This window comes from Ensifer sp. 4252 (assembly GCF_050434565.1).
Taxonomy (GTDB): domain Bacteria; phylum Pseudomonadota; class Alphaproteobacteria; order Rhizobiales; family Rhizobiaceae; genus Ensifer.
In genome coordinates, this window is sequence record NZ_JBNDIU010000002.1 from 225,416 (window position 1) to 281,076 (window position 55,661).

Annotated in this window: 57 protein-coding genes and 1 riboswitch (2 of these 58 running past the window's edge); of the genes, 25 read left to right on the forward strand and 32 right to left on the reverse strand. The window is 62.3% G+C overall.

From position 1 onward, the window contains the following. From rimM to ABIE33_RS08040, 5 genes are all read right to left on the reverse strand, one after another. Positions 1-119, reverse strand: the 5' portion of a protein-coding gene (gene rimM, locus ABIE33_RS08020) for a ribosome maturation factor RimM (protein ID WP_429123687.1). It extends 442 nt beyond the left edge of the window; the window shows 119 of its 561 coding nt (coding positions 1-119); the start codon lies at positions 117-119; its stop codon lies beyond the left edge, outside the window. 92 nt (positions 120-211) lie between these two features. Next, positions 212-586: a 30S ribosomal protein S16 gene (rpsP, locus tag ABIE33_RS08025; protein ID WP_077500848.1), complete on the reverse strand. Its 375-nt coding sequence runs from the start codon at positions 584-586 to the stop codon at positions 212-214. A gap of 37 nt (positions 587-623) precedes the next feature. Continuing rightward, positions 624-959, reverse strand: coding sequence for a chorismate mutase (locus ABIE33_RS08030; RefSeq protein WP_429123689.1), 336 nt, complete (start codon positions 957-959; stop codon positions 624-626). A 13-nt stretch (positions 960-972) separates the two neighbouring features. Beyond that, a complete protein-coding gene (ffh, locus tag ABIE33_RS08035; protein WP_429123691.1) occupies positions 973-2,535 on the reverse strand; it encodes a signal recognition particle protein in 1,563 nt (520 codons plus the stop codon). 312 nt (positions 2,536-2,847) lie between these two features. Beyond that, positions 2,848-3,330 (reverse strand): MarR family winged helix-turn-helix transcriptional regulator, encoded by a 483-nt coding sequence (locus ABIE33_RS08040; RefSeq protein ID WP_429123693.1) that lies wholly within the window; start codon positions 3,328-3,330, stop codon positions 2,848-2,850. A 129-nt stretch (positions 3,331-3,459) separates the two neighbouring features. On the opposite strand from ABIE33_RS08040, the gene ABIE33_RS08045 reads away from it, so the two are divergent. The 7 genes from ABIE33_RS08045 to ABIE33_RS08075 all read left to right on the forward strand — a co-directional run bounded on the left by ABIE33_RS08045 (position 3,460) and on the right by ABIE33_RS08075 (position 10,361). Then, positions 3,460-4,473: an MBL fold metallo-hydrolase gene (locus ABIE33_RS08045; RefSeq protein WP_429123695.1), complete on the forward strand. Its 1,014-nt coding sequence runs from the start codon at positions 3,460-3,462 to the stop codon at positions 4,471-4,473. A gap of 92 nt (positions 4,474-4,565) precedes the next feature. Further along, positions 4,566-5,471 (forward strand): diaminopimelate epimerase, encoded by a 906-nt coding sequence (gene dapF, locus ABIE33_RS08050; protein WP_429123697.1) that lies wholly within the window; start codon positions 4,566-4,568, stop codon positions 5,469-5,471. Then, entirely contained in the window at positions 5,468-6,742 is a 1,275-nt protein-coding gene (gene mtaB / locus ABIE33_RS08055; RefSeq protein WP_429123698.1) for a tRNA (N(6)-L-threonylcarbamoyladenosine(37)-C(2))-methylthiotransferase MtaB, read from the forward strand. Before dapF ends, mtaB begins: the two co-directional genes overlap by 4 nt. A gap of 18 nt (positions 6,743-6,760) precedes the next feature. After that, complete coding sequence (gene ftsY, locus ABIE33_RS08060) at positions 6,761-8,452, forward strand: signal recognition particle-docking protein FtsY (RefSeq protein ID WP_429123700.1); 1,692 nt, start codon at positions 6,761-6,763, stop codon at positions 8,450-8,452. Positions 8,453-8,659: 207 nt separating this feature from the next. Next, on the forward strand, positions 8,660-9,292 hold the full coding sequence (locus ABIE33_RS08065) for a septation protein A (protein ID WP_429123702.1): 633 nt from the start codon (positions 8,660-8,662) through the stop codon (positions 9,290-9,292). Further along, positions 9,289-9,882, forward strand: a complete 594-nt coding sequence (locus ABIE33_RS08070; protein ID WP_429123704.1) for a DUF2585 domain-containing protein — start codon at positions 9,289-9,291, stop codon at positions 9,880-9,882. Before ABIE33_RS08065 ends, ABIE33_RS08070 begins: the two co-directional genes overlap by 4 nt. A gap of 92 nt (positions 9,883-9,974) precedes the next feature. Next, positions 9,975-10,361, forward strand: a complete 387-nt coding sequence (locus ABIE33_RS08075) for a hypothetical protein (protein WP_429123706.1) — start codon at positions 9,975-9,977, stop codon at positions 10,359-10,361. A 25-nt stretch (positions 10,362-10,386) separates the two neighbouring features. On the opposite strand, the gene ABIE33_RS08080 is transcribed toward ABIE33_RS08075, so the two are convergent. The 5 genes from ABIE33_RS08080 to ccmA all read right to left on the reverse strand — a co-directional run bounded on the left by ABIE33_RS08080 (position 10,387) and on the right by ccmA (position 13,467). After that, entirely contained in the window at positions 10,387-11,001 is a 615-nt protein-coding gene (locus ABIE33_RS08080) for a DsbE family thiol:disulfide interchange protein (protein ID WP_429123707.1), read from the reverse strand. Beyond that, positions 10,998-11,174 (reverse strand): heme exporter protein CcmD, encoded by a 177-nt coding sequence (gene ccmD / locus ABIE33_RS08085; RefSeq protein ID WP_429123709.1) that lies wholly within the window; start codon positions 11,172-11,174, stop codon positions 10,998-11,000. Before ccmD ends, ABIE33_RS08080 begins: the two co-directional genes overlap by 4 nt. Before the next feature lie 4 nt (positions 11,175-11,178). Continuing rightward, the gene (locus ABIE33_RS08090) at positions 11,179-11,940 is read right to left on the reverse strand and encodes a heme ABC transporter permease (RefSeq protein ID WP_429123711.1); all 762 of its coding nucleotides are present in this window, start codon (positions 11,938-11,940) and stop codon (positions 11,179-11,181) included. A 177-nt stretch (positions 11,941-12,117) separates the two neighbouring features. Beyond that, entirely contained in the window at positions 12,118-12,777 is a 660-nt protein-coding gene (ccmB, locus tag ABIE33_RS08095; RefSeq protein ID WP_429123712.1) for a heme exporter protein CcmB, read from the reverse strand. 39 nt (positions 12,778-12,816) lie between these two features. Next, positions 12,817-13,467 carry a heme ABC exporter ATP-binding protein CcmA gene (gene ccmA, locus ABIE33_RS08100; protein WP_429123714.1) on the reverse strand — a complete coding sequence of 217 codons (651 nt, stop codon included), beginning with the start codon at positions 13,465-13,467 and terminating at the stop codon, positions 12,817-12,819. 270 nt (positions 13,468-13,737) lie between these two features. On the opposite strand from ccmA, the gene acnA reads away from it, so the two are divergent. From acnA to ABIE33_RS08115, 3 genes are all read left to right on the forward strand, one after another. After that, positions 13,738-16,428 carry an aconitate hydratase AcnA gene (acnA, locus tag ABIE33_RS08105; protein WP_429123716.1) on the forward strand — a complete coding sequence of 897 codons (2,691 nt, stop codon included), beginning with the start codon at positions 13,738-13,740 and terminating at the stop codon, positions 16,426-16,428. A gap of 183 nt (positions 16,429-16,611) precedes the next feature. Next, on the forward strand, positions 16,612-17,385 hold the full coding sequence (locus ABIE33_RS08110) for a DUF1223 domain-containing protein (RefSeq protein ID WP_429123718.1): 774 nt from the start codon (positions 16,612-16,614) through the stop codon (positions 17,383-17,385). Positions 17,386-17,799: 414 nt separating this feature from the next. Further along, complete coding sequence (locus tag ABIE33_RS08115; protein WP_429124041.1) at positions 17,800-18,204, forward strand: DUF2794 domain-containing protein; 405 nt, start codon at positions 17,800-17,802, stop codon at positions 18,202-18,204. A 258-nt stretch (positions 18,205-18,462) separates the two neighbouring features. Here the strand turns inward: ABIE33_RS08115 and ABIE33_RS08120 are convergent, their stop codons facing one another. From ABIE33_RS08120 to ABIE33_RS08135, 4 genes are all read right to left on the reverse strand, one after another. Next, a complete protein-coding gene (locus ABIE33_RS08120) occupies positions 18,463-19,020 on the reverse strand; it encodes an N-acetyltransferase family protein (RefSeq protein ID WP_429123719.1) in 558 nt (185 codons plus the stop codon). A gap of 120 nt (positions 19,021-19,140) precedes the next feature. Beyond that, on the reverse strand, positions 19,141-19,878 hold the full coding sequence (locus tag ABIE33_RS08125; protein WP_429123721.1) for a Bax inhibitor-1/YccA family protein: 738 nt from the start codon (positions 19,876-19,878) through the stop codon (positions 19,141-19,143). Between the two features lie 221 nt (positions 19,879-20,099). After that, a complete protein-coding gene (locus ABIE33_RS08130; RefSeq protein WP_429123723.1) occupies positions 20,100-22,652 on the reverse strand; it encodes an ABC transporter permease in 2,553 nt (850 codons plus the stop codon). Then, the gene (locus tag ABIE33_RS08135; protein ID WP_429123725.1) at positions 22,649-23,374 is read right to left on the reverse strand and encodes an ABC transporter ATP-binding protein; all 726 of its coding nucleotides are present in this window, start codon (positions 23,372-23,374) and stop codon (positions 22,649-22,651) included. Before ABIE33_RS08135 ends, ABIE33_RS08130 begins: the two co-directional genes overlap by 4 nt. A 67-nt stretch (positions 23,375-23,441) precedes the next feature. Here ABIE33_RS08135 and ABIE33_RS08140 point away from each other — a divergent pair, with 67 nt between their 5' ends. Next, the gene (locus tag ABIE33_RS08140) at positions 23,442-24,083 is read left to right on the forward strand and encodes an arylesterase (protein ID WP_429123727.1); all 642 of its coding nucleotides are present in this window, start codon (positions 23,442-23,444) and stop codon (positions 24,081-24,083) included. A gap of 114 nt (positions 24,084-24,197) precedes the next feature. Beyond that, positions 24,198-24,788: an RNA 2',3'-cyclic phosphodiesterase gene (thpR, locus tag ABIE33_RS08145; protein WP_077500866.1), complete on the forward strand. Its 591-nt coding sequence runs from the start codon at positions 24,198-24,200 to the stop codon at positions 24,786-24,788. Here thpR and ABIE33_RS08150 read toward each other — a convergent pair. Then, a complete protein-coding gene (locus tag ABIE33_RS08150; RefSeq protein WP_429123729.1) occupies positions 24,725-25,201 on the reverse strand; it encodes a low molecular weight protein-tyrosine-phosphatase in 477 nt (158 codons plus the stop codon). The two genes, thpR and ABIE33_RS08150, sit on opposite strands and share 64 nt — an antisense overlap. A gap of 189 nt (positions 25,202-25,390) precedes the next feature. Between ABIE33_RS08150 and ABIE33_RS08155 the strand changes: the two genes are divergently transcribed. The 7 genes from ABIE33_RS08155 (at position 25,391) to ABIE33_RS08185 (ending at position 31,588) form a co-directional block, all read left to right on the forward strand. Then, positions 25,391-25,708 (forward strand): 4a-hydroxytetrahydrobiopterin dehydratase, encoded by a 318-nt coding sequence (locus tag ABIE33_RS08155; protein ID WP_065780444.1) that lies wholly within the window; start codon positions 25,391-25,393, stop codon positions 25,706-25,708. Between the two features lie 61 nt (positions 25,709-25,769). After that, positions 25,770-26,147, forward strand: coding sequence for a YkvA family protein (locus ABIE33_RS08160; protein WP_429123731.1), 378 nt, complete (start codon positions 25,770-25,772; stop codon positions 26,145-26,147). 409 nt (positions 26,148-26,556) lie between these two features. Continuing rightward, complete coding sequence (locus ABIE33_RS08165) at positions 26,557-27,060, forward strand: invasion associated locus B family protein (RefSeq protein ID WP_112806760.1); 504 nt, start codon at positions 26,557-26,559, stop codon at positions 27,058-27,060. 231 nt (positions 27,061-27,291) lie between these two features. Next, a complete protein-coding gene (rlmN, locus tag ABIE33_RS08170) occupies positions 27,292-28,527 on the forward strand; it encodes a 23S rRNA (adenine(2503)-C(2))-methyltransferase RlmN (protein WP_429123733.1) in 1,236 nt (411 codons plus the stop codon). 215 nt (positions 28,528-28,742) lie between these two features. Further along, positions 28,743-29,696: an ABC transporter substrate-binding protein gene (locus ABIE33_RS08175; protein WP_429123734.1), complete on the forward strand. Its 954-nt coding sequence runs from the start codon at positions 28,743-28,745 to the stop codon at positions 29,694-29,696. A gap of 222 nt (positions 29,697-29,918) precedes the next feature. Then, positions 29,919-30,797, forward strand: a complete 879-nt coding sequence (locus ABIE33_RS08180) for an ABC transporter permease (protein ID WP_429123735.1) — start codon at positions 29,919-29,921, stop codon at positions 30,795-30,797. After that, on the forward strand, positions 30,794-31,588 hold the full coding sequence (locus tag ABIE33_RS08185; protein ID WP_053251658.1) for an ABC transporter ATP-binding protein: 795 nt from the start codon (positions 30,794-30,796) through the stop codon (positions 31,586-31,588). The genes ABIE33_RS08180 and ABIE33_RS08185 overlap by 4 nt, the downstream gene beginning before the upstream one ends. Before the next feature lie 269 nt (positions 31,589-31,857). On the opposite strand, the gene ABIE33_RS08190 is transcribed toward ABIE33_RS08185, so the two are convergent. Then, entirely contained in the window at positions 31,858-32,499 is a 642-nt protein-coding gene (locus tag ABIE33_RS08190; protein WP_429123737.1) for a LysE family translocator, read from the reverse strand. Between the two features lie 175 nt (positions 32,500-32,674). On the opposite strand from ABIE33_RS08190, the gene ABIE33_RS08195 reads away from it, so the two are divergent. Further along, positions 32,675-33,892, forward strand: a complete 1,218-nt coding sequence (locus ABIE33_RS08195; protein WP_077500872.1) for an argininosuccinate synthase — start codon at positions 32,675-32,677, stop codon at positions 33,890-33,892. 90 nt (positions 33,893-33,982) lie between these two features. Here ABIE33_RS08195 and ABIE33_RS08200 read toward each other — a convergent pair whose 3' ends face one another. From ABIE33_RS08200 to ABIE33_RS08220, 5 genes are all read right to left on the reverse strand, one after another. Continuing rightward, on the reverse strand, positions 33,983-35,221 hold the full coding sequence (locus ABIE33_RS08200) for a multidrug effflux MFS transporter (protein ID WP_429123739.1): 1,239 nt from the start codon (positions 35,219-35,221) through the stop codon (positions 33,983-33,985). After that, positions 35,218-35,697, reverse strand: coding sequence for a MarR family winged helix-turn-helix transcriptional regulator (locus tag ABIE33_RS08205; protein ID WP_429123741.1), 480 nt, complete (start codon positions 35,695-35,697; stop codon positions 35,218-35,220). The genes ABIE33_RS08200 and ABIE33_RS08205 overlap by 4 nt, the downstream gene beginning before the upstream one ends. A gap of 78 nt (positions 35,698-35,775) precedes the next feature. After that, complete coding sequence (locus ABIE33_RS08210; RefSeq protein ID WP_429123743.1) at positions 35,776-37,602, reverse strand: ABC-F family ATP-binding cassette domain-containing protein; 1,827 nt, start codon at positions 37,600-37,602, stop codon at positions 35,776-35,778. Positions 37,603-37,605: 3 nt separating this feature from the next. Continuing rightward, a complete protein-coding gene (locus ABIE33_RS08215) occupies positions 37,606-38,256 on the reverse strand; it encodes a thiamine diphosphokinase (RefSeq protein WP_429123744.1) in 651 nt (216 codons plus the stop codon). Between the two features lie 96 nt (positions 38,257-38,352). Further along, on the reverse strand, positions 38,353-38,838 hold the full coding sequence (locus ABIE33_RS08220) for a GNAT family N-acetyltransferase (protein WP_429123746.1): 486 nt from the start codon (positions 38,836-38,838) through the stop codon (positions 38,353-38,355). A 140-nt stretch (positions 38,839-38,978) separates the two neighbouring features. Then, positions 38,979-39,096: riboswitch (TPP riboswitch) on the forward strand. Between the two features lie 49 nt (positions 39,097-39,145). On the opposite strand from ABIE33_RS08220, the gene thiB reads away from it, so the two are divergent. From thiB to ABIE33_RS08240, 4 genes are all read left to right on the forward strand, one after another. Beyond that, on the forward strand, positions 39,146-40,174 hold the full coding sequence (thiB, locus tag ABIE33_RS08225) for a thiamine ABC transporter substrate binding subunit (protein ID WP_429123748.1): 1,029 nt from the start codon (positions 39,146-39,148) through the stop codon (positions 40,172-40,174). 31 nt (positions 40,175-40,205) lie between these two features. Further along, entirely contained in the window at positions 40,206-41,810 is a 1,605-nt protein-coding gene (gene thiP, locus ABIE33_RS08230; RefSeq protein WP_429124043.1) for a thiamine/thiamine pyrophosphate ABC transporter permease ThiP, read from the forward strand. Beyond that, positions 41,807-42,523, forward strand: a complete 717-nt coding sequence (locus tag ABIE33_RS08235; RefSeq protein ID WP_429123750.1) for an ATP-binding cassette domain-containing protein — start codon at positions 41,807-41,809, stop codon at positions 42,521-42,523. The genes thiP and ABIE33_RS08235 overlap by 4 nt, the downstream gene beginning before the upstream one ends. Positions 42,524-42,816: 293 nt before the next feature. Next, positions 42,817-44,328 carry a M48 family metalloprotease gene (locus ABIE33_RS08240; RefSeq protein ID WP_429123752.1) on the forward strand — a complete coding sequence of 504 codons (1,512 nt, stop codon included), beginning with the start codon at positions 42,817-42,819 and terminating at the stop codon, positions 44,326-44,328. A gap of 187 nt (positions 44,329-44,515) precedes the next feature. On the opposite strand, the gene ABIE33_RS08245 is transcribed toward ABIE33_RS08240, so the two are convergent. From ABIE33_RS08245 to ABIE33_RS08280, 8 genes are all read right to left on the reverse strand, one after another. Beyond that, positions 44,516-45,382: an RNA polymerase factor sigma-32 gene (locus tag ABIE33_RS08245; RefSeq protein WP_429123754.1), complete on the reverse strand. Its 867-nt coding sequence runs from the start codon at positions 45,380-45,382 to the stop codon at positions 44,516-44,518. A gap of 348 nt (positions 45,383-45,730) precedes the next feature. Further along, the gene (locus ABIE33_RS08250) at positions 45,731-46,300 is read right to left on the reverse strand and encodes a CarD family transcriptional regulator (protein ID WP_025425216.1); all 570 of its coding nucleotides are present in this window, start codon (positions 46,298-46,300) and stop codon (positions 45,731-45,733) included. A gap of 412 nt (positions 46,301-46,712) precedes the next feature. Then, on the reverse strand, positions 46,713-47,051 hold the full coding sequence (gene fdxA, locus ABIE33_RS08255; RefSeq protein WP_025425217.1) for a ferredoxin FdxA: 339 nt from the start codon (positions 47,049-47,051) through the stop codon (positions 46,713-46,715). 201 nt (positions 47,052-47,252) lie between these two features. After that, positions 47,253-47,666, reverse strand: a complete 414-nt coding sequence (locus ABIE33_RS08260) for an RNA-binding S4 domain-containing protein (protein ID WP_429123757.1) — start codon at positions 47,664-47,666, stop codon at positions 47,253-47,255. A 7-nt stretch (positions 47,667-47,673) separates the two neighbouring features. After that, positions 47,674-50,676: a helicase-related protein gene (locus tag ABIE33_RS08265; protein WP_429124045.1), complete on the reverse strand. Its 3,003-nt coding sequence runs from the start codon at positions 50,674-50,676 to the stop codon at positions 47,674-47,676. A gap of 700 nt (positions 50,677-51,376) precedes the next feature. After that, a complete protein-coding gene (locus ABIE33_RS08270) occupies positions 51,377-52,102 on the reverse strand; it encodes a beta-ketoacyl-ACP reductase (RefSeq protein ID WP_429123759.1) in 726 nt (241 codons plus the stop codon). Between the two features lie 17 nt (positions 52,103-52,119). Next, positions 52,120-52,371 (reverse strand): hypothetical protein, encoded by a 252-nt coding sequence (locus ABIE33_RS08275; protein ID WP_429123761.1) that lies wholly within the window; start codon positions 52,369-52,371, stop codon positions 52,120-52,122. Positions 52,372-52,490: 119 nt separating this feature from the next. Then, entirely contained in the window at positions 52,491-53,672 is a 1,182-nt protein-coding gene (locus tag ABIE33_RS08280; RefSeq protein WP_429123763.1) for an acetyl-CoA C-acetyltransferase, read from the reverse strand. Between the two features lie 223 nt (positions 53,673-53,895). On the opposite strand from ABIE33_RS08280, the gene phaR reads away from it, so the two are divergent. Next, entirely contained in the window at positions 53,896-54,474 is a 579-nt protein-coding gene (gene phaR / locus ABIE33_RS08285; protein ID WP_053251673.1) for a polyhydroxyalkanoate synthesis repressor PhaR, read from the forward strand. A gap of 61 nt (positions 54,475-54,535) precedes the next feature. Here phaR and ABIE33_RS08290 read toward each other — a convergent pair whose 3' ends face one another. From ABIE33_RS08290 to ABIE33_RS08300, 3 genes are all read right to left on the reverse strand, one after another. Further along, positions 54,536-54,937, reverse strand: coding sequence for a hypothetical protein (locus tag ABIE33_RS08290; protein WP_429123765.1), 402 nt, complete (start codon positions 54,935-54,937; stop codon positions 54,536-54,538). A 167-nt stretch (positions 54,938-55,104) separates the two neighbouring features. Next, positions 55,105-55,290 (reverse strand): 50S ribosomal protein L32, encoded by a 186-nt coding sequence (rpmF, locus tag ABIE33_RS08295; protein ID WP_025425225.1) that lies wholly within the window; start codon positions 55,288-55,290, stop codon positions 55,105-55,107. 159 nt (positions 55,291-55,449) lie between these two features. Then, positions 55,450-55,661, reverse strand: partial view of a glutathione S-transferase family protein gene (locus tag ABIE33_RS08300; protein ID WP_429123768.1) — the end only. The gene runs 436 nt beyond the window's last position; only the last 212 of its 648 coding nucleotides appear in the window; the start codon falls outside the window, past its right edge; the stop codon is at positions 55,450-55,452.

Here is a 55,661-nt window from a genome sequence, read left to right on the forward strand (position 1 = left end):
TGGCCATAGTCGCCGAGTGCCGTCGGGTCGTCGGTGAAAGACTTGACCCTGACCTCGCCGCGCAACCCTTGCGCCGCGCCGACAGTCGCCATCAGAACCGGGTTTTCGAGTTTGCTCATCATCCGCATCCGTTTGGGGATTTCAGGGTGCACATAACGGAAAACGGGCGGCATGGAAATGCCGCCCGTTTCCTTCATCCGTTTGCCGGATATTATTCTGCGGCACCTTCGGCAGCAGCAGCAGCGGCGTCTTCAGCCTTCTGCTTGGCTTCAGCAGCGCGCTCCTGAGCCTTCTTGCCCGGCAGACCCTTGTTCGGGTTGGCGCGAGCCGGACGCTGAGCGATACCGGCCTGGTCGAGGAAGCGCAGAACGCGGTCGGTCGGCTGGGCGCCCTGGGCGATCCAGTGGCTGATGCGCTCGGCGTTGAGCTCAACGCGCTTTTCGTCGTCCTTGCCGAGCATCGGGTTCCAGGAACCGATCTTCTCGAGGAAGCGGCCGTCACGCGGGCTGCGGGCGTCGGCAACGACGATCTGGTAGTAAGGACGCTTCTTGGAACCGCCACGGGCGAGACGAATTTTCAGTGCCATTTGAGTAACTCCTTGCAGGCTTTCTTGACCGCTTCGTTCAAGCGGAATGGGTGGTGCCGACGGTGCCCGCGGAATGCGTGCGATCGGCGGCGATGGCTTCATGATGCCGGATGACTTCCTTGATGATGAAGTTCAGGAACTTCTCGGCGAAATCCGGATCCAGATTGGCATCCTTCGCCAGGTGGCGGAGGCGTTCGATCTGGTATTCTTCGCGCGCCGGATCGGCCGGCGGCAGATTGTGCTTGGCCTTGAGAACGCCGACCGCCTGGGTGCAGCGGAACCGTTCGGCCAGCATGTGAACGAGCGCGGCATCGATGTTATCGATCGACTGCCGGTAACCCGCCAATTCCTTTTTGATCTCGGGATCAATCATCTCTTACCGATCCTCACTTCTTCTTCGGCAGGCCGGGAAGGCCGGGGAAACCGCCAAGGCCCGGAAGCTTGCCGCCGCCGAGACCGGGCAGGCCACCGCCGCCGAGACCCGGCATGCCGCCGGGCTTGAGGCCGGCAGCTTCCGCCTGCTTCTGCAGCGCTTCGAGCTGCTTGGGGTCGAGGCTCGACAGATCGGGCATGCCGCCGCCGCCAAGGCCACCGAGGCCCATCTTGCTGGCAAGGCCGCCCATCATCTGCTTCATCATCCCGCCTTTGCCCTTCCCGCCCATCATCTTCATCATGTCCGCCATCTGGCGGTGCATCTTCAGAAGCTTGTTGATGTCGGCAGCATCCGTACCGGAACCGGCGGCGATGCGCTTCTTGCGGGAATGCTTGAGCATATCCGGGTTGGCGCGCTCGGCCCTGGTCATCGAGGAGATGATGGCGATCTGGCGTCCGAACAGTTTGTCGTCGAGACCGGCCGAAGCCATCTTGTCCTTCATGCCGGCCATGCCGGGCATCAGGCCCATGATACCGCCCATGCCGCCCATCTTCTGCATCTGGCGCAGCTGGTCGGCGAGGTCGTTCAGGTCGAACTTGCCCTTGGCCATCTTGGCGGCCATTGCGGCCGCCTTTTCGGCGTCGATGTTCTCGGCAGCCTTTTCGACGAGCGAAATGATGTCGCCCATGCCGAGGATACGGTCGGCAACGCGGCGGGGATGGAACTCTTCGAGTTCGCCCATTTTTTCGCCGACGCCGATGAGCTTGATCGGCTTGCCGGTTACGGCGCGCATCGACAGCGCTGCACCGCCGCGGCCGTCGCCGTCCATACGGGTGAGCACGAGGCCGGTAATGCCGACGCGTTCGTCGAAGTTGCGGGCGAGGTTGACGGCATCCTGACCGGTCAGCGCATCGGCGACCAGCAGGATCTCATGCGGATTGGACTTCCGCTTGATTTCCGCCATCTCGATCATCAGCGGCTCGTCGATATGCGTACGGCCGGCGGTGTCGAGGATGACGACGTCGTGGCCGCCGAGCTTGGCGGCCTGCAGGGCGCGCGCGGCGATATCGGTCGGCGACTGGCCGGCGATAACCGGCAGCGTATCGACGCCGGTCTGAACGCCGAGCTGGCGAAGCTGCTCCTGGGCTGCCGGACGACGCGTGTCGAGCGAAGCCATCAGGACTTTCTTCTTGTCCCGGGCCTTCATCCGGTTGGCGATCTTGCCGGTGGTCGTCGTCTTGCCCGAGCCCTGGAGACCGACCATCATGATGACGACCGGCGCCGGCGCATTAAGGTCGATGGTGACGCCCTCGGAGCCCAGCATCTCGACCAGCTCGTCATGGACGAGCTTGACGACCATCTGCCCGGGCTTGATCGATTTCAGGATCTCGGCGCCGACGGCCTTCTCGCGAACCTTTTCAGTGAAAGCACGCACGACGTCGAGGGCGACGTCGGCTTCGAGCAACGCACGGCGAACCTCGCGAAGCGCCGCGGAAACATCTGCTTCCGACAATGCGCCGCGGCCGGTCAGTCCATTCAATATGGAACCAAGGCGGTCCTGGAGGCTCTCGAACATTCTCACTTCCTTCTGGTTTCCGGTGGCATGGAGACTAGCCGGAAACGTGGGTTCCTTCGCCTGAAAAACAAGGCGCAAAGCCAAAAACCACCCGAGGGCGCAACGCGCTGTCGGATGTTGACCTCCGGGCTCTCTTTATACCTTTACGGGGCCCGGTCGGCGGCTTCGAAGTCATCAACTTGCGAAGGAATTTGCCGCGATAAACAGGAAAGCGGCCGAAAAGTCAAGAACGGCAGGCAAATCCGGCAGCAGGGGTTTCAGGCGAGGACCGCCCCGCGACGATTACAGCACCAATCCCGGAGAAGACTGCGGTCATGGGTCTTCTTTGTTGTCCGGTGCGCCAAGTTCGCGCGCCAGGTCCTCGAACGCCGTTGCGACGCGAGTCATGACCCTGAGTGCTGCAACCACTTCGGTCTGGTTGATATCGCCCAGAACCGCGTGCAGCAATTCGAGTTCGCGCCCGTGGATTGCCGCAAACAGGTCGCGACCGGCAACGCTCGGCGCACAGAAATAGGCGCGCCGATGTTCCGGGTTGGGTTGTTTTTCCAGAAGCCCCTTTTCCAACAGCCCGACGACGACGCGCAGCACGAACTGCCGTTTCATCGACAGTCGCCGCGCCGCCTCCGGCACCGTCAACCGCTCGACGCAGAGAAGCTCGAGCACCGCCCTTTCGGCGACGGATATGCCCGACCCTTCCAGCATGTGCTCGATCGAACGATGCACATTGAGATGGATCGGCCGGACCAATTTGATGGCCTTGTAGAGACGTTCCTGTTTGTCGAAGCGAACCAGCATGAGTCACGATAGCAATTAAGTTGCTATTTTCAAGAATTTCTTAAACCTTGCCTCGTCACCCTGTCACGACACGTCGCAAGCACCTATGTCTTGCAGGCACTGCCACCGAACAATCGCCGGAAAGGGACGATGCCGAAGGTCAATCCTTACTACCGGGGCCCCGCCTCCGACCACTTCGACGGAACGCGGTTCTTCAACCCCAGCGGCCGGCAGCCGCGGGGCATGGGCGACCTTCTGCGCTGGCAGTTCGGCCGCGGCAAGGTGAAGTGGCCGGCGCATTATCCGAGCCCGTTTCAGCAGGCAAAACCGGAGCTGAGCATCGAGGCCGACCGCCTGCGCGTGACGATGATCGGCCATGCGAGCCTTTTGATCCAGGTGCATGGCTTCAACATTCTGACCGACCCGGTCTGGGCGCACAGGGTGAGCCCGTTTTCCTTTGTCGGCCCGGCGCGGTACAACGCGCCCGGTATCGAGATGGACGATCTGCCGCCGATCGACCTCGTGCTCGTCACCCACAACCACTACGACCATCTGGATCTCGACACGCTGGCAGCGCTCAACGAGGAGCACAGCCCGCTGATCGTCACGCCGCTCGGCAACGACACGATCATCCGCCGCGCAGCACCCGACGCGAGCATATCGGTTCTCGACTGGGGCGACCGGCTGGACCTTGAAGACGAGCTGGTGATCCATGCCGAGCCCTGCCATCACTGGTCGGCGCGCGGCTCCGGTGACCGCCGCATGGCGCTCTGGGCTGCCTTCGTCATCGAAACCCCTGTTGGCAAGATCTACCATGTCGGCGACACCGGTTTTCACGGCGGTATCAATTATCGCGCCGCCCGCGAAAAACATGGCGGTTTCCGCCTCGCCAACCTGCCTTTCGGCGCCTACGAGCCCCGCTGGTTCATGCAGGACCACCACCAGAACCCGGAGGAGGCGGTCCAGGGCATGATCGACTGCGCCGCGGACCATGTGGCCGGGCACCACTGGGGAACCTTCCGCCTGACCGACGAAGGCGTCGATGCGCCTGTGCAGGCACTCGAACAGGCGCTTGACGAGGCCGAGATTGCACGCACGCGGTTCAGGGCTATGCGCCCGGGCGAAATCTTCGATGTGCCGCTTTCGGCTTCGACGGGCCAATGAAGCCGGCACTGGTAATTTCCGGGCTTTTCCGCCATATACAGCCCGAATGAAGGGTGCCTCCGCTTGGCGAGGCCGGTTTGGACAATCGCGACATGGCCGACAACGTGCAATTTGCCAGAATGAACGGGCTTGGAAACAAGATCCTGGTCGTCGACATGCGCGGCCGTCGCGACCGCGTGACGCCACAGGCAGCGATCGCGCTCAACGCCGATCCGGCCACCGCCTTCGACCAGATCATGGCGATCCACGACCCGAAGGCTGCCGGTACCGACGCCTGGATCGACATCGTCAATTCCGACGGCTCGATGGCCCAGGCCTGCGGCAACGGCACCCGCTGCGTCGTCCAGGCGCTCGCCACCGAAACCGGCAAGAAGGCCTTTCTCTTTCATACGGTTGCCGGCCTGCTCGAAGCCAAGGAGCACGACGACGGCACGATCTCCGTCGACATGGGCAAGCCACGTTTCGGCTGGAACGAAATTCCGCTGTCGGAAGAGTTTCACGACACGCGCCGGATCGAGCTGCAGATCGGCCCGATCGACAGTCCCGTGCTGCATTCGCCGTCGGTTGCCTCCATGGGTAATCCGCACGCGATCTTCTGGGTCGACAACGACGTCTGGTCCTATGACCTCGAACGCTTCGGACCCTTGCTCGAAAACCATCCGATGTTCCCCGAGCGGGCCAACATCTCGATCGCGCGCGTGCTGTCGCGAAACGAACTGGATCTCAGAACCTGGGAACGTGGCGCCGGGCTGACGCTTGCCTGCGGTTCTGCCGCCTGCGCTGCGGCCGTCAGCGCAGCCCGGACCGACCGCACCGACCGCAAGGTGATCGTCAACGTACCCGGCGGCCCGCTGTCGATCGAATGGCGCGAAAACGACCACCATGTCGTCATGACCGGGCCGGCCGAATGGGAATGGTCGGGAACCGTCAACCCTGCGACCGGCGCCTGGCAACGCGACGAAGCCCAGCCGGGAACCGCCGAGGCGCGGGCGCTTTGAGCGGCGTCGAAGTCATAACCTTCGGCTGCCGTCTCAATACCTACGAATCCGAAGTGATGCGGGCGGAAGCCGAAAAGGCGGGGCTGAACAACGCCATTCTCGTCAACACCTGCGCGGTGACCGGCGAAGCCGTGCGCCAGGCGCGCCAGGCCATCCGCCGCGCCCGCCGCGACAACCCGCATGCCCGCATCATCGTCACCGGCTGCGCCGCCCAGACCGAGAAGGAAGTCTTCGCCGGTATGGCCGAGGTCGACGCCGTTCTCGGCAACGAGGAGAAGCTGAAAAGCGCCTCCTATCGATCGCTGCCCGATTTCGGCGTCTCGGCGGAAGAAAAGCTGCGCGTCAACGACATCATGAGCGTGCGCGCCACCGCACCGCAGATGGTCAAGCATATCGACGGTCACGTGCGCGCCTTCATCCAGGTGCAGAACGGCTGCGATCACCGCTGCACCTTCTGCATCATCCCTTACGGTCGCGGCAATTCCCGCTCCGTACCGATGGGTGCGGTGGTCGACCAGGCGCGCAAGCTCGTCGACGGTGGCTACAGCGAGATCGTGCTCACCGGCGTCGATGCGACGAGCTACGGCGCCGACCTGCCTGGAACGCCGACGCTCGGACTACTGGCAAAGACGCTTCTGAAACAGGTTCCGGATATCCGCCGCCTGCGCCTTTCCTCGATCGACGGCATCGAGGCCGATAGCCATCTGTTCGATCTGATTGCCGACGAAGCGCGGTTCATGCCGCATCTGCATCTGTCGCTGCAGCATGGCGACGACATGATCCTGAAACGCATGAAGCGTCGCCACTCGAGCGCTGACGCTCGCACCTTCACGGATGAGGTTCGGCGCTTGCGCCCTGATATCAGCCTCGGCGCCGACATGATCGCCGGCTTCCCGACGGAAACCGAAGAAATGTTTGAAAACGCCGTGCGGCTTGCCGAGGATTGCGGCATCGCCCATCTGCATGTCTTTCCCTATAGCCCCCGCCCCGGCACGCCGGCAGCGCGCATGCCGCAGCTCGACCGGACGCTGGTCAAGGATCGCGCCGCCCGCCTTCGCGCGACGGGTGCGGCACTCCATGCCCGCCACCTCGAAGGCATGGTCGGCAGCGAGCAGACGCTATTGGTCGAGAACAACGGCCTCGCCCACACCGAAAATTTCACGCTCGTTGATGCCGCCGGCCTTAAACCCCGTGCGCTTGTGCCGGTCACGATCACTGGCCACAATGGCAAGCATCTGACGATGCAGGTAAAACAGATGGCTGCGGCCTGACTTATGCGGAATCCCTGAATGGCAATCGGTTTCATCAAGAAGATCTTCAACTTCGGCAAGGGCACTGTCGAGGAAACCAAGCCGCAGGATGCCGCGCCGGAAGCGGAGGTCGCAGCTGCGGTCCCCGCCGAAGTCCAGCCAACGCCGGAGCCGGTTGTCCCCGAGGAGATTGCCCCGGTCGACGCGGCCATCGACGAGCCCGTCGCCGAACAGCCTTCGGCCGAAGAAGCCACTGAAGAGCTGCTTGAGCCGCTGTCGGACATCGAAGCCCTGCCGCTTGCCGTCGATGACCCGATCCTGCCGGCAGAGATCGAGACTGCGGGCGGACCGGCATCGGACGAAGCGCGCAGCGTCGAAGATGCACCCGTCAGCGAAGACACGGTCGCGACCGTGGACCCAGTGCAGGAACAGGAAGAGCTGTCGCCCGCAGCGCAGGACGCGCTTGAGGCCTATGCCGCGCTTGAGGAAACCGCACCGGAAGAGCCGCCTGTCGAGCCAGAGGATCTGGTCGAGCAGGAGGAAATCGCGACCGTTGAAGCTGAAGCGGTTGACGACGAAGCGAGCTACACACCGACCGCAGAGGTGGAACCCGTCGAGGACGTGGTCGCAGCAAGCGACAGCGTTCCCGAGGCGCCAGTTGTCGAGGCACCTGTTCTCGATGCACCCATCGTTGAAGAGCCGGCCCCCGAAATGCCTGTCGCCGAAGCTCCCGCTGCCGCCAGCCTGCCGAAGGGTTTTGCCAGCACCGCCGAGCGCGCAAACGAAGAGCCCGTTGCCGCGCCGCAAACCAAACTCACCTGGTATCAGCGCCTGCGCCGCGGGCTTGCCCGCACCTCGTCGCAGCTGACCGGCCAGATCGCCAGCCTCTTCACCAAGCGCAAGCTCGACGAAGCGACGCTGCAGGATCTCGAGGACCTGCTGATTCAGGCCGATCTCGGCGTCGAGACCGCCATGCGCATCACCGATACGCTCGCCTCCGAGCGTTACGGCAAGGATGTTTCCGGCGAGGACGTCTCGCGCATCATGGCCGGCGAAATCACCAAGGTGCTCTCGCCGGTCGCCAAGCCGCTGGAGCTCGACCTCAGCCACAAGCCGCATGTCATCCTGGTGGTCGGCGTCAACGGCACCGGCAAGACCACGACGATCGGCAAGCTTGCGGCCAAGCTGTCGGGCGCCGGCCTCAAGGTGATGCTCGCCGCCGGCGACACCTTCCGTGCCGCCGCCATCGAACAGCTGAAGATCTGGGCCGATCGCACCAAATCCGACATCGTTTCTTCCAAGCTCGGCGCCGATGCTGCAGGCCTTGCCTATGAGGCGTTCCAGCAGGCACGCGAAAAGAAGGCCGACGTGCTGATCATCGACACGGCCGGCCGGCTGCAGAACAAGGCCGAGCTGATGGCCGAACTGGAAAAGATCGTGCGCGTGCTCGGCAAGCTCGACCCGGATGCGCCGCATACGGTGCTGCAGACGCTCGACGCCACCACCGGCCAGAACGCGCTGCAGCAGGTGGAGATCTTCCGCAACGTCGCCGGCGTCAGCGGGCTGATCATGACCAAGCTCGACGGCACGGCGCGCGGCGGCATTCTCGTCGCCATCTCCGCCAAGCACAAGCTGCCAGTCTATTTCATCGGCGTCGGCGAAGGCATCGACGATCTCGAACCGTTCGAGGCCAAGGACTTCGCCGAGGCGATCGCGGGCGTCGCCGCCTGACGGCGGATTGTCCGCCACGTCCCATTCGACGTGCAGCGCCACACAACGCCGCCGTAACACTTTGATCTGCTGCATAATTTTGTCCCTCAATCGAAACCGATTTAGGGAATTATGCTGCAGCGTTGGCGCAAGCCGGCTGCCTTGATATGGTTTTGCCGCAAAGCTGGTGTTATGAGCGTCAGGCAGATGCGAAAACAGGATCCCGAAATGTCGACGATCGAGGCTACCAAGCCGCAGAAGGAAGTCAGCCCGCTGTTGAAGCTGGTGCTGGAACTGGGACCCTTGATGGTCTTCTTCTTCGCCAATTCCCGCGGCGAGTGGCTGGCAGGGCACTTCCCGACGCTGGCCGAACTCGGTGGCCCGATCTTCGTGGCGACGGGCCTGTTCATGGCCGCCACCGCGATCGCGCTCGCCGTCTCCTGGATGCTCACCCGCACGCTGCCGATGATGCCGCTGATCTCCGGCATCGTCGTGTTCGTCTTCGGTGCGCTGACGCTCTGGCTGCAGAACGACACCTTCATCAAGATGAAGCCGACCATCGTCAACACGCTGTTCGGCACGATCCTGCTCGGCGGCCTTCTCTTCGGCAAGTCGCTACTCGGCTACGTCTTCCACTCGGCCTTCAAGCTCGATGAAGACGGCTGGCGTAAGCTCACGGTGCGCTGGGGCGTGTTCTTCCTGGTTCTCGCCGTGCTCAACGAGGTCATCTGGCGCTCGTTCTCCACCGATTTCTGGGTTGCGTTCAAGGTTTGGGGCACGATGCCCATCACCATCCTGTTTACACTGGCCCAAATGCCGTTGATCATGAAGCATTCGCTGGACCAGGATAACGCGCAGTGAGCACAGCCATTGACGGCAACGACAGTCAGAACCGGCGGGCGCTGCTCTGGTTTGCAGCCTGTGTCGGCGTTCTCGCGATACAGGTCATTACCCAGCACCTGATGGGCCGCATCTGGATCTGCGAATGCGGCTACGTCAAGCTGTTCGAGGGGGTGGCCAAATCGAGCGGCAACTCCCAGCACATCGCCGACTGGTATACGCCGTCGCACATCATCCACGGCTTCCTGTTCTATGGCCTCGGCCATCTGCTGCTGCGCAGCAAGCCGCTGACCGCCAAGCTGTTCCTGGCGATGGTCATTGAATCCGCCTGGGAGATCGCCGAAAACACCCCCATGGTGATCAACCGCTATCGCTCGGCGACGATCTCGCTCGACTACTTCGGCGACAGCATTCTGAATTCGACGATGGACACACTGGCCATGGTCGCAGGCTTCCTGTTTGCCGCCCGCATGCCCGTCTGGCTGACGGTGCTGATTGCCATCAGCTTCGAACTCTTCACCGGCTGGCTGATCCGCGACAACCTGACCCTCAACGTGCTGATGCTGGTCTGGCCACTGGATGCGATCCGCGCGTGGCAGGGCGCAATCTAAAGGCGCTGACTGTAAATTTATAATCTTCTAATTTAGTAACGGCTGCGTATACTGAGATCCTTTCAAGCGCTTGAGCTAGGTGGGAGGGATTTATGCGCAGCACTTTGGCTATGCCCCTAATATTATTCGCTCTTTCCATGACGGCGATACCCGCCGGCGCCGCGGAAAAGACACTTAGCGAAGCGGATCTGACCAAGCTTCTTGCGGATGGCAAGACCCTCGCGCTTGGCGGCAAAGGCATGGGATATACCGGGACAGTCACTCTCACTGCCGATGGGAGAGGAGACGGCAGCGCCAAGACCGACGACGGAACCGTGATTCCGATCAGCGGCACGTGGCGCATTAAGGGAGACAGGTTCTGCCGGACATGGAAGGATTTGGACGGCGGAAAAGAAGTCTGCGAAACGTGGCGGCTTGCATCGCCGAACCACGTGAACGTCTACAACGGCAAGAAAAAGATCGGCGCCAATTCCTGGTAGGAACACCGGTGCTCGGCTGGGACCATCAGGAAGAGCGGGGCAGCGTCGCCTTCTCGATCGCCGGCATCAGCCCTTCCTTCACGCTCTTCTCGTCGAACGGTCCGACGCGCTTGTAAAGGATCGTGCCGTCGGCGCCGACGAGATAGGATTCGGGAATACCGTAGACGCCCCAGTCGATCGCCGCCTTGCCGCGCGGGTCGACGCCGACAGCGGCAAAGGGATTGCCGAGTTCGCCCAGGAACCGGAGCGCGTTTTCGTTCTGGTCCTTGTAGTTGATGCCAACGACTGTCAGCCGCTCGTCCTTCGACAGTTCGAGAATGAACGGATGCTCCTGCCGGCAAGGCACGCACCAGGAGGCCCAGACATTGACCAGTGTCAGCTTGCCCTTGATGGCCGCGTCGGTCAGCGCCGGCATCGGCTGACCGTCACGGGTCGCACCTTCGAGTGGCGGCATGTCGAGCGTCGGCGCCTTGGTGCCGATCAGCGCCGAGGGGATTTCGCTGACATCCTTGCCGGAATTGAGCTGGCTCCAGAAAATGGCGGCCAAGGCCGCGAAGATCGCAAGCGGCAGCAGCGCAAGGCCGACGCGCAAGAGCCCCGGCTTGCGCTCCTCGCTACCGGGTGCGGGCGTGCTGGTCATCTTGTCTCTCCGGTTGCTGCTTCCGCCGAGCGCCGGCGCACGCCTGAGGCTTCAAGTTCGCGCAGTTCACGCTGGCGCGCCCGCCCGTCGGCGATCACCCAGAGACAGAGGCCGACGACGCTCAGCGTCGCGATGCCGTAGCTGGCAAAAACGTAGGCTGCATGGCTCATCATGGGATCACACCTCCCGGCCGGCGCTGCGGGCCGCCAGACGACGAAGCGACGTCACACGCCGGCGCCAGATCTCGTTGCGCATGGCGGCAATATGCAGCGTGAAGAACAGAAGCGTAAATGCGATGGCCATGACGACGAGCGGCCGGAGAAACTCCGGATCGATCGTCGGGCCGTCGAGCCTCAGCACACTCGCCGGCTGATGCAGCGTGTTCCACCACTCGACCGAAAACTTGATGATCGGAATGTTGACGAAGCCGACCAGCACCAAGACGGCCGAGACCCGCGACGACCGCGCCGGGTCGTCCATCGCACGGTTGAGCGCCATCAGTCCGAGATACATCAGAAACAGCACGAAGACCGACGTCAGCCGCGCATCCCAAACCCACCAGGCGCCCCACATCGGCTTGCCCCAGAGCGAGCCGGTAACAAGCGCCAGAAATGTGAAGCAAGCTCCGATCGGTGCGGCGGCCCGCGACGACACGTCGGCAAGCGGATGCCGCCAGACGAGCGTTCCGAGGGCTGCGAGCGCCATGACTGAGTAACACATCATCGACAGCCAGGCGGCCGGCACGTGCACATACATGATGCGCACCGTCTCGCCCTGCTGATAGTCGCCTTCCGTGGTGAACGACAGCCAGAGGCCGACGACGAAGAAAAGCGCGGTCAGGGCCGCAAGCCACGGCAGGACGCGATCGGCCAGCCCCAGAAACCGCGTCGGGTTGGCGAGATCGCTGAATTTGCGGATGGCCAGGCTGTTTTCGCTCATGATGGCTCTTTAACGCTTAAGGCCTGTTGCTGCAATTGATCCCCGTCAATCACAAGATCACGATGATTTTTGTGTCGCATCAACCCACCGATCATAAACCTCATCGATTTTAACAGGTTAGAGCAGGATCCCGACGGAAAACCGCAAACAGTTTATCCCTTTTCCGCTTGATCCGCGTCAGTCGGACGCATGACGAAGGGCCGCCGCAGCAGCGACCGGCCCGATGACGGCGAAGAACAGGGTGATTGCCATCAATATCATCAAAGGCGGCAGAAACGGGGCCGGGTCCTCGATCGCCGCATAGACGGCGCTGACGCCGAAGATCAGCACGGGAATGGCAAGCGGCAGCACCAGGATCGACACCAGCAGGCCACCGCGCGGCAGCGACACGGCAACAGCCGCACCGACGGCACCGATGAAGGTGATCGCCGGCGTTCCGACAAGAAGCGTCAGCATGGTGGCGCCGATCGCAAGCTCGTCCATGTTCATGAACAGGCCGAGGAGCGGTGCGGCGATCACCAGCGGCAGGCCGGTGGCAGCCCAATGGGCGGCGCATTTGACGAACACGGTGGCGAGCAGCGGCGTTTCCTGCATCAGCATCAGATCGAGCGACCCGTCTTCGCGCTCCGCCTGAAACAGCCGGTCGAGACCGAGAAGCGATGCGAGCAGAGCCCCGATCCACAGGATGGCAGGCCCGATCCGCGCCAAGAGGTTGAGATCCGGGCCGACACCGAAGGGAATGACGGCGACGACCGTCATGAAGAACAAAACGCCGATCATCGCGCCGCCGCCGGCGCGGATGGAGAGCTTGAGGTCGCGGAAGAAGAGCGCGATCACCGGTGCGCTCCCCTCATCTCTTTGCCACCGGCCGCACTATCACGCGTCATGCCACATGCCTCCGCCGACGCCGGAAAAGCCGGTCATCCGCAATTCCCTGGTGCGCTCGAACCCGAGCGGCTGGTGCGTCGCGGCGACGACGATGCCGCCGCGATCAAGGTGCGCATTGACCAATCCGGCGAAGAGCTTGTCGGCGCCGGCGTCGAGTGCTGCCGTCGGCTCGTCGAGGATCCAGATCGGACGGTGGGCGACAAGTAGCTTGGCCATCGCCATGCGACGCTGCTGGCCGGCCGACAGATAGCCGAAGGGCAGGTGAGCGATGCCGGGTAGACCGACTGCCTCGACCGCTTCGACGAGATCCCTGCCCGAGCCGCCGGGCGAATCACCCATGAAATTCTTCCAGAAGGAGAGATTTTCCGCGACGGTCAGCTCGCGCTTCATCGCGTTTCGATGGCCGAGGTAGTGGCTGAGCTCTGACGGATGGCGCATTTCAGGAGGACCATTCTCAAGTTTGAGGCTCCCCTTTTCAGCCATGAGAAGACCGGCCAGAACACGCAGCAAAGTCGATTTCCCCGAGCCGTTCGGACCCGTCACCACAAGGGCTTCACCGGGACCGAGCGCAAAGGAAATATCGTTAAAAATCAGATCCTCGCCTCGCCTCGCACTCAGACCTTCAGCCAGCAGGCGCATGAATTTTCAGCTTCCCTTTACGCTCTTTGCCGCAGGGCAAAAAAAAGTCCCGATTGGACCTTCGTTGGTCTGGCACGATTTGGAGAAATTATCTATAAGGCGGCCAACACGCCAGCGGTCGGCGTGAATTTCATCCTAGCGCCGAACATGGAATGAATTTCCACGTACGGACAGCGGAAATGGCCGCACCCGCATCCCAATTCGCGCTTCATTGCGCTCGGGCGTTCGTACGTCAGTTTTTGGCGATCAGACGGAACGGGGTATTATCCAGTGTCCAAGTCCCTAGACAGTTTCAATTGTCGCTCCACGCTCACCGTCAACGGTGTCGACTACGTCTATTACAGCCTGCCCAAGGCTGAGGCGAACGGTCTCGCCGGCGTTTCGAAGCTCCCCTACTCGATGAAGGTGCTGCTCGAAAACCTGCTGCGCAACGAAGACGGTCGCTCCGTCACCAAGAAGGACATCGAGAACGTCGCAGCCTGGCTGAACGACAAGGGCACCGCCGAAAACGAAATCGCCTACCGCCCGGCCCGCGTCCTGATGCAGGACTTCACCGGCGTTCCCGCCGTTGTCGACCTCGCAGCCATGCGCGACGCCATGGTCTCGCTCGGCGGCGATCCGGAAAAGATCAACCCGCTGGTGCCCGTCGACCTCGTGATCGACCACTCGGTCATCGTCGACGAATTCGGCACCCCGAACGCCTTTGCCCGCAACGTCGAGCTGGAATACCAGCGCAACGGCGAGCGTTACCGCTTCCTGAAGTGGGGCCAGCAGGCGTTCAAGAACTTCCGCGTCGTGCCGCCCGGCACCGGCATCTGTCACCAGGTCAATCTGGAATATCTGGGCCAGACTGTCTGGACCCGTGAAGAAGACGGCGAAATCACTGCCTACCCGGACACCTGCGTCGGCACCGACAGCCACACCACGATGATCAACGGCCTTGGCGTTCTCGGCTGGGGCGTCGGCGGCATCGAGGCTGAAGCCGCCATGCTCGGCCAGCCGGTGTCCATGCTGCTGCCTGAAGTCATCGGCTTCAAGCTGACCGGCAAGCTCAAGGAAGGCGTCACGGCGACCGACCTCGTGCTGATGGTCGTGCAGATGCTGCGCAAGAAGGGTGTGGTTTCGAAGTTCGTCGAATTCTTCGGCCCCGGCCTCGACAACATGACGCTCGCCGACCGCGCCACCATCGGCAACATGGGTCCGGAATACGGCGCCACCTGCGGCTTCTTCCCGGTCGACAGCGAAACCATCAACTACCTCACCATGTCCGGCCGCGAAGAGCAGCGCATTTCGCTCGTCGAAGCCTATTCCAAGGCCCAAGGGATGTGGCGCGACGGTGACGGCTCCGAGCTGGTGTTCACCGACACGCTGGAACTCGACCTCGGCGACGTTGTTCCGGCCATGGCTGGACCGAAGCGTCCGGAAGGCCGTATCCCGCTGGAAAGCATCGCATCCGGTTTCGCAACCGCGCTCGAAGGCGACTACAAGAAGCCGGGCCAGCTTTCGAACCGCTACGCCGTCGAAGGCACCGACTTCGATCTCGGCCATGGCGACGTTGCCATCGCTGCGATCACGTCGTGCACCAACACCTCCAACCCGTCGGTTCTGATCGCCGCCGGCCTTCTCGCCCGCAACGCCGTTGCCAAGGGCCTGAAGTCCAAGCCGTGGGTCAAGACCTCGCTTGCACCGGGATCGCAGGTCGTCGGTGAATACCTCGCCAAGTCGGGCCTGCAGAAGGACCTCGACGCGCTTGGCTTCAACCTCGTCGGCTTCGGCTGCACCACCTGCATCGGCAACTCCGGTCCGCTGCCGGCCCCGATCTCCAAGACGATCAACGACAAGGGCCTGATTGCTGCCGGCGTTCTCTCCGGCAACCGCAACTTCGAAGGTCGTATTTCGCCGGACGTCCAGGCGAACTACCTCGCCTCGCCACCGCTCGTCGTCGCCTATGCACTCGCCGGTACGGTCCAGAAGGACCTGACCAACGAACCGCTCGGCGAAGACCAGGACGGCAACCCGGTCTTCCTCAAAGACATCTGGCCGACCTCCAAGGAAATCCAGGAGTTCATCTTCAAGTACGTCACCCGCGAACTCTACGCGAGCAAGTACGCCGACGTGTTCAAGGGTGACGAAAACTGGCAGGCCGTTCAGGTTCCTCCGGGCCAGACCTACGCCTGGGACGATGGTTCGACCTACGTGCAGAACCCGCCCTACTTCGTGGGCATGGGCAAGTCCGGCTCGGGCATCTCCGACATCAAGGGCGCACGCGTTCTCGGCCTGTTCGGCGACAAGATCACCACCGACCACATCTCGCCGGCCGGTTCGATCAAGGCTGCTTCGCCGGCCGGTTCGTACCTCATCGGTCATGGCGTCGGCGTCGCCGACTTCAACCAGTACGGTACGCGTCGTGGCAACCATGAGGTGATGATGCGCGGCACCTTTGCCAACATCCGCATCCGCAACCACATGCTCGGCCCGAACGGCAAGGAAGGTGGCTACACCATCCACTATCCGTCGAAGGAAGAGATGTCGATCTACGACGCGGCCATGCAGTACAAGGAAGAGGGCGTTCCGCTCGTCATCTTCGCTGGCGTCGAGTACGGCAACGGTTCGTCGCGCGACTGGGCTGCAAAGGGCACCAACCTGCTCGGCGTCAAGGCCGTGATCGCCCAGTCCTTCGAGCGTATCCACCGCTCGAACCTGGTCGGCATGGGCGTCATCCCGTTCGTCTTCGAACAGGGAACGACCTGGGAGACGCTTGGCCTCAAGGGCGACGAGATCGTCACGATCGACAACCTCGCCAATGTCCAGCCGCGCGAAAAGCGCGTCGCCAGGATCACCTATGGCGACGGCAGCGTGAAGGAAGTTCCGCTCGTCTGCCGCATCGATACGCTCGACGAAGTCACCTACGTCAACAACGGCGGCATCCTGCAGACGGTTCTGCGCGACCTCGCCGCCTGATCGTTCTGGTTGTCTGAAGCATTGAAGGGCCGGGATACCGCAAGGTGTCCCGGCCCTTTCACGTTCCCTATAGGTTGCCTGCCCCTATCCTCACTCCAACGTGACTTCCCGTTGAAGCATCGGCGTCGTATGTAATGGACTTCCCCGTGAATTAGGCCTGTCGGCCGCCAATGAAGTGACACCATGACATTCGCAGACAGATATTTCCTTCGCCCCGTTGCAATGGCTTTCGGGCTTTTTGCTGCAGCGTCGGTTCCGGCGATGGCCGAGGACGGCAAGGTTATCAAAGGCGTCGTCGAACTCTTCACCAGCCAGGGCTGTTCGTCCTGCCCGCCAGCCGATGCCGCCTTGAAGAAGCTGGTCGATGACGGCGACGTGGTGGCGCTGTCCTATCACGTCGACTACTGGAACTATCTCGGCTGGAAAGACACGCTCGCCTCGACAGAGAACACAGACCGGCAATATGCCTATGCCCGCATGCTGGGTCGCAACGGCGTTTACACGCCGCAGGCGATCCTCAACGGCCGCGACCACGTCAACGGCGCCAATCTGCAGGCGATCAAATCCCGGCTCGACGCCATGAAGGCCGCCGGCAAGGGGCTTGCCGTTCCGGTCGAGGCGAAGATCAACGGCGAGGAGATCTCGATCAAGGTCGGCGCGGGTGACGGCAAGGCAAATGTCGTCGTCGTCTATTTCGACCGGGCGAAGATCGTCAATGTCGAGAAAGGCGAAAACAGCGGCAAGAAGATCTCCTACTGGCACGCCGTGCGCGATATCCAGACCATTGGCATGTGGGATGGCAAGCCCGCGACCTTCACCCTTCCTGCAACGGTCCTGACGGAGCAGCGTGGCAAAAGCGGCTGCGCGGTGCTGTTGCAGTCGATGAAGGATGCCGAAACCCCAGGCGCGATCATCGGTGCGACTGCCGTGCTCGCCGGCCCGCAGGGCAAACTGTAAGGGGCGCCAGAACGTCTTAAGTCGGAATCATTTAAGGAGAAAACAGGTGGCAAGCCTGCAGTGTCAAAGCGCCCTTGGCGCGTCATATCAGACGCGCTGCGCTTCAGGGGGTGGTTCGGCCCGGCAGCATCGAGGGGCTGGGGCTGAGGGTTCGAAGTTACCGGACCGAACCGGCCATGACTGCGTTCGTTGAAGGTCACGCAGCATGACGATCTGACCGGACATACGGTGGCAACGACTCTGTCCGTCAGCGCCCGCGAGTTTTGCGGTGAATTGGGGCGGCGATTTGACTGAAATGGGGCAGAGGCAAGAAATGCCGTCGGCACCCAACGGCTCGGGCTGGTTCCGGCTTGCTTTTCGGCTCGTGTCAGGCAAACTGTTATCGTTCTGTCACAACAGAAGGCCGGATTGCCGATGACCGATGAGCCGGATTTGCCGCGAGGCGAGGCGCGACATCAGCGCCCGACCACTTCCGAAGTGGTCGTTGATCTCTCGGAATACAAGAACGCCCGGAATGCCCCTCCCGTCACCTTTCACCGCCGAGAACTCGATCAGATCCTGTGGATCTACGGCCGAATGGTCGGCGAAGGCGAATGGCGCGACTACGCCATCGACCACCTGAAGGACCGCGCCGTCTTCTCCGTTTTCAAGCGAGCGGGCGAGATGCCTCTCTTCCGCATCGAAAAAAACCCGACGCTGGCGGCCAAGCAAGGTGCCTATAGCGTGCTCAACGTCCACGGCACGATCCTGAAACGCGGGCACGAGCTCGGACAGGTGCTGAAGGTTTTCGACAAGGCGCTCAAGCTGGTCGAAACCTGAAAGCCGCGCCGAAGTGGACCGGGCCAGGCCAGGTGGCTGCGCTAGCGCGCCTCTTCCTTTGAAAGTGCCACGGAAACGCTCTACAGCGCCGCGCGTCTTATTAGACGCGCAAAGGTCGCTGTAGCACTTTGAATTACTGCATGTTTTTATCCTTAAATCGAATAGGATTTAAGGAAACATGCAGTAGCTCCTTGTTTTTACGCATTTCCTGACTGAAAACCGCTTCGCGCTTTTCTTGGAATGCGCTAACGCCCGCCCTCAGGCTTGATAAAGCGTATCCGGGTAAACGCCCTCGGGCGGATCGCTCTTCACTCCATCGCCCAGCGCAAGCTGCATGATCGCGGTATCGAGCCAGCGCCCATGCTTGAAGCCGGTCGCCTTCATCAGCCCCTGATGTTCAAAGCCCAATGATTGATGGACCGCGATCGATGCGGGATGGGCACCGCCGATAACTGCCACCATCTGGCGAAATCCAAGCGCCGTGCAGCGACGAACAAGCTCAGCGAGCAGCATCCTTCCTGCCCCTTTCCCCCTTGCCGAAGGCGCCAGGTAGATCGAATCCTCGACCAGGAAGCGATAGGCCGTTCGCGTGCGGAAGGCGGAGGCATAGGCGTAGCCGACGATCGCGCCCGCCGCGTCGATCGCGACGATGTAGGGATAACCATGGCTGACGATGGTGGAGAAGCGCGTTGCCATCTCCGCCTCTGATGGAGGCACGATCTCATAGGTCGCGACGCCGTTCAGAACGGATTCGCGGTAGATCTCGGTGATGGCGGGCAGATCGGAGACGGTGGCGTCGCGCAAGGTCAGGGACATGGAAGGATCTTGACGGTTGGATTTTCCCATTCAGTCACATGGATCGCACCCGTGGATCAAGCCCTTTCCAGGCAACAAAAAAGGCGGCCGAAGCCGCCTTTTCCGTCAATCTCTTCAGGCTTAGTTGTTCCGGTTGCCCAGGAACTGCAGCATGAACATGAACAGGTTGATGAAGTCGAGGTAGAGCGTCAGGGCACCCATGATCGCCTTGCGGCCAGCAACGGTGCTGTCATCGGCATCGTAGTACATTTCCTTGATCTTCTGCGTGTCGTAGGCGGTGAGGCCTGCAAAGATCAGCACGCCGATCACCGAGATCGCGAAGCCGAGCGCCGAAGAGGCGAGGAAGATGTTGACGATCGACGCGATGATGACGCCGAACAGACCCATGATCAGGAACGAGCCCATGCCGGACAGGTCCTTCTTCGTGGTGTAGCCGTAGAGCGACAGCGCGCCGAAGGAGGCGGCGGTCACGAAGAACGTCTGCACGATGCTCTGGCCGGTAAAGACCATGAAGATCGACGACAGCGAAACGCCCATCAGCGCCGCGTAGACCCAGAACGTCATCTGCGCGGCAGAAACGCTCATGCTGTTGATGCGGAAGCTCATGAAGAACACGAGACCCAGCGGAGCGAGCATGACGACCCATTTCAGGGGCGACGCGTAGAGAAGTTGGGCGAATGCCGGATTGGAGACGGCAAGCGCAAATGTTCCGTAAGCTGCCAGGCCGGTGATCGCCAGCCCGAGGGCCATCAGGTTGTAGACCTTCAGCATATAGGTGCGAAGGCCTTCGTCGATCACGGCACCCGCCTGAGCGCCGGCGGGCGACATTCGGGTTTGGTAGTTTCTCAGATCAGCCATTGTTTCCTCATTTAAGCCCCGGTTGAACTTACGGTGTCGGGCGGATGACCTGACCGATCGGCCATCATCCCATGCCCAGGCGCCGCTGCGGGGCTCCAGCATGCCTGTGGATAAATATGATGCCGAAAGCCCTTGCGTACAAGACCTTTCGGCCGCTGATTCGGCGCAGCCTGGGCGTTTATGGCCTTGTATGACAGGGATTTACGGTTAACTCCGTCCGCTCAGAGCTCTCGCAGAACCGGCGCCGCCTTCTGACCCAGCACACGCCAGGTGCCCGCAAGCCCGATACCGACCGTCATCACCAGCGCGATGACGACCGTGGCGACGGCGACATCCGGCAGAAAACTCGACGGCAGCTTCATGATCCGGCTGACGACGAACCAGGCGGAGACACCGCCCGCAAACAGCGCAAAGACCGCGGTCGCAAGGCCAAGGATGATGTATTCGTAGCTGAAGGCGCGGATCAGCGTTGAGCGCGTGGCGCCCAGCGTCTTCAACACCACCGCATCGTGGATGCGCGCCCGGTTGCCGGCAGCAAGCGCACCGGCCAGCACCAGGACGGAGGCGACAAGCGCGACGGCGGCCGCCGCCCGGATCGCCGTAGCCAGCTGTCCGAGAAGCCCGTTCACAATGTCGAGAGCATCCTTTACCCGCACGCTGGTGATCGTCGGATAGGCGTTGGTAACGGCCTTCAGCACCGTCGCCTCCTCCTCCGGCGTCGCGCCGGGATCGATCACCGTCGCCAGCCACGCATGCGGCGCGCCGGCAAAGGTGTTGGGCGAGAACACCATGACGAAGTTGATCGACAGCGATTCCCATTCGACATTGCGGAAATTGGCGATCTTGGCGGTGATGTTGCGCCCGAGCACGTTGACGGTGACCATGTCGCCGATCTTCAATCCGAGTTCGCGCGCCTCTTCCGCCGAGAACGACACCAGCGGCTCGCCGCTGTAATTGGGTGCCCACCAGCTACCCTCGGCAAGCGTCGAATTTTCTGGCTTGTTCTTGGCATAGGTGATGCCGCGGTCGCCGCGCAGCACCCATTGGCCGCCCGGCGGCACGTTGCGGCTGTTCACGTCCTCGCCGTTGAAGGCGACGATGCGACCGCGCAGCATCGGCACTTCGATGACCTTGCCATCCGGCATCGATCCCTTGAGCAGCGTGCGGAACCCCTCGATTTCGCTGCCCTGGATATCGACGAAGAAGAAATTGGGTGCCCGCTCCGCCATATCGCGGGTCAGTTCGCGGCGCAGATTGCCGTCGATCAGCGCAAGTGTGACGAGCAGCGCAAGGCCGAGGCCGAGCGACAGCACCACCGAGGGCGTCAGTGCGCCCGGCCGATGGATGTTGCCGATCGCCAGCCGCAACGACGGCGAGTTGACGCGCGGACTGCGGCGCGCAAGCCAGGAGATCAGCAGCGAAACGAGGCGCAGAACGATGAAGGCAAAGGCGATCGCGCTAAGGAAGACCAACGAGATGTAGCGATCATAGGCGGTCCAGATGGCAAGCCCCGCAAGCGCGCCGAGGCAGGCGAGCGCACCGACCAGATAGGGCCAGGCGGGAAAGCCCGAGGGATCGAAGCCCTGCTGCCGAAAGAGCGCGGTCGCCGGAATGCCGCGTGCTCGGCCGAGTGGCAGGATGGCGAAGGCCAGCGCCGTCAGCACGCCGAAAAGGGCTGCAATGCCGAGTGCGCCCGGATAGAGCCTGAACTCCGTCGAAATGGGCAGGAGGTCGGCGAGAAACTGTGCGGCGACAAAGGGAATGAGCGCACCGAAAACAAGCCCGATGGCGATGCCGATCAGCGCGATCAGGAGGATCTGCGAGAGATAGATCATCGCCACCAGCGACGCGGGCGCGCCCAGGCACTTGAAGGTGGCAATGACGCTGCGCTTCTGGTCGAGATAGGCGCGCACGGCATTGGCGACACCGACGCCGCCGACGATCAGGGCCGTGAGCCCGACGAGCGTCAGGAACTGCGAGAAGCGGGTGATGTTGGCCGTCAGCGACGGGGCGGCATTGGAACTGGTGCGGATCGACCAACCGGCCGAAGGAAAACGCGTCTCGGCATCGCTGCGGACAGCGGTGACCCGGGTCGGATCGCTGACCTTCACCTTGTAGCTGTGTTCGACGAGACTTCCCGTCTGAACGAGACCCGAAGCATTGAGCGCTTCGGCGGAAACCATAAGACGTGGTGCGAAACCAAAACCGTCGGACAGAGCATCCGGTTCGCGTACGATCGTACCGGCAATTTTGATGCGGGCATTGCCAAGCAGGATTTCGTCGCCGACAGAAATGCCGAGGCGGTCGAGCAGCAAGGGTGCGGCCGCCGCACCGAACACCTCGCCCTGGCGCGCCAGCAGATCGGCAAGCGGCTGATCCGGTTGGCTTTCAAGCCGGCCATAGAGCGGGTAGGCCGCATCGACGGCCTTCAGCTCGACCAGCGCCTGGTTCGAACCATCGGGCAGACGCGCCATCGAACGCAGTCCGGCCGAAACCGAGACGGGCCCAAGCCCGTCGAGGAACGCGCGCTCGTCTGTCGTTGCCACCCGGTTGTTGAGCTCGAAACGGATGTCGCCCGCAAGCAGCTCGCGCCCCTGGGACGCGATCGTGGCGGTGATGGACTGCGACAGCGAATTGACGCCGGCGATCGCCGCCGTGCCGAGCGCAATGCAGGCCAGGAAAATATAGAAGCCCCTGAGGCCGCCGCGCATTTCGCGCAGCGCCAGCCGCAGGGCAAGCAGAGGACGCAGCCGGATGGAAGCAGCTTCGCTCATGCGGATGCCGCCTCCTGGCGCTGGGTGCCGACGATCGGTTCGAGCACGCCGCTGGAAATGATCTCGCCGGAGCGCACCCGCACCTGCCGCGAACAACGCGCCGCGAGTGCTGCGTCATGGGTGACCAGCACAAGTGTCATGCCCCGGTCACGCTGTTCGGCGAAAAGCAGATCGGCGATCTGCCGCCCCGTTTCGGCGTCGAGGTTTCCTGTCGGTTCGTCGGCGATCAGCAGCTTTGGCGATGGCGCGAGTGCGCGGGCGATTGCAACGCGCTGCTGCTCACCGCCGGAGAGCTGGCCGGGATAGTGGCTCAGGCGCTCGCCGAGGCCGACGGCGACGAGCTCCTTGCGCGCGATCTCGAAGGCGCCGGGAACATTGGCCAGTTCGAGCGGCACGGCAACGTTTTCGAGTGCCGTCATGTTGGGAATGAGATGGAAGGATTGGAAGACGATGCCGATGTTGCGACCGCGGAAGTCGGCGACCCGATCCTCGCTCAGCCGATGCAGCGGCGTACCGTCGATAACGATTTCGCCGCGGTCCAACCGTTCAAGGCCGGCCAGCACCATGAGCAGCGTCGACTTGCCCGAGCCGGAGGGCCCGACGATGCCGACGGATTCGCCAGCGTCGATTGTCAGGCTCATGCCCTTCAGCACATGCACAGAGGCCGCGGCCTCGCCAAGGGTGAGGTCGGCATTTTTGAGCTCGATGATGCTACTGGCCAAGCGAAATGATCCTATATGAAACGGAAAGGGAATAAAAAAACAGCTCCCGCGATTTAGGAACAGACCCATGGCATTAAAAGGTTTTCAACGGTTTTTCTTGGGGCTCGCAATGACAATTGCGTTATCGGCGACGGCACAGGCCGAAACGATCAGCCTCGTCGGGTTCGGCGACAGCCTGATGGCGGGTTATCAGCTGCCACCCGAGGATGCTTTTCCGGCCCGGCTTGAAAAGGCGTTGAAGGAAAAAGGGCTCGACGTCACGGTGGCCAACGCCGGCGTTTCCGGCGACACCAGCTCCGGCGGGCTTGCGCGCATCGACTGGTCGATCCCCGACGGCACCAGGGGCGTCATCCTCGAACTGGGCGCCAACGATGCATTGCGCGGCATCCCGCCGGAAGAAACCCGCAAGAATATCGAGGCGATGATCGCGCGGCTGAAGGAGCGCGGCATCGCCGTGCTGCTTGCCGGCATGATGGCACCGCCGAACATGGGCGCCGACTATGCCGCCCGCTTCAACCCGATCTATCCGGAGCTCGCCCGGAAATACGGGCTGGAGCTCTACCCCTTCTTTCTCGACGGCGTGGTCACCGACGCCGCGCTCAAGCTCGACGACGGCATGCACCCGAACGGTAACGGCGTCGGCACGATGGTCGAAAAGGCGATGCCGGTCGTCGAACGTTTCATTGCAACATTGGCAAAGGCGGAGTGAACAAATCATCCACAGTTAAGAGAGTGTTAATATTCGCAAGCGTCAAATAGTAGTTGCCTGCAGACTCGATGCGTGATTCGCTGAGACATCTGCAAGAGATTCGGGGAGCTCGCCATGCCGAGACTATTCACCGCCCTCGAAATTCCGCGCAATGTTGCGATGAGTCTTTCATTGCTGCGCGGAGGTCTTCCCGGAGCTCGCTGGATCGATGTGGAGAACTACCACATCACCTTGCGCTTCATTGGTGACGTCGACTGGCGCACCGCAGATGAGATCATCGATAAGCTCGACCGGATCGAAAGACCGGAGTTCCAGCTGCAGCTGACCGGCACCGGCGCCTTCGGCTCGAAGAAGCCGCACTCGGTCTGGGCCGGGGTCAGCAATCATCCGGAAATGTATGCGCTGCAGGCCGAGATCGAGCGCATCTGCCAGCGGCTCAGGCTGCCGGCGGACCCGCGCAAGTTCACGCCGCATGTGACGCTCGCAAGGCTGCGCTCCAGCCGCGTCGAGGATGTGGTCGAATATCTCTCCGGACGCGGCAACTTCATGGCCTCGCCCTTCACCGTCTCACGTTTCGTGCTGCTGTCGTCGCGCGATTCGGTCGGTGGCGGCCCTTACCTCACCGAAGAGGTGTTTCCGCTTCACGAAGCCCGCTCTTCGAGCCTGTCCAGCAACGACGAGCATCCGGCCTCCAACATCTGGTAGAGACGTTCGAACGCTTCGGGACCGTCGTAATAGGGATCAGGCACGTCCTGGTCCCGCCCGCAAGCGTAACCCAGAAACAGGTCTATCTTGCCTTCAAGACCGGCAGGCGCGATCTGGCCAAGGGTGCGGACGTTTTCCCTGTCCATGCCCAGGATCAGATCGAAGGCCTCAAAGTCGACCTTTGAAACCTTGCGCCCGCGAAGACCCGAAATGTCGATGCCGTGCCGGCGCGCCACCGCGACCGAGCGGCGGTCCGGTGGATCGCCGATATGCCATCCACCCGTGCCGGCAGAATCGACCGAGATCTGCGACGCCAGACCCTTTTGCGCGGCAAGCGCTCGCAGCACGCCTTCGGCAAGCGGCGAACGGCAGATGTTGCCGAGACAAACAAAAAGAATTCGGACCGGTTTCATGCTATCCATTTCAAGGAGATAAGAGACAGGCCGACTTATACGCGGCGGCACTGCTTACAGCGCCGCGCGTCAACTATGACGCGCAAAGGACGCTGTAACACTTTAAACTCGCTGCATAATTTTATCCTTAAATCGAATCCGATTTAAGGAATTATGCAGGGGAACAGACACGGTGAAAGGGAGGAACGGATGAGACCGGAAAAACTCGACGAGGCGACAATCGCCGAGCATCTGCACAAGATGGAAGGGTGGGTGCGCGCCGAGGACGGCGCTTCCATTTGGAAGGCCTTTCGTTTCAAGAACTTCGTCGAGGCTTTCGGCTTCATGACGGAGATGGCGATCGTTGCCGAGAAGCTCGATCATCACCCGGAATGGTTCAACGTCTACAACCGCGTCGACGTGACCTTGACGACGCACGACGCCAGCGGCCTCACCGAACTGGACTTCAAGCTGGCCGCCAGAATGGACAAGGCAGCGGCGGGCCGCATGCCCGACCATTTGAAATAGATTTTGAAATGGATCTGGCACTTCCCATATTGTTGAGCGTTGCAACATCGGAAACGAGGCGATGGACGACGTAAAGATTGGTGAAATTCTCCTGCCCGGCGAAGAATCGGAACAGGAGCGCAGGGAAAAGCGCGTCAAGCGACGCTTCTGGCCGACCTTTCGCCGCGCGGCCCGCCAGATACCGTTCAGCCGGGAACTTGTGGCCGCCTATTATTGCGCGATCGACCCGAAGACGCCGACGCGTACGCGCGGCATCCTGCTGGCGGCACTGGCCTATTTCGTGCTGCCGCTCGACTTCCTTCCCGATTTTCTCGCCGTCGTCGGCTTTTCCGATGACGTCGCGGTTTTGACCGCCGCCTTCGCCGCCATCAGCGGGCAGATCAAGGAAGCCCACTACCTCAAGGCCGACGCGACGCTGGCCGACAATCCTGAGGAATGACCGCGGGAAACGCGGCGTATCCGCAACCGCGCCGTATTCCTGCCCAAAAGTCAAACTCTTGCCCGATTCTTTATGGCATAGACATTTCAGGACAGCGCGCGTCGAAGCGTCTTCGCTGAGGCGAGGCGCTGTCTGCAATGGCTTGGGGCAGGAAACGATCCGGAAGAGCGGTCTGAGGTGGCGAGCATTCGACGCCGGATGAGTGCTTCGAAAAACCAACGGACGGCAGATCTGCGGATGCCGGAGCGAAGGCGATAAATGCTTCGTTTCGGGGCTGAAACCAGCGGATTTTGGCCCTTGTTGACGGTTTGGTAACCTGAATTAAGTCACAACAAATGAAATCATGACTACGCGTCGCCCGTCTGACCTGTTTCGGGTGATCGAAAAGCAAGAAAAGCGGCAGGACCTCATGTTTGTAAGAAAGATCGCAACTGCAATCGCACTCGTTCTGGCAACCGCCAGCATGGCTGCCGCCCAGTCTCCGACGCGCATCCAGCAGTTCAACGCCTGGGGCGCCTATTCCTACAATTCCGGTGGCGGCAAGGTCTGCTATGTCCTGTCGGTTCCGAAGGAAAAGAGCCCGGCCGGCGTCGACCACGGCGACATCTTCTTCCTCGTTTCCCAGCGCCCCGGCCAGAACATCAGCTATGAGCCGCAGGCGATGATGGGCTACCCGTTGCAGGAGAACTCCAAGGTCAACGTCGTCATCGACGGCCGCACCTTCGTGATGTTCACCAAGGGCAACTCCGCCTGGGTCGAGAATGCCGCTGAAGAGCCGGCGCTCGTCGCCGCGATGAAGTCCGGCAAGGCGATGTCGGTCAACGCCAAGTCCCGCAAGGGCACCACGACAACCTACGCCTATTCGCTGTCGGGCATTTCAGCTGCACTCAAGCAGATCGAAGCCTGCAAGTAAGCCATCGGCTGATATTGGGAATGCGAGGCCGGCGCCCGACGCCGGCCTTTTTGCATTCAGGATCGACTGCGCGTGACTCCGGGCCAAAACAATGCTACAGCCGCGGCAAATTCAGAGCCCCCGCGCCCTTATGGCCGCGCTTGAAGGCTCGACCGATTTCAATTCGAGCATCAGGACAATCTCCGGACCCTTCTCCGGACGGGCGTTTTCTGTACGACAGGACACCAGAGCATGGCAGCCACTGAAATCTTGAACCGGGTGGATACCGTCACGGCGCCGCAGGCGCGCATCGCCCCGCAGGCCGAGAAGCCTTCGCTGATCGGGCTGTTGCGCGAGGACATGGCCAAGACGCTCATCGAAAAAGGTGTTCCCGAGCGTCAGGTGAAGATGCGCGTCAGCCAGCTCTGGCACTGGCTCTATGTGCGCGGCGTTTCCGATTTCGACGAGATGCTGAACGTCTCCAAGGACATGCGGGAAATGCTGAAGCAGCATTTCACCATTGCCCGGCCTGAGATCGTCGAGGAACAGACCTCGGGCGACGGCACCCGCAAGTGGCTGCTGCGCTTTCCCGCCCGCGGCGCCGGCCGTCCGGTCGAGATCGAAACAGTCTACATCCCCGAAGAGGGCCGCGGCACGCTGTGCATTTCCAGCCAGGTCGGTTGCACGCTGACCTGTTCGTTCTGTCACACCGGCACGCAGAAGCTGGTGCGCAACCTGACGGCCGAAGAAATCCTGGCACAGCTGCTGCTCGCGCGCGACCGGCTCGGCGATTTCCCGGAGCGCGACACGCCCCAGGGCGCGATCGTGCCGGCGGAAGGCCGCAAGATCACCAACGTCGTCATGATGGGCATGGGCGAGCCGCTCTACAATTTCGAACAGGTCAAGACCGCCCTTTTGATCGCCTCCGACGGCGAGGGCTTGTCGCTCTCCAAGCGCCGCATCACGCTTTCGACCTCCGGCATCGTGCCCGAGATCTACCGGACCGGCGACGAGATCGGCGTCATGCTGGCGATCTCGCTGCATGCTGTGCGCGACGACCTGCGCGACATGCTGGTGCCGATCAACAAGAAGTACCCGCTGAAGGAACTGATGGACGCCTGCCGCGCCTATCCGGGCCTGTCGAATGCACGCCGGATCACCTTCGAATATGTGATGCTGAAAGACGTCAACGACAGCCTCGAGGACGCCAAGGAGCTGGTGAAGCTGTTGAAGGGCGTGCCGGCGAAGATCAACCTCATTCCGTTCAACCCCTGGCCGGGCACCAACTACCAGTGTTCCGACTGGGAGCAGATCGAGAAATTCGCCGACTTCATCAACCAGGCGGGTTACGCCTCGCCGATCCGCACGCCGCGCGGCCGCGACATCCTCGCCGCCTGCGGCCAGCTGAAGTCCGAGTCCGAGCGCATGCGCAAGGTCGACCGACTCGCCTTCGAAGCGATGATGATTGCCAATCACGGCGAGGACTGAGGCAGCAGGGAAATGCTGCGCGGTTTTCCGCCGGCATTTCACATTTCCCGCCCCTAAAGACGATCATGATGGCCGCGGATTGTGCCGATTCCGCCGGTTCAACCATAAGTATGTCATGATCGATGAAGAACTTTGATGGGTGATGCAGTTCCTATCGATTGATTTCATCGTCCCGGTTTCCTAAGAAAGCGGGCAATCAGTCTAGGAGGACACCCATGCGCTCACTTCTCATCGCCCTTGCCGCTACGGTGGCATTTACCCTGCCCGCACGCGCCGATGAGGTGACCGTCGCAGTAACGGCGATCGTTGAACACCCGGCTCTCGATGCCGCACGCGACGGTGTGAAGGACGCGCTGAAAGCGGCCGGCTACAAGGAAGGAGAAAACCTCAAGTTCCTCTATGAATCGGCCCAGGGCAACCCGGCGACCGCCGCACAGATCGCCCGCCAGTTCGCCGGCGAAGCGCCTAGCGTCATCGTTCCGATCTCCACCCCGTCGGCCCAGGCCGTCGTTTCCTCGACGCGCGACATTCCGGTGGTCTTCACCGCTGTGTCCGACCCGATCGGCGCTCAGCTGGTCAAGGACATGGACAAGCCGGGCGGCAACGTCACCGGCCTTTCCGACATGTCGCCGGTTGCCGAGCATGTCGCGCTGATCAAGGAGATCCTGCCGAACGTCAAGTCGATCGGCTACCTCTACAACTCCGGTGAAGCCAACTCCGTATCGCTTTTGGCGGTGCTGAAGACGGAAGCCGAAAAGGCCGGCCTGACCGTGGTCGAATCCGCCGCAACGAAGTCGGCCGAAGTCCAGGGTGCTGCCCGCGCGCTCGTCGGCCGTGCCGATGCGATCTACGTTCCGACCGACAACACGATCATCTCCGCTCTCGAAGGCGCCGTCGCCGTGGCTGAGGAAGCCAAGCTGCCGCTCTTCACCGCCGACACGGATTCGGTCTCGCGCGGTTCGCTCGCAGCGCTCGGCTTCAACTACTACGACGTCGGCAAGCAGACCGGCGAAATCGTCGTTCGCATCCTCAAGGGCGAAAACCCGGGTGATATCGCCGTCAAGGTTGCCGCCGGTTCCGACCTGGTGATCAACAAGAAGGCCGCTGAAAAGATGGGCGTCACCCTTCCGGAAAGTGTCGTAAAGCGCGCCACACGCGTTGTCGAATAAGGCTTTGAGCCTTTTCAGGTTCAAGTTTATTGCGTTTTGGCCGCCCTCGTTCCATACGAGGGCGGTTCGTTATTAGAGCACCGCGTTTCCCATGGGGCACAATATGCTCTGACAGTTTGAAGCTGCGCCGACGCCGGATCTTGGGGCGTCCTGCGCCAACCGGGGACGCCGCGCTGAAATAAAAAGCTTAAGGCGCGCGGCAGAAAAAAGAGGGTCGGGGGTTTGAGTCAAATCGCTTTATGGGGAGCCGTCGAGCTGGGGCTGGTCTACGCCTTTGTCGCCGTCGGCGTCTTTCTCGCATTCCGGGTTCTCGATTTCCCTGACCTGACGGTCGACGGTTCGTTCCCGCTGGGTGCTGCGGTGACCGCGGTGCTGATCATCGCAGGCGTCAACCCCTGGCTCGCGGCCTGTTTCGCCATGGTGGCGGGTGCCGCCGCCGGCATCGTCACGGCGATGCTCAACGTGCGCTTCAAGATCCTCAACCTCTTGGCCTCGATCCTGACGATGATCGCGCTGTTCTCGGTCAATCTGCGCGTGATGGGCAAACCCAATGTCGCGCTGATCAACGCCGATACGATGCTCTCACCCTTCTTCGGCCTGGGTCTGCGCGAATTCTACGTTCGCCCGCTGTTCATCGGCGTCCTCGTGCTCGTTGCCGTCATCGTCGTCTGGCGCTTCCTTGAAAGCGATGCTGGCCTTGCGATGCGGGCGACCGGCGCCAATGCGCGCATGGCCCGCGCACAGGGCGTCGACACCAACAAGCAGATCTATCTCGGCATGGCGATCTCGAACGCGCTTGTCGCCTTTGGCGGTGCGCTCTTTGCCCAGACCAACGGCTTTGCCGATGTCACTTCCGGGGTCGGCACCATCGTCGTCGGCCTTGCCGCCGTCATCATCGGCGAAACACTGCTCGGCGCCCGCGGCATCCTGATCGCGCTGATCGGCTGCGTCCTCGGCTCGATCCTCTACCGCATCGCCATCCAGCTGGCGCTGTCGACCGACATGCTCGGCCTGCAGGCCTCCGACCTCAATTTTGTGACGGCCGTGCTCGTTACCTTCGCTCTCATCCTTCCCCGTCTTCGTCGCGGAGGTGCGGCATGATCAGCGTCAAGAACATCCAGGTCGTCTTCGGCAAGGGAACACCGCTTCAGAAGCAGGCGCTGAACGGCGTCGACCTGACGATCGAGCAGGGCTCCTTCGTCACCGTCATCGGCTCCAACGGCGCCGGCAAATCGACCCTTCTCGGCGTTCTCGCCGGCGACGTGCTGCCGAGTGCCGGCCAGGTAACGATCGGCAAGACCGATGTGACCCGCAAGGGCACCGCCGCTCGCGCCGGCCTCGTCGCCCGCGTGTTTCAGGATCCGTTGACCGGCAGCTGCGGCGCCCTTTCGATCGAAGAGAACCTGGCGCTTGCCGCCAAGCGTGGCGAGAAGCGCGGCCTGATGGCAGCACTCGGGCCGAAACGCCGCGAGCATTTCCGCGAACGCATCGCCGAACTCAATCTCGGCCTCGAAAACCGCATGGGCGACCGCATGGACCTGCTTTCGGGCGGTCAGCGTCAGGCGGTCTCGCTGGTGATGGCGACGCTTGCCGGCTCCGAAGTGCTGCTGCTCGACGAACATACCGCCGCTCTTGATCCCGGCATGGCCGAGTTCGTCATGAACCTCACGCAGAAGATCGTTTCCGAACGCAAGCTGACGACGATGATGGTCACCCATTCGATGCGCCAGGCGCTCGACTATGGCCACCGCACCGTCATGCTGCATGGCGGCGAGATCGTGCTCGACGTTGCCGGCGACAGCCGCAAGGAATTGCAGGTCGAGGACCTCATCGCCATGTTCCGCCGCATCCGCGGCCAGACGCTCGACGACGACGCGTTGCTGATCGGCTGACCCGTCGCTTGCGGGTCTATCCCAGCTTTCCCCTCATCTGCCTGCCGGCATCTTCTCCCCGTGAACACGAGGAGAAGAGTCACGTGGCAATCTCTCAGTCCTTCTCCGGCAAATGGCGTGGTTTGCCATCCAACGACCGTTTCACACTTCGTGCAACGCTGTTCCCACGATCGCCGTTGCCGCCGAACGGTGCAGCACGTGTTCTTCTCCCCGCAAGCGGGGAGAAGATGCCGGCAGGCAGATGAGGGGCAAGGCCCTCCTAAGGCAGTTTACCGAGCCGTTGTCATGAAAATCTTCGCGGCAAAGACCGAGAAGACGCCGGCAAAGCTGTAGTCGAGCGCCCGCATGAAGCCCCTGTTGCGCTGCAGCCAGGAGGACAGCCAGTCGGCGGTAAACACCACCAGCATGTTCACCGGCATACCGATGACGATGAACAGCGCGCCGAGAAACAGAAGCTTGCTCGTCACCGACGCATCGTTGGCGCTGACGAACTGCGGCAGGAAGGTCATGAAGAAGATGATGACCTTGGGGTTGAGCAGGTTCACCCAGAAGCCGGACGAGATGTTGGAAAGCGCCGTACCGCCCGCGCTATCGACCGTCTTGATCGAGAGCGTCGATCCGTGCCGGATGGCCTGGACCGCAAGCCAGAGCAGATAGGCGGCACCGCCGGTCTTAAGCACCATGAATGCCGTCGGCGACGCGGTGATCAGCGCCGAAATGCCGAAGGCGACCAGCAGGGTGTGAACAACGATGCCGAAGCTCGTCCCAAGCACCACGAAAAGTGCTGCCCTCTTGCCTTGCGATAGTGCGCGGCTGATCGAAAGCGTCATGTCCGGCCCCGGCGTTGCCGCAAGCAGAAGCGTGGCGGCAGCAAAGGCGAGCAAAGTTGGCAGGCCGGGAAGGAAGTCCATGTGCGCGATCCCTGGGACAGTCGGTCGCCCGGTCTATTCCGGCACAACGGCTTTTGCGAGCGGATTCGGTCGTTGCAGCGTTCTTCCGCTTGTATCCAGGCGTGTTCTGGATAAAGTGCCGCAGAATTTCCAAGGCGGCACGCCGCCCTCTCCCAAGACCAGACGGACGGAAACCATGGCATCGCATAAAGACGTGAAAAAGGTCGTTCTCGCCTATTCGGGCGGTCTCGACACCTCGATCATCCTGAAGTGGCTCCAGACCGAGCTCGGCGCCGAAGTTGTGACGTTTACGGCCGATCTCGGCCAGGGCGAAGAACTGGAGCCGGCGCGCAAGAAGGCCGAGATGCTCGGCATCAAGGAAATCTACGTCGAGGATGTGCGCGAAGAATTCGTCAGGGATTTCGTTTTCCCGATGTTCCGCGCCAACGCCGTCTATGAAGGCGTCTACCTGCTGGGCACCTCCATCGCCCGGCCGCTGATCTCCAAGCACCTGATCGACATTGCCAAGAAGACCGGCGCCGACGCGATCGCCCACGGCGCCACCGGCAAAGGCAACGACCAGGTTCGCTTCGAGCTGTCGGCTTATGCGCTGAACCCCGACATCAAGATCATCGCCCCCTGGCGCGACTGGTCTTTCAAGAGCCGCACCGACCTGCTCGAATTCGCCGAGAAGCACCAGATCCCGGTCGCCAAGGACAAGAAGGGCGAGGCTCCCTTCTCCGTCGATGCCAACCTGCTGCACTCCTCGTCCGAGGGCAAGGTTCTGGAAGACCCGTCGCAGGAAGCTCCGGAATACGTGCACATGCGCACGATCTCGCCGGAAGCGGCCCCCGACAAGGCAACCGTCATCAAGGTCGGCTTCGAGCGCGGCGACGCCGTCTCGATCAACGGCGTGCGCCTTTCGCCGGCAAACCTGCTGGCCAAGCTTAACGACTACGGCCGCGACAACGGCATCGGCCGGCTCGACCTCGTCGAAAACCGCTTCGTCGGCATGAAGTCGCGCGGCGTCTACGAGACCCCCGGCGGCACCATCCTGCTTTCCGCCCACCGCGCGATCGAATCGATCACGCTCGACCGTGGCGCCGCCCACCTCAAGGACGAGCTGATGCCGCGCTACGCCGAGCTGATCTATTACGGCTTCTGGTTCTCGCCGGAGCGCGAGATGCTGCAGGCGGCGATCGATCGGAGCCAGGAGCATGTCGAAGGCGAAGTGACGCTGAAGCTCTACAAGGGCAACGTCATGGTCACCGGCCGCGAAAGCCCGAAGTCGCTCTATTCCGACAAGCTGGTCACCTTCGAGGACGACCAGGGCGCCTACGACCAGAAGGACGCCGCCGGCTTCATCAAGCTCAACGCACTGCGCCTGCGCACGCTGGCCGCGCGCAACCGCTAAGCAGCGGCGAGCACCAAGGAAAACGAAGCCTCCGCGACCCGGGTCGCGGAGGCTTTTTCGTGCGCCTTAATATCCGGCCTGAGCCGCGGGCTATTCAGCCGCTTCCGGCAGCGGATTTTGGCCATCGGTCGGCGCGACCAGTGGCCTCAACCGAACCGTACGCCGGTACCAGACATAGCTGAGGATGCAGGCGAGGCCAAAACTCGGAATGATCGTGCCGAGTGCCAGCACCGGGACACCAACGGCTGCGGCGATCGCCCCACCGAGCAGGCCGGAACCCATCTGGACGAAGCCCATCATCGCGGATGCCGTGCCGGCGATCTCTGGAAAGGGTGCCATGGCCGCGGTCATCATATAGGGCATGACGAAGGCGATGCCGAAGGCATAGACACCGATCGGCAGCATGACCGAAAGGAAGCTCGGTGGCAGCGCATGCATGGCATAGGCAAGCACCAGACTGGCCGCGCCGATGAAGACGAGGCCCGCCGGTACCAGCGCCTGCGGCGTGCAGCGGCGCATCAACAGGCGCACCACCACCGTTCCGGAAAAGAATAGGCCCGATTGCATCAGCATGCCGACGCCGAATTCGGTTGGCGTCAGGCCGACTTCATTGATAAGCACGAACGGCAGCATCGTCGCCCACGCGTAGAGCGCGCCGACCGCCCCGGCGATGACGAGCGTCGAGGAGATGAAACGGCTGTCGCTCACCAACTTGCGATAGGCGGCAAGGATCGGCTTCAGGTGGCCCTTGGCCGGGTCGGGTGTCGCAGTCTCAGCCATGAAGAACTGCACGGTGATACAAGCCATGGCGGCAAAGCCGACCATCAGCAAGAAAATCGACTGCCAACCAAAAAGGCCGAGCGCCAGACCGCCGAGCGTCGGGGAAACGGCCGGCCCGAGCGCCAACATCATGCCGATCATGTTCATGATCCTTGCTGCCTGCAGGCCGGTGAACTGGTCGCGCACGATGGCGCGCGCAACCGTCATGCCGACGGAGGCGCCGATGCCCTGCACCAACCGTCCCGCAAGCAGGACCGAGACCGACGGAGCAAAGGCCGCCATCAGGCTGCCGGCGAGATAAATGGCCATGAAGATCAGCGTCGTGCGCCTCCGGCCGATGACATCGGAGAGCGTGCCGGACACCAGCTGCGCGAAGGCAAAACCGGCAAAATAGAGCGACAGCGTCATCTTGATCGCCGCCTCGCTGGAGGAAAAGGCGCGCACCAGTTCGGGCATGGCCGGCGTATAGAGCGCCATGGAAACGGGGCCGAGCGCCACCAGAAAGGCACCGATGATGCTGGTGCGCCGTTCGCTCATGCGACGCGTCATTCCTTCACACCCTTCTTCTTGCCGGCCACGCACGGGTCGAGGCGCCGCAGATTCTCGCGCAGGATACGCAGGTTGGCACAGAGCATGTCGCGCGTCGCCTCGTCGAGCCCCGCCGTATAGGCATTCATCATCTCGCGCAGCCCCGCCATCAGCTCGGTGAGCAGCGGATCGGCCTTGTCGGTGATGACGACGTTCTTGGCGCGGCGGTCGGCCGGGTCGGGCAGACGGGCTACCAGCTCCATTACCTCCAGCCGGTCGAGATAGGCCGACAGCGTCATCGGCTCGATGCCCATGCGAGTGGCGATTTCCGCCTGCTTGATGCCCTCGGTCAGCGCCACCTGGATGAGCGTGCGGGCTTCGCCGGGCGTGATGCCGAGGTCCATCGCATTGACCTGGCGATCGAAGGCGCCACGCAGAAGGCGGGAGACATCGGTCAGCAACATACCGATGGTTTCGGATTCAAGTTTGGTTGGCATCAGGATCGTTCACAAGGGATATAATAAGCTTTCCTTATCATACCCGTTGCCAACTTTCAACGCGAGAGCCGGCGAGGCTCAGCCCTCGAGCTCCTCGCGCAGCATCTCCAGTTCCAGCCATTCCTCTTCCATGCGCGCGAGATCGCCGCGAAGCTTTTCCAGCTCCTGCGCCAGTTTTGCAAACGTGTTCGGGTCCTTGGCAAAGAGGTTGGGATCGGCCATCCGCTCCTCGCGCTTGGCGGCCTCGACTTCCGCCTTGGCGATCTCCTTCGGCAGGTTCTCCAGTGCGAACTTCTGCTTGTAGGAGAGCTTGCCCTTGGCCTTCGGCGCCTCGGCTGTAGCGACAGCAACGTCGGCGACCTTGGCCTTTTCCGCCTTCTCGGCCTTGCGCCGCTCTTCGATGGCGCCCTTGCGCTGCGCCATCATGTCGGTATAGCCGCCGGCATATTCGATCCAGCGACCGTCAGGCGCCTCCGGATTGGCGGGCGCGATGGTCGAGCTCACGGTGCGGTCGAGGAAGTCGCGATCGTGGCTGACAAGGATGACGGTTCCGGCAAAGCCTGCGACGACCTCCTGCAGCAAGTCGAGCGTCTCGATATCGAGATCGTTGGTCGGCTCGTCGAGGATCAGGAGATTGGTGGCGCGGGCAAGGATGCGCGCCAGCATCAGCCGGGCACGCTCGCCGCCCGAAAGCTCGCGGATGGGGGTGCGCGCCTGCTCCGGCTGGAACAGGAAATCCTTCATGTAGCCGGTGACATGGCGCTGTTCGCCGTTGACGATCAGGCTCTCGCCCCGCCCGTCGGTCAGGTAGTGGGCAAGCGTATCCTCGAGGTTGAGATCCTCGCGCTTCTGGTCGAGCGTCGCCATTTCAAGATTGGTGCCGAGCTTCACAGTGCCGCTGTCCGGCTCGATTTGCCCGGTGAGCATCTTCAGAAGCGTCGTCTTGCCGGCGCCGTTCGGGCCGACAAGGCCGATCCGGTCGCCGCGGTGGACGCGAATGGAGAACGGCGCAACGATCGTCCGTTCGCCGTAGGCCTTGGTGATCTTTTCCGCCTCGATGACCAGCTTGCCCGATTCCTTGGCGTCGGAGGCCGTCGCCTGCACGGAGCCCTGCGGCCCCTTGTGGCCGCGATGCCGCGAGCGCATGTCCTGCAATTCGCCGAGACGGCGCATGTTGCGCTTGCGCCGGGCGGTAACGCCGTAGCGCAGCCAGTGCTCCTCGCGCTCGATCGCCTTGCCGAGCTTGTGCTGTTCCAGTTCTTCGGCCTCCAGCACCTCGTCGCGCCAGGCCTCGAAATGGCCGAAGCCACGGTCGAGCCGGCGCGACTGGCCACGGTCGAGCCAAACCGTCGCGGTCGATACCTTCTCCAGGAACCGCCGGTCGTGCGAGATCAGCACAAGGGCCGAACGGCTGCGAGTCAGCTCGTCTTCAAGCCATTCGATCGTCGGCAGGTCGAGATGGTTGGTCGGCTCGTCGAGCAGGAGGATATCGGGCTCCGGCGCCATTACCCGCGCAAGCGCGGCGCGTCTCGCCTCGCCGCCGGAAAGGCGCGCCGGGTCTTCTTCGCCGGTCAGACCCAGGTGCTGCAACAGATAGGCGACGCGGTACGGATCATCGCCGGGACCAAGCCCCGCTTCCGCATAGGCCTGCACCGTGTCGTATCCCTCGAAATCCGGTGCCTGGGGCAGGTAGCGAACCGTCGAGGACGGATGGCGGAAGACCTCGCCGGATTGCGCTTCGGCAAGGCCGGCGGCGATCTTCATCAGCGTCGACTTGCCGGAACCGTTGCGCCCGACAAGGCAGATGCGATCCCCCGGCTCCACCTGCAGGTTGGCGCCGGCAAGAAGCGGCGCGCCACCGAAGGTCAGGAAGATATCGTCGAGTTTCAGAATGGGAGGCGCCAAGGCTCAGGCTCCGGAAAGGTCATAGGGGCGAGCGAGAACGATCGCCCGGCCGGTGTCGAGGGAAATGCGAAGGGGACCCTCCGCGACATTGGAAACGGTGCGGGAAGACCCGAACGGCAGCGTGAAATCGGTGAGCGGATAACGCGCATTGACGATCGAGAGGCCGAAGAGATCGGTTAGTCCGAGGATCGAGAATAGGCTGCCCTTCGGCAGATCGATTTCGATCTCGCCTGTAAGCAGCGGATAGGCCTCCTCGTCGCCCGAGGTCATGAACACCGGCAACCCACGCTCGGCCAGCGAAACGGCCTGAAGCAGATGCAGGAAGGCATGGTCGCTGCGGGTGCCGCCAAGCGCGCCGGCAAAGATCAGGGCTTCGGCACCGCGCGAAAGGGCCGCCTCGACAGCGATTTCACCGTCGGTCGCGGCCTTGGCGGCGGGATAGGGCTCGCGCGGGACGCCGGCAAACGCCTCAAGCAACGTCGCCTCGGTCGAATCGAAATCACCGACCCAGACGTCGGGGATCACCGCCAGGGTCCGCGCATGTCGCATGCCGCCATCGGCCGCAACGAAGCGGCTGCCTGCAAGCTGGCGCGCAAGGCGATCGGTGGGGGTGAGTGCACCGCCGAGCAAAATGGTGAAGGTGGATCGGGCCATGGCAAAGCCCATAGCGCAAAGGCACGGGCAAGGAAAAGCAAGAAAACCGAACAAGGCCGCGATCCGGCGATTTTGCGTCACCGTCGCCAGTGATCGTCACTGATCTTCAGGCAAGGGATCCGGAAACAGCATGTCCGCATAGATGCCGGGTGTCGAATCGGGGATCTCGATGGCGCCCACCGTGCGCCGGTAGAATTCTGTCGGGCCGACGCCGCCGATGATCGCGTAACCATAGCCCGCATCGCGCATCGCCTTGAGGCTCTCGCGCAGCAGCGCCTCGCCGATCCCGCGCCCGCGCATGGTCTCGTCGACGCCGGTCGGCCCGAAGAAGCCGAGGGCGGTGACGTCGTGGCAGGCAAAGCCGACGATCCGATCCTGAAACACTGCAATGTGCATGCGGGTCGGCGTCGCGGCGAAGGCAGCCTCCGCCTCGCCCGCCCAGCCGGAGCCGAAGGTCTGCTCGATCCAGGGAACTGCGAGCCGGCGCTCGGGCGCCATCGCGCGGTGGATGCCGATGCCGTCGCTAAGCGGTGATCTCGGTTGTGCCGGCAGGGCATAAAGGCGAACGAGCATATCTGCCATCGGAGGCTCCTTCCGCGTCCGGGTCTTCAAACTCCGCCGACGAATTTACCCCATGCGCTGCCGGGCGGAAATGCGGGGCGGGCGCTTTCGCCGTCCCCAAACTTCGCTTGCCATCAAACCGGCACGGCGGTAAATCTCTACCCGCTCTAACGGGGTGCCTTCCGACCGCATGGCGGCCGAAGGCTGAGAGGCGTTGAACGCCAACCCGCGGAACCTGATCCGGCTCATACCGGCGGAGGGATTAGACGCGATCGGATCGATACGCCCTTTTCCCATGCAACATCATTTTTAGGGAGAGGTGCCTGCCATGTCCAATTCATCGCCACAGAAGGTTCTTAGCCGGCTAGCGCTTGCCGCGACGGCGGGCCTTGTCTTCGCGGCCAATGCGGTTGCTGCCGACAAGTCGCTGACCGTCTATACCTATGAAAGCTTCATCACCGAATGGGGCCCGGGTGCCAAGGTCGCCGAAGCCTTTGAAAAGACCTGCGAATGCAAGGTCACCTATGTCGGCGTTGCCGATGGCGTCGAGCTTTTGACGCGCCTCAAGCTTGAAGGTGCAGCCTCCAAGGCCGACATCGTGCTTGGCCTCGACACCAATCTCGTCGCCGAGGCCAAGGCCACCGGCTTCTTCGCGCCGCACGGCATCGAAGCGGCAAACGTCAAGGTGCCCGGCAACTTCTCCGACGACACCTTCCTTCCCTATGACTACGGCCATTTCGCCGTCGTCTATGACACCCAGACCTTGAAGACGCCGCCGAAGAGCCTCAAGGACCTGGTCGAGGGCGACCCGTCGCAGAAGATCGTCATCGAGGATCCGCGCACCTCGACACCGGGCCTCGGCCTGCTTCTCTGGGTCAAGGCTGTCTACGGCGACGAGGCGGACGCCGCCTGGGCCAAGCTCAAGGACCGGGTGCTGACCGTGACGCCAGGTTGGTCGGAGGCCTACGGCCTCTTCACCAAGGGCGAGGCGCCGATGGTGCTCTCCTACACCACGTCGCCCGCCTACCACATGGTGGCGGAAAACACCGACCGCTACCAGGCGGCCGCCTTCTCGGAAGGTCACTACATCCAGATCGAAGTTGCCGGCATGACCAAGAGCGCCAAGGAACCGGAGCTTGCCAAGCAGTTTCTCGCCTTCATGACCGGTCCGGAGTTCCAGTCGATCATTCCGACCACCAACTGGATGATGCCGGTCGCCGCGACCAAGGAGCCGCTGCCGGAGGCTTTCAGCAAGCTGGTCAATCCGGAAAAGACCTTCCTGCTGCCGTCCGAAGAGGTGGCCGCAAACCGCAAGGCCTGGATCGACGAATGGCTCGCTGCCATGAGCAAGAACTGAGGCGCATTTGTTCGCGCCTGCCGAAAATCGCATCACGATTACCGCCGGGGCATTGGGTCTCGGCGGCATCCTGCTGTTCGTCGGTCTGGCGATTGCAGCCCTTCTCTTCCAGAGCGGAGACTTCGGCAATGGCGTGCTGTTCGATGCCTATATCTGGCGGGTGACGCGCTTCACCCTGCTGCAGGCCAGCCTTTCAACGCTGCTTTCGGTTCTCCTTGCCATCCCGATCGCCCGCGCACTGGCGCGTCGGACAACCTTTCCCGGTCGCGTCTGGGTGCTGCGGCTCATGGCCCTGCCGCTTGGCCTGCCCGTGCTGGTCGGCGCGCTCGGGCTGATCGAGATCTGGGGCCGGCAGGGCGTGCTCAATACGGCCCTTGCGGGGCTCGGGTTGCGGCAGCCCGTCAGCATCTACGGCCTCTTCGGCATCCTGCTTGCCCACGTCTTCTTCAACATGCCGCTAGTCGCACGCCTCTTTCTCGCCGGGCTCGAGCGCATTCCTTCGGAATACTGGAGAACCGCCGCCAATCTCGGCATGCCGCCGGCCGCTCTCTTCCGCTTCGTCGAGTGGCCGGTCCTTCGTGGATTGCTGCCGGGGGCCGCCGGCCTCGTCTTCATGCTCTGCGCCACCAGTTTCACCCTGGTGCTGACGCTCGGCGGCGGGCCTGGCGCCAGCACCATCGAGGTCGCGATCTACCAGGCGCTGCGCTTCGATTTCGACCCGCAGAGGGCAATCGCCCTGTCGGCCCTACAGATCGTCATGACCGGTGCGCTGCTCCTGATCCTGGCCCGTGTCGCGACGAAACCTGAGCAAAGCGTAACCAGCGGTCGAGCCTCGAAGCGATACGATGCGGGCAAAGGCATCGCTCGCCTGTCCGATGCCGGTTGGATCCTATTCGCGCTCATCTTTATCGGCGCGCCGCTGATCGCAGTCGTCGGTTCTGGCCTGCATGCGGATCTGGTGAAGCTTGCCGGCGACCCGACCGTACATCGTGCCCTCATCACCAGCATCGTCATCGCCGTCCTCTCGGCAATCCTTTGCGTCACCATGGCCGCCGCGATGATCCGCGCCGCAAGTACCGTCATAGCGCGTCGCCACGCACCGACCTTGGCCAGGGCCTTTGCCGGCACGGTCACCGCCAGCACGTCGCTGGTGCTCCTGGTGCCGCCCGTCGTGTTGGGCGCGGGATGGTTCCTGCTTCTGCGCCCCTTTGGCGATGTCGCACGGTTCGCCCCAGCCATCGTCGTCGCCATCAATGCACTGATGGCGCTGCCCTTCGTGCACCGGATCCTGGCTCCGGCCATGGCAACCCATGCCGCACGCACCGACCGGCTGACGGCAAGCCTCGGCATCCGCGGCTTCCATCGCCTGCGATGGATCGACTTGCCGCCGCTGAGCAAACCCTTGCTGATGGCGTTCTCCTTCGCCATGGCGCTATCGCTCGGCGACCTCGGCGCCGTGGCACTGTTCGGCTCGCAGGACATGGTCACGCTGCCGTGGCTGCTCTACAGCCGGATGGGCAGTTATCGCACCGCGGATGCAGCCGGTCTGGCGCTCTTCCTCGGCCTCATCTGCCTGATCTTCACCATGCTCGGCACGGCCGGCGACAGGCGCGTGCCGGAAGGACGAAACGCATGAATTCCCAGGCAGCAGTAGAGCTCGTTGGCGTCGACATCCGCTACGACACCACGGCGCTGCACTTCGATTGCGCCATTCAGCCAGGCGGCATCGTCGCGGTTGCCGGGGCCTCCGGGTCGGGAAAGTCGACGCTCTTTCACGTTATCGCTGGTTTCGAGGCACCGGATCGGGGAGAGGTTCGCATTCTCGGCAAGGCGATGTCGGGACAAGCGCCGGCAGAACGACCCGTTTCCATTGTCTTCCAGGACAACAACCTGTTTGCGCATCTCGACGTGGCCACCAATGTCGGCTTCGGCATCAGTCCCTCGCTTCGCCTGTCAGTCGCCGATCGTGCACGGATAGACGACGCCCTTGGCCGCGTCGGCCTCGACGGCTTCGGCAAGCGCCTGCCGCCGACGCTGTCCGGCGGCGAACGCCAGCGTGTGGCGCTGGCGCGCGCCCTGGTGCGACATCGCCCGCTGCTGCTGCTCGACGAGCCTTTTGCCGCTCTTGACCCCGGCATGAGGGCCGGCATGCGGGCACTGCTGCGGGACCTGCACGATCAGGAAAACAACACGATCCTGATGATCACGCACCATCCCGATGACGTGAGGGCGCTCGCCGATAGCGTGCTTTTTCTGGACCAGGGGCGTATCATCGCGCATGACCCGGTCGAACGTTTTCTCGAACGGCGCGACATGGCGGCCATCAACCGCTTTCTCGGCAACGAGTGATGCGACGTGGAATCTTGCCCCGCGTAGCACTTCGCCACAATTTGACCGCCGCGCCATGCGACGCGCGGATTATCCGGCCGGGCGTCACGAATATTCGCGTATCCGTTGCCGTGATACCACGGGGCAACTATTTCTACCGGGGTAAACTAGGCAGGTGGCGCTGAAATCAGATACAGCAAGACCAGGGCTGGAATACTCTTGTCGGATCGGACGTATCCGGCTGAAAAAATAAGACTTTTAACGCTGCCCGGTCCCCATGGTGGGGTGGCGTTGGATGGGAAACGGGCTGAGGCATGGAAAGTCATACAGTCAGAAACGACCGGTTCCCGCCCAAGCGCGGAGGCCTCCGGACACGTGCTGTGGTTGCATTGCTGGCGACGACGCTGCTTTCCGCCTGCCAGTCGGTGATCGAGCAGACCTACGAGCCGACCGTCTCACCGTCCTCCAATCCGCAGATCGTCGACGAAGTCCAGAAGAACGACCCCCGTGCCCAGCTCGGCGCCCGCGAACACCCGCGCATCGTCGCCAGCTACGGCGGGGAGTACAAGGACGCAAAGACGGAGCGGCTGGTCGCCCGCATCACCGGCGCACTGACGGCCGTCTCGGAAAACCCGCAGCAGTCCTACCGCATCACCATTCTCAATTCCCCGGCGATCAACGCCTTTGCGCTGCCCGGCGGCTATCTCTATGTCACCCGCGGTCTGCTGGCGCTTGCCAATGACGCGTCCGAGGTCGCGGCCGTGCTGTCGCATGAAATGGCGCACGTTACGGCCAACCATGGCATCGAGCGCCAGCAACGGGAAGAAGCGGAAGTCATCGCCAGCCGTGTGGTCTCCGAGGTGCTGTCCTCGGATCTCGCCGGCAAGCAGGCGCTGGCGCGCGGCAAGCTGCGGCTGGCCGCCTTCTCCCGCAACCAGGAGCTCCAGGCGGACGTCATCGGCGTGCGCATGCTCGGTGAAGCCGGTTACGACCCGTATGCGGCGGCACGCTTCCTCGATTCCATGGCTGCCTACAGCCGCTTCTCGGCCGTCGATCCGGAAGCCGACCAGAGCCTCGACTTCCTGTCGAGCCACCCGAATGCCCCGCAGCGCGTCGACCTCGCGCGCCGGCACGCGCGCGCGTTTGGCGCCGAGGGCACCAGCGGCGACCGCGGGCGCGACTATTATCTCGCCGGCATCGACGGCCTGCTCTATGGCGACAGCCCGCAGGAAGGCTATGTCCGCGGCCAGACCTTCATGCACGGCCAGCTCGGCATCCGTTTCGACGTGCCTACCGGCTTCCAGATCGACAACAAGGCCGAAGCGGTCCTGGCAACCGGACCTGGCGACGTGGCGGTCCGCTTCGACGGTATCGCCGACACGGCCCGAAAAAGCCTGACGGATTACATCGCCAGCGGCTGGGTGACCGGCCTGCAGCCCGACACCATCCGTCCGATCAGCGTCAACGGTCTTGAAGCCGCAACGGCCCGCGCGTCCGCCGATCGTTGGGATTTCGACGTCACGGTCGTGCGCATCGACAACCGCATCTACCGCTTCCTGACCGCCGTTCCAAAGGGATCGCGCGCGCTGGAGCCGACGGCAAACCAGCTGCGCACATCGTTCCGCAAGATGACGCCAGCCGAAGCGCAGTCGTTGAAGCCGCTGCGCATCCGTGTTGCCGTGGTCAAGCCCGGAGAGACGATCGCCACGCTGTCCGCCCGGATGATGGGAACCGACCGCAAGCTCGATCTGTTCCGACTGATCAACGCCATGCAGATGACCTCGACCATCAAGCCGGGCGATCGCGTGAAGATCATTTCCGAGTAAACGCCAACGGCGCCGCACCATCCCTGGTCCGACGCCGTCTATGTCGTTGCATCAAGGATGCGGATGTGTCCGCGCCTTATGCCGTCGTTGACGCGTTCAGTTTTCGGCGTGAGCGCACGACCGCATCGTCACCTGTCCGACCCGTATCCTGACTGGATGGCCACTTCGGCCTTCTGCCGGAATTGCCTCAGTGCACGACGGATGTCAGCGCCGGGGCTTTGGTTGCCAGCGCCGCCCTGAGCTTTTCCAGCGCGCGCGTCTCGATCTGGCGGACCCGCTCCTTGGAGATGCCGAGGTCGAGCCCGAGCTCCTCCAGCGTTGCACCTTCCTCCGACAGCCGCCGCGCGCGGATGATCCTCATCTCGCGCTCGGTCAGAGCACCCATGGCGTCATGGAGCCAGATGCGGGCACGCTCGCCGTCGATCATGTCGCTCACCTGTTCGTCAGGCAGCGGCGCGTCGCTTGCGAGAAAGTCGAGGCGCTCTCCACCATCGCTATCCGCCCCACCGACCGGTGCCTGCAGCGAGGTGTCGCTGCCGGAAAGGCGGGCATCCATGGTCTGAACGTCGGCAATGCTGACCCCGAGCGCCGCGGCAATTTCTTCGTGCATGGCCTGCGACGTGAGCTGACGATCGCCCTGCGCAAGCCGCGCGCGCAGCCGCCGAAGATTGAAGAACAGCGCCTTCTGCGCCGAGCTGGTGCCGCCACGAACGATCGACCAATTGCGCAGAACGTAGTCCTGCATCGAGGCACGGATCCACCAGGTCGCGTAGGTCGAGAAGCGCACTTCACGGCTGGGCTCGAAACGTGCGGCAGCTTCGAGCAAACCTATATGCCCCTCCTGGACGAGATCGCCCATCGGCAGGCCGAAATTGCGGAATTTTGCCGCCATGGAAATGACGAGCCGCATGTGCGACATGGCGATCTTGTTGCGGGCGTCCTGATCGTGATCGTTTCGCCAGGCCTTTGCCAAGGCGTGCTCTTCTTCACGCTCGAGATAAGGCGCCTCCATCGCAATCTTGATCATGCGCCTGTCTGCTGTGAGAGTCCTCATCGATCGCTCCATGGCGGGCGCCTGGACGCCGCTAACGGGTGAAGTCCAAGGGCCGGACGGGAGGGACCCGACCGGCGCCGACGGCGGCTGGTGCGACGACACCGAAGCTTGAAGAAACGGTGCAGCGCCCTACTTCCAAACTACGAAGCTGAATTCTGACTGAAGATCGCAGCACCCAGATCGCCCCGGCAGGAAGGCGGCGCATCCCTGCCGGCTTTGGTAAATGCGCGTCGGCGAAAAAAGTTCCCTCGCCCGGACGAGAAAGCTGAAAACAGAACGCTGAAGACGAAAAAGCCCGGCGCAATGGCCGGGCTTTGTCTTGTCGTGATGGGGAAGAACTGGCGCTCTTTAAGCTGCCTCGTCCTGGGCGTCGTCTTCTTCGATCGCCTTGCCGCGCTTCGGACCCTTGTTAAGATTGGCTTCGACCAGGCGAACCGCCTCGGTCTCGGACATCTTGTTCACGGCCGCGATTTCGCGCGCCATACGGTCGAGGGCAGCTTCATAGAGCTGGCGTTCGGAATAGGACTGCTCCGGCTGGTTTTCGGCGCGGTAGAGGTCGCGCACGACTTCTGCGATCGAGATCAGATCGCCGGAATTGATCTTGGCATCGTATTCCTGTGCGCGGCGCGACCACATGGTCCGCTTCACGCGAGCCTTGCCCTGCACAACCTTCAACGCGCGATCGACGAAATCGGTCTCCGAGAGCTTGCGCATGCCGATGCTGACGGCCTTGGCGACCGGCACCTTCAGGCGCATCTTGTCCTTTTCGAAATCGATGACAAAAAGCTCAAGCTTCATGCCGGCAACTTCCTGCTCCTCGATAGCAACGATCTGTCCGACGCCATGGGCCGGATAGACAATCGATTCACCGGTCTTGAAGCCGTGGCGTGTCGAAGATTTTTTCTGCTGGGTCGTCATTCGTTTCAAAAACTCCCTGTTTCGCACCCGGCCATTCTTGGCCGGGGCCGGGTCAGTGAGGCCCGGGATAGACGGGGATACCGCCGGGTGGGTCCATCCTGGTCCGTCCAAAGGAACGCAAACAGTCCCATCAAACGCGGTCACAATAGAGAGACGCAACGATGCGTATCTGGAAAAACCGCGCTGTGGAGATCGTTTGCTTTCGTGAGGTTTTCGGGCGCGCAAAAACACCCTCTGTGGATCAGTAGAAGGACCCTATCACAAAAAACTGCGGAAATCAATAATTTGCTGCATGGCAGCCATCAAGCCGCCATTCTCGCAACTGCGAGGGCGGAGCCTGATTTTCCCCAGATTTGACGCCGGGGTCACTATCGTTTCGTCAGCCTCGGCGCACGGACCGAAGCCGAACGCCTCAATCGCCCTGACCAGGTTCGGCAGAGAAGTACTTCTCGTACTTTCCTTCGACCCCGTCCATTTCCTTGGCTTCCGGCATCGCATCGCGCTTGATCGTGACGTTCGGCCACTTGGTGGCAAAATCAGCGTTCACTTTCAACCACATATCAAGGCCCGGCTCGGTGTCGGGCTTGATGGCCTCGGCAGGACATTCCGGCTCGCAGACGCCGCAATCGATGCATTCGTCAGGATGAATGACGAGAAAATTCTCGCCTTCGTAGAAGCAGTCCACCGGGCAGACTTCAACGCAATCCATGTACTTGCAGCGAATGCAATTGTCGGTCACGACATACGTCATGAGGTACTCCAGCCAATGCTCACGTTTGATGGCAGACCGCAATCAATGGTGATGCTCATGTCCGCGCATGCTAGGAATGTCCGGCGCGCATAGCTGCCGAAGCAAGACCGATGCACCCAACGTGGGTTGTCAGGTAAAGGCTTTATGGACCCTTTGCAAGAATATTCAATGCGCAAAACGCCGCGCTGAAGGCAGAGTTTTCTAATCGTCGAGCGGATTGAAACCGGGCTTCAGCCGGTCGGTTTCGCGCCGCTCCTTCTTGGTGGGTCTTCCCGCCCCGGGCTCACGCGTCGCCAGGTCGAAAGCCGAGAGCTTTTCCCGCGGCTCCGTCGGCGTCAGGTCCTCGTAGAGCAGCCGCGCCTCCTCGGAAGGGCCGCGTCGTTCGCCGGGCAGAAGCACACGCACGATCACGTCGCGCCGCTCAAGCGACACGGCGAGCACATCGCCCGCCTTCACCTGGACGGAGGACTGCTTGACCCGATCGTCATTAACAGTGACATGCCCCGCCTCGATCGCCTTTTGGGCGAGCGAGCGGGACTTCAACAGGCGCGTGAAGAACAGCCATTTGTCGAGACGCTGGCGTGATGCCGGGTTGGACGCAGACTGTTTCTCCATGGCGTTCCTACTTCTTCATCTGCTCCTTGAGAGCAGCAAGCTTGGCAAAGGGCGAATCCGGATCGATCGGCTTCTCCTTGCGCGGCGGGCGTGCCTCGAACTTGGCCGCGTTCGGCTTGCCGCCGCGATCGTGCCGATCGTGGCGATCCTGCCGCTGACCGCCCTCGGGCTTGCCGTCGTGCCGCTTGCCGCGCGCCGGTGCACCGCCCTTGCGGCCGCCTTCGCGTCCCTCGCCCTGGGCCTGTCCTTGCCCTTGTCCCTGACGCGGGCCGCCGCCGCGGCGCTGGTCACCCTGGTGACGTCCGCCCTGGCGCTGATTGTCCTGGCGGGTGCCTGGACGCCAGAGCAGAACCGGCTTGGCTTCAGCAGCCTCGGCGCCTTCTTCCGCGGTCGTCTGGGGCGCGGCAGCTTCGCCTTCGGCTGTGGCAGGCTCGGCAGAGGCAGATGCCTCGGTTTCAGCCGCCGGTTCACCGTCGGCGCTTGCATCCGCATCGTCATGGTCTGCAGCGGCTTCGCCGGCAGGCTCGCTCTGGGCAGCAGCAGCGCCGCCCTGGCTTGCCAGGAACGCAGCTGCGTCTTCGGCCTTCACGCTGTCTGCGCGGTAACCGAGACCCTTGAGGATTTCTTCCATGTCATCGGGCGTCGCGCCGAGAATGGAAAGCATCGAGGTCGTTGCGGTGAAGCGACGGCCGTCATAGGCGCCTTCCGGACGCGGCTGTGCGCCCGGCTTCCATTGTAGCAACGGACGGATGAGATCCGCCAGACGCTCGAGGATGTCGATGCGAACGGCACGCTTGCCGAGGAAACGGAAGCCCGCGAGCTTGTAGAAAGTCCGCTCAAAAGTGGGGTCGGTGACAACAGACGTGCGACCTGCGGCCAGCATCGGAATCAGATCGCCGTAGCCAGCCTTGTCGAGGCCATCGTTCTTCAAGGCCCAGAGCAGCGTGATGAGCTCGGCCGGAGCCGGCTTCAACAGCGCGGGCAGGAAGATGTGATAGGCGCCGAAGCGAACGCCATACTTGCGGATCGAGGCACGACCGTCCTGGTCCAGCGACTTCACCTCTTCGGCGACGTCACGGCGGAACAGCACGCCGAGATTTTCGACCAGCTGGAACGCCAAGCCCTTTGCGAGACCTTCGAGATCCTCGGCGCGCGAGATATCGTCGAGCGGCTTCAGCACGGTGCCGATATGATGGTTCACGAAGCGCTCGATACGGGCGACGACATGCTCGCGCGCATTGGCCTGCAGTTGCTCGTCGGCAAGCAGGATGACGCGCGGACGCATGACATGGTCGCTCGCCGCAAGCCGAGCCACGGGATCGCCGAGCCAACGCACCAGGCCGTCGGACGACAGCGCAAGGTCGCCATTCCCGGAGGCATGCAGACGCGCCGCACGCGCTTCGAACTCGAGCGCCAGCGCCTTTTGCGCAGCACCCTGCACGGCCTTGGCGTCCGGTCCGTCTCCGCCGGTCGCCAGCGTAAACCGGAAACCGGTTAGTTGTCCTACGTGATGGCCTTCAACGAAGACGTCACCATTCACACTGATTTCAGCTTCCAGCATAGCATTCTCTCTCAGGCGCTTCATGAGCACAGATGTCCTGCGATCAACAAAGCGTTTCGTCAACCGTTCATGTAGTGCGTCGGACAATCGATCTTCAATTTCCCGCGTCTTTTCTTGCCAGTGTGTCGGATCGGCAAGCCATCCGGGCCGGTTCGACACATAGGTCCAGGTTCTGATCTGCGCGATTCGCGCCGAAAGTGTGTCGATCTCGCCATCGGTAAAGTCCGCCCGTCGAACCTGTTCGGCCATGAAATCTTCGTTCACGGTACCGCGACGCACGAGGTCGGCATAGATCGTGGAGATCAGATCGGCGTGTTGAGCCGGGGTAATGCGGCGATAATCCGGCAATGCACAGGCTTCCCACAATTTCTCGACCCGGTCCGGCGTCGTCGCCAGATCGGCCACTTCGGGATAGCGCGACAAATGCTCGAACGCCTGCTGATCCACCGCAGGTAGTGCGCGCGCAAGCCCCGGAATTGTCGGGGCGGCATCGAGGCTTCGCTTCAACGCGGCAAGCGACGCATAATCGAACGCCTTGGAACGCCATTGCAGCACCTTGAGCGGGTCGAATTCATGCGACTCGATGCGGTGCACGAGTTCGTTGTCGAACGGATCGACCCGGCCGGTGACGCCGAACGTGCCATCGCGCACGTGCCGGCCGGCACGCCCGGCGATCTGCGCCAGTTCGGCCGGATTGAGGTTGCGGAACTGGTAACCGTCGAACTTGCGGTCCTGCGCGAAGGCGACATGGTCGACATCGAGGTTCAGGCCCATGCCAATCGCATCGGTCGCCACCAGATATTCGACGTCGCCTTCCTGATAGAGCGCGACCTGGGCATTGCGTGTGCGTGGTGAAAGAGCCCCGAGCACGACGGCAGCACCGCCGCGCTGGCGGCGGATCAGCTCGGCAATCGCATAGACCTCGTCGGCCGAAAAGGCGACGATGGCCGAGCGATGCGGCAGGCGGGTGATCTTCTTCGACCCAGCATAGAGCAGCTGCGACATACGCGGACGTTCGACGACGGTGATGCCCGGCAGCAACTGCTCAAGGAGTGGCCGCATTGTTGCCGCCCCGAGCAGCAGCGTCTCGCCACGACCGCGCAGATAGAGCAGCCGGTCGGTGAAGATGTGGCCACGCTCGAGATCGCCGGCGAGCTGCACTTCGTCGATCGCCACGAAGGATGCCGTCGTCTCGCGCGGCATCGCCTCGACCGTGCAGACCGAATAGCGGGCGCGATGCGGGGTGATCTTTTCTTCGCCGGTGATCAGCGCAACGTTGTGATGGCCGACCTTTTCGACAAGACGCGTATAGACCTCGCGCGCCAAAAGGCGCAGCGGCAGCCCGATGACGCCGCTGTCGTGCGCGATCATGCGCTCGATCGCATAATGCGTCTTACCGGTATTGGTTGGCCCGAGCACCGCGGTGACGCCGCGGCCGCTCAGGATCATGGGGTGAACGGACACGTCATCGATCCCGGGCATTCAAGAACATAAGAGGCGCCTTTACGCGCCGGCGGCAAACACATGCCCACGCACCGCGGCAAACGCAAGGGGCGCCGGCAACTAAAACCATTTCCCGGCAAACCTGAGCCAGTCCGCACCACCATATCTGGATGCGCGAAATTAAGGTCTGGAACAGCCATGGAACGAATCGGCGACGAATCGCTGACTCCACTCGATTCACTGTATGTTCACGGCTACATATAGATTTCAACTGCCAATATCGCACCACATGCTGAATCACGTCGCCGGCACCCAGTGCTGGGCGCGCCAAGGGCGTTAACCCCGGTTGCCGGAATATTAAGAGCGGCAAGGGATTCGGAATCCAAGACTCTGGAAAGTTTAGGAAATTTTAACCGAAGAATCTGGCGGATTCAGCAGAATCAAGGAATGAGAATCGCCGCGTTAACACGTGATCAAAGCCGGAACGAATCGACGACGAATCGCAGACACCATCGCGTTCCATTTTCGTTCTCCACAACATATAGTATCTCGGCGCGAAGTGAACGATAGATCCGGCACCTGGTTTTCCGGCTCACGGGCAAGATATCGAGGCGCCGTTAACCTCTTGCCGCAGCGCCAGGCGGGCGATGCAAGCACAAACGGCGCCCCCCAAGGAGCGCCGTCAAAATCGTTGAAGGCTGACGGATCAGACGAAGAACTGTCCGCCGTTGGCCGAAATCGTCGACCCCGTGATGAAACCGGCATCGTCGGATGCGAGGAAAACCACGCAGCGGGCAATCTCCTCCGGCTCGCCGAGGCGACCGACCGGGATCTGCGGAATGATCCGCTCGTTGAGAACCTTTTCCGGTATCGCCCGAACCATCTCCGTGCCGATGTAACCCGGGCAGATCGCGTTGACGGTGATGCCCTTGGCAGCCCCTTCCTGAGACAGCGCCTTGGTGAAGCCGAGATCGCCTGCCTTGGCGGCCGAATAGTTCGCCTGCCCCATCTGGCCCTTCTGGCCGTTAATCGACGAAATATTGATCACCCGCCCGAAGCTGCGGTCCCGCATCCCCGACCAGACCGGGTGAGTCATGTTGAACAGGCCGGTGAGGTTGGTATTGATCACTTCGCCCCATTGCTCCGGCGTCATCTTGTGGAACATGGCGTCACGGGTGATGCCGGCGTTGTTGACGAGCACTTCGACCGGCCCGAGGTCGGCTTCGACCTTGGCAATGCCCTCGACGCAGGACTGATAGTTGGAAACGTCCCACTTGTAGACCGGGATGCCGGTTTCCGCCTTGAAGGCCTCTGCCTTTTCGTCATTGCCGGCATAGTTGGCAGCAACCTTATATCCTGCATTCTTCAGCGCGATAGAAATCGCAGCGCCAATGCCGCGTGACCCACCCGTAACCAATGCTACCCTGCTCATGCTCGCCTCCCACTTGATTAATTCAGTTTATCAAAGGCCTTCTTCATCAATTTTTCGCCCAGATGCTGCCCGTAGATCTTGGCCGCGGCCTGAAACTGCGGATCGGCAAGCATGGACATTCCGACCTCGCACTTGGTCAGCGCGAGATTCATCAACAGGCTGCTCACCTGCACGATATGCGATTTGACGCTGCCGCTGTCGTCATTGAGAGCAGCGATCATCAGATTCTTGAAAACGGTTTCGTCGTCGGCCGTCGTGTGGTCCAGCATGCACTGGACCACCTTTGCCTGATCGAACGGCGGAGACGTCGCAAACGCTTGAGCCGTCGACGAAGTGACGAACAGGACTGAAAGGATCAATCCGCTGACATGACGCATACGGCGGCCGGTCAGAGGCGCTCGACGCACATGGCGACGCCCATGCCGCCGCCGATGCACAACGTCGCAAGGCCCTTGGTAACGCCGCGGCGCTTCATTTCGAACAGCAGCGTGTTGAGAACGCGGGCGCCCGATGCGCCGATCGGGTGTCCGATCGCAATCGCGCCGCCGTTGACGTTGACGATCGACGGGTCCCAGCCGAGATCCTTGTTGACCGCGCAGGCCTGTGCCGCAAAGGCTTCGTTGGCTTCCACCAGCTCGACGTCGCCGATCGCCCAGCCGGCCTTCTCCAGCGCCTTGCGCGATGCCGGGATCGGGCCCGTGCCCATGACCTGCGGATCGACGCCGGCCGTTGCCCAGGAGACGATGCGCGCGAGCGGCTGAATGCCGCGCTTGGCGGCCTCCGCCTCGGTCATCAAGAGAGTGGCGGCAGCACCGTCATTGAGGCCGGATGCGTTGCCGGCGGTGACTGTTCCTTCCTTGTCGAAGGCCGGACGCAGCTTGGTCATCTGGTCGAGCGTTGCGCCATGGCGGATATATTCGTCCTGGTCGACGATGACGTCGCCCTTGCGGCCCTTGACGACGAACGGGACGATCTCGTCGGCGAAACGACCCGCCTTCTGCGCCGCCTCGGCCTTGTTCTGCGACGCGAGCGCGAACTGGTCCTGCTCCTCGCGGGTCAACTGCCACTGGCGCGCGACATTCTCCGCGGTGATACCCATGTGGTAGCCGTAGAAGGCGTCCGTCAGGCCATCCTTGATCATTGTGTCGATCATCTTGAAGTCGCCCATCTTCACGCCGCCGCGCAGGTGCGAGCAGTGCGGCGCCATCGACATCGACTCCATGCCGCCGGCGATGATGATCTCTGCATCGCCGGATGCGATCTGCTGCATGCCGAGCGCGACTGCGCGCAGGCCCGAGCCGCAGAGCTGGTTCATACCCCAGGCGGTCTTTTCTGGCGGAATGCCCGCCTTCATCGCGGCCTGGCGCGCCGGGTTCTGGCCTTCGCCAGCCTGCAGCACCTGCCCGAGGATCACCTCATCGACCTCGCTCGCCTCGACGCCGGCGCGTTCGAGCACCGCCTTGATGACGGCGGCGCCAAGTTCGTGGGCCGGTGTGTTGCCGAAGGCACCGTTGAAGGATCCGACGGCGGTACGTGCCGCGCTGGCGATCACGATGGAGGGATTGCTCATGGGGGACGTTTCCTCAGATTTTCTTGCGTGACGGCAGCAGACTGGCAAAGCGCGGCGCGCAAGTCAAACGCCTTGATGCACTGCCGCAAAACCGTCATCCAGCGCTGACTGCGAGATTTCGCACTTGCGTCGCCGCATCGCACAAAGACATTGTCAGCGGCGTTCGTTTGCGGATACTCTGAAAAGTAGAAAAAGACGGACCGCGGGTAATGAGGAGAGCCTGATGGCGAAGAACGACGGCCAGATCGTAATCAAGAAATATGCGAACCGGCGGCTCTACAACACCGGGACCAGCACCTACGTCACGCTCGACGACCTGGCTGTGATGGTGAAGAAGGGCGAAGACTTTACCGTGCAGGACGCCAAGTCCGGCGAAGACATTACCCATTCGGTTCTGACGCAGATCATCTTCGAGCAGGAATCCAAGACCGGCAACACGCTGCTGCCGATTTCGTTTCTGCGCCAGCTGATTTCATTCTACGGCGACCAGATGCAAATGGTCGTGCCGAGCTATCTCGAGCACTCGATGCAGGCCTTTACCGAGCAGCAGGTGCAGATGCGCGAGCAGATCAACAAGGCCTTCGGCGACACGCCGCTCGGCAAGAACCTGCAGGCGCCGCTGCAACTGGTCGAGGAACAGGTTCGCCGCAACACCGAGATGTTCCATCAGGCGATGCAGATGTTTTCGCCGTTCATTGCCTCGCCTCCGGTCAAGGAAACCAAGAAGGCGGAAGCCAAGGATATCGACGAGCTGAAGGAGCAATTGCGCGCCCTTCAGACCAAGCTCGACAATCTCGGCTGAGCGGTTGGCGGCAACGCCGCGGTCCACTTCGACACGCGGCGTGAGCGTTCTTCAGACCACTTCAAAGACCGATTGAAACGTCCCGGCCGGCCGATCGCATCGACACGGAGAAGCCGGCGATGACGTCGATGAAGCTGATCGTCATCAGGATGAAAAAGATCTGGGTTGCCGCCGAGGCGACCAGCAGGAACTCGACCAGGAACGCGATGAACAGCACCATCGACAACAGATGGTCCATCAACGCCCGCGTGCCGGTACGGGTCGCTTTCAGAATTTCCACGAAAAGCAGAAGCAGGGCCACGACGATCAGGAGGTCGCCGACGCTCATGGCCCATGTCGCGCCGGAAAGCATGGACAGCGACATCACGCCGGCACCCAGTCCGGCCGTGCCGCCGAAGAGGCCGAGCATGGCAAGGTTGTAGATGGCAAAGGGCAGGATCAGCAATGGAATGGCGGCAAGCATGAACAAATGCGCTCCCTCTTCGATGGATGATCGCCGCATACGCGCCAAGTGACGCCCGAGACCACCACGCTTACTTAACGTGTCCTCTCCGTCGAGAAGATGTCGGCCTCACAAAAGAAAAGGGCTGGCAAAGCCAGCCCTTTAACTCGGTCCGCCAATGTCAGCGCTTATGCGCTTTCCTTCGGGGTCAGGACCTGGCGACCACGGTACATGCCGGTCTTCAGGTCGATGTGGTGCGGGCGACGCAGTTCACCGGAGTTCTTGTCTTCGATGTAGGTCGGCGTCTTGAGGGCGTCAGCAGAACGGCGCATGCCACGCTTGGACGGGCTCGTTTTTCTTTTAGGTACAGCCATTTCATTCTCCACTTATCGGGCAAAACACTGTTCAGCAGCCGAAATGGCCGTATAAAACAGATGTTAATCACGGAAATTTGGCGCGCTTATACATGGCGAACTGCCGCTTGACCAGTCCCCAAGCGCAATTTTTCGACTCCTCCTCGCAAGGAAGTCGAATCAGACTTCGTCCTCGGCAACGATCCACGGTTCCGCCCGTGCAGCCGCTTCCCATTTGCGAAACGCCGGGTGCGCCTTTATCCGCTCCATATACCCCAAAGTCGTGGGGTCGCTAACGAGATTGTAGACGTCGAAGCGGTTAACCACAGGTGCGTACATCGCATCCACAGCCGTAAACGCCCCGAAGAGGAACGGACCGCCCGAGCGCGCGA

Excerpts from the sequence above, each read along its gene's own strand:
- rpsP (WP_077500848.1), bottom strand. The coding sequence starts at position 586 with ATGGCACTGAAAATTCGTCTCGCCCGTGGCGGTTCCAAGAAGCGTCCT.
- ABIE33_RS08030 (WP_429123689.1), bottom strand. The coding sequence starts at position 959 with ATGATTGATCCCGAGATCAAAAAGGAATTGGCGGGTTACCGGCAGTCG.
- ffh (WP_429123691.1), bottom strand. The coding sequence starts at position 2,535 with ATGTTCGAGAGCCTCCAGGACCGCCTTGGTTCCATATTGAATGGACTG.
- ABIE33_RS08040 (WP_429123693.1), bottom strand. The coding sequence starts at position 3,330 with ATGCTGGTTCGCTTCGACAAACAGGAACGTCTCTACAAGGCCATCAAA.
- ABIE33_RS08045 (WP_429123695.1), top strand. The coding sequence starts at position 3,460 with ATGCCGAAGGTCAATCCTTACTACCGGGGCCCCGCCTCCGACCACTTC.
- dapF (WP_429123697.1), top strand. The coding sequence starts at position 4,566 with ATGGCCGACAACGTGCAATTTGCCAGAATGAACGGGCTTGGAAACAAG.
- ftsY (WP_429123700.1), top strand. The coding sequence starts at position 6,761 with ATGGCAATCGGTTTCATCAAGAAGATCTTCAACTTCGGCAAGGGCACT.
- ABIE33_RS08065 (WP_429123702.1), top strand. The coding sequence starts at position 8,660 with ATGTCGACGATCGAGGCTACCAAGCCGCAGAAGGAAGTCAGCCCGCTG.
- ABIE33_RS08075 (WP_429123706.1), top strand. The coding sequence starts at position 9,975 with ATGCGCAGCACTTTGGCTATGCCCCTAATATTATTCGCTCTTTCCATG.
- ABIE33_RS08080 (WP_429123707.1), bottom strand. The coding sequence starts at position 11,001 with ATGACCAGCACGCCCGCACCCGGTAGCGAGGAGCGCAAGCCGGGGCTC.
- ccmD (WP_429123709.1), bottom strand. The coding sequence starts at position 11,174 with ATGATGAGCCATGCAGCCTACGTTTTTGCCAGCTACGGCATCGCGACG.
- ABIE33_RS08090 (WP_429123711.1), bottom strand. The coding sequence starts at position 11,940 with ATGAGCGAAAACAGCCTGGCCATCCGCAAATTCAGCGATCTCGCCAAC.
- ccmA (WP_429123714.1), bottom strand. The coding sequence starts at position 13,467 with ATGCGCCTGCTGGCTGAAGGTCTGAGTGCGAGGCGAGGCGAGGATCTG.
- ABIE33_RS08110 (WP_429123718.1), top strand. The coding sequence starts at position 16,612 with ATGACATTCGCAGACAGATATTTCCTTCGCCCCGTTGCAATGGCTTTC.
- ABIE33_RS08115 (WP_429124041.1), top strand. The coding sequence starts at position 17,800 with ATGACCGATGAGCCGGATTTGCCGCGAGGCGAGGCGCGACATCAGCGC.
- ABIE33_RS08120 (WP_429123719.1), bottom strand. The coding sequence starts at position 19,020 with ATGTCCCTGACCTTGCGCGACGCCACCGTCTCCGATCTGCCCGCCATC.
- ABIE33_RS08125 (WP_429123721.1), bottom strand. The coding sequence starts at position 19,878 with ATGGCTGATCTGAGAAACTACCAAACCCGAATGTCGCCCGCCGGCGCT.
- ABIE33_RS08130 (WP_429123723.1), bottom strand. The coding sequence starts at position 22,652 with ATGAGCGAAGCTGCTTCCATCCGGCTGCGTCCTCTGCTTGCCCTGCGG.
- ABIE33_RS08140 (WP_429123727.1), top strand. The coding sequence starts at position 23,442 with ATGGCATTAAAAGGTTTTCAACGGTTTTTCTTGGGGCTCGCAATGACA.
- thpR (WP_077500866.1), top strand. The coding sequence starts at position 24,198 with ATGCCGAGACTATTCACCGCCCTCGAAATTCCGCGCAATGTTGCGATG.
- ABIE33_RS08150 (WP_429123729.1), bottom strand. The coding sequence starts at position 25,201 with ATGAAACCGGTCCGAATTCTTTTTGTTTGTCTCGGCAACATCTGCCGT.
- ABIE33_RS08155 (WP_065780444.1), top strand. The coding sequence starts at position 25,391 with ATGAGACCGGAAAAACTCGACGAGGCGACAATCGCCGAGCATCTGCAC.
- ABIE33_RS08160 (WP_429123731.1), top strand. The coding sequence starts at position 25,770 with ATGGACGACGTAAAGATTGGTGAAATTCTCCTGCCCGGCGAAGAATCG.
- ABIE33_RS08165 (WP_112806760.1), top strand. The coding sequence starts at position 26,557 with ATGTTTGTAAGAAAGATCGCAACTGCAATCGCACTCGTTCTGGCAACC.
- rlmN (WP_429123733.1), top strand. The coding sequence starts at position 27,292 with ATGGCAGCCACTGAAATCTTGAACCGGGTGGATACCGTCACGGCGCCG.
- ABIE33_RS08175 (WP_429123734.1), top strand. The coding sequence starts at position 28,743 with ATGCGCTCACTTCTCATCGCCCTTGCCGCTACGGTGGCATTTACCCTG.
- ABIE33_RS08185 (WP_053251658.1), top strand. The coding sequence starts at position 30,794 with ATGATCAGCGTCAAGAACATCCAGGTCGTCTTCGGCAAGGGAACACCG.
- ABIE33_RS08190 (WP_429123737.1), bottom strand. The coding sequence starts at position 32,499 with ATGGACTTCCTTCCCGGCCTGCCAACTTTGCTCGCCTTTGCTGCCGCC.
- ABIE33_RS08195 (WP_077500872.1), top strand. The coding sequence starts at position 32,675 with ATGGCATCGCATAAAGACGTGAAAAAGGTCGTTCTCGCCTATTCGGGC.
- ABIE33_RS08200 (WP_429123739.1), bottom strand. The coding sequence starts at position 35,221 with ATGACGCGTCGCATGAGCGAACGGCGCACCAGCATCATCGGTGCCTTT.
- ABIE33_RS08205 (WP_429123741.1), bottom strand. The coding sequence starts at position 35,697 with ATGCCAACCAAACTTGAATCCGAAACCATCGGTATGTTGCTGACCGAT.
- ABIE33_RS08215 (WP_429123744.1), bottom strand. The coding sequence starts at position 38,256 with ATGGCCCGATCCACCTTCACCATTTTGCTCGGCGGTGCACTCACCCCC.
- ABIE33_RS08220 (WP_429123746.1), bottom strand. The coding sequence starts at position 38,838 with ATGGCAGATATGCTCGTTCGCCTTTATGCCCTGCCGGCACAACCGAGA.
- thiB (WP_429123748.1), top strand. The coding sequence starts at position 39,146 with ATGTCCAATTCATCGCCACAGAAGGTTCTTAGCCGGCTAGCGCTTGCC.
- ABIE33_RS08235 (WP_429123750.1), top strand. The coding sequence starts at position 41,807 with ATGAATTCCCAGGCAGCAGTAGAGCTCGTTGGCGTCGACATCCGCTAC.
- ABIE33_RS08240 (WP_429123752.1), top strand. The coding sequence starts at position 42,817 with ATGGAAAGTCATACAGTCAGAAACGACCGGTTCCCGCCCAAGCGCGGA.
- ABIE33_RS08245 (WP_429123754.1), bottom strand. The coding sequence starts at position 45,382 with ATGAGGACTCTCACAGCAGACAGGCGCATGATCAAGATTGCGATGGAG.
- ABIE33_RS08250 (WP_025425216.1), bottom strand. The coding sequence starts at position 46,300 with ATGACGACCCAGCAGAAAAAATCTTCGACACGCCACGGCTTCAAGACC.
- fdxA (WP_025425217.1), bottom strand. The coding sequence starts at position 47,051 with ATGACGTATGTCGTGACCGACAATTGCATTCGCTGCAAGTACATGGAT.
- ABIE33_RS08260 (WP_429123757.1), bottom strand. The coding sequence starts at position 47,666 with ATGGAGAAACAGTCTGCGTCCAACCCGGCATCACGCCAGCGTCTCGAC.
- ABIE33_RS08265 (WP_429124045.1), bottom strand. The coding sequence starts at position 50,676 with ATGATCCTGAGCGGCCGCGGCGTCACCGCGGTGCTCGGGCCAACCAAT.
- ABIE33_RS08270 (WP_429123759.1), bottom strand. The coding sequence starts at position 52,102 with ATGAGCAGGGTAGCATTGGTTACGGGTGGGTCACGCGGCATTGGCGCT.
- ABIE33_RS08275 (WP_429123761.1), bottom strand. The coding sequence starts at position 52,371 with ATGCTGGACCACACGACGGCCGACGACGAAACCGTTTTCAAGAATCTG.
- ABIE33_RS08280 (WP_429123763.1), bottom strand. The coding sequence starts at position 53,672 with ATGAGCAATCCCTCCATCGTGATCGCCAGCGCGGCACGTACCGCCGTC.
- phaR (WP_053251673.1), top strand. The coding sequence starts at position 53,896 with ATGGCGAAGAACGACGGCCAGATCGTAATCAAGAAATATGCGAACCGG.
- ABIE33_RS08290 (WP_429123765.1), bottom strand. The coding sequence starts at position 54,937 with ATGCTTGCCGCCATTCCATTGCTGATCCTGCCCTTTGCCATCTACAAC.
- rpmF (WP_025425225.1), bottom strand. The coding sequence starts at position 55,290 with ATGGCTGTACCTAAAAGAAAAACGAGCCCGTCCAAGCGTGGCATGCGC.